48 protein-coding genes are annotated in these 47,018 nt (G+C 56.0%); 30 read left to right on the forward strand and 18 right to left on the reverse strand.

Annotation, left to right across the window (positions count from 1 at the left end; all coding sequences use genetic code 11):
* Nucleotides 1-131: 131 nt before the first annotated feature.
* Entirely contained in the window at nt 132-1,016 is an 885-nt protein-coding gene (locus tag VEV40_RS18865) for an SPFH domain-containing protein (RefSeq protein ID WP_324834577.1), read from the reverse strand.
* A 355-nt stretch (nt 1,017-1,371) separates the two neighbouring features.
* Here VEV40_RS18865 and VEV40_RS18870 point away from each other — a divergent pair, with 355 nt between their 5' ends.
* From VEV40_RS18870 to VEV40_RS18910, 9 genes are all read left to right on the forward strand, one after another.
* Nucleotides 1,372-2,745, forward strand: a complete 1,374-nt coding sequence (locus VEV40_RS18870) for a folylpolyglutamate synthase/dihydrofolate synthase family protein (RefSeq protein ID WP_324834579.1) — start codon at nt 1,372-1,374, stop codon at nt 2,743-2,745.
* Complete coding sequence (locus VEV40_RS18875; RefSeq protein ID WP_324834580.1) at nt 2,742-3,566, forward strand: lysophospholipid acyltransferase family protein; 825 nt, start codon at nt 2,742-2,744, stop codon at nt 3,564-3,566. Before VEV40_RS18870 ends, VEV40_RS18875 begins: the two co-directional genes overlap by 4 nt.
* Nucleotides 3,563-4,300 carry a type 1 glutamine amidotransferase gene (locus tag VEV40_RS18880; RefSeq protein ID WP_324834581.1) on the forward strand — a complete coding sequence of 246 codons (738 nt, stop codon included), beginning with the start codon at nt 3,563-3,565 and terminating at the stop codon, nt 4,298-4,300. The genes VEV40_RS18875 and VEV40_RS18880 overlap by 4 nt, the downstream gene beginning before the upstream one ends.
* Nucleotides 4,297-4,941 (forward strand): 16S rRNA (guanine(527)-N(7))-methyltransferase RsmG, encoded by a 645-nt coding sequence (gene rsmG / locus VEV40_RS18885; RefSeq protein WP_324834582.1) that lies wholly within the window; start codon nt 4,297-4,299, stop codon nt 4,939-4,941. Before VEV40_RS18880 ends, rsmG begins: the two co-directional genes overlap by 4 nt.
* Before the next feature lie 234 nt (nt 4,942-5,175).
* Entirely contained in the window at nt 5,176-6,021 is an 846-nt protein-coding gene (locus tag VEV40_RS18890; protein WP_324834584.1) for a ParA family protein, read from the forward strand.
* Nucleotides 6,022-6,069: 48 nt separating this feature from the next.
* Nucleotides 6,070-6,987 (forward strand): ParB/RepB/Spo0J family partition protein, encoded by a 918-nt coding sequence (locus VEV40_RS18895; RefSeq protein WP_324834585.1) that lies wholly within the window; start codon nt 6,070-6,072, stop codon nt 6,985-6,987.
* Between the two features lie 82 nt (nt 6,988-7,069).
* Nucleotides 7,070-7,381: a hypothetical protein gene (locus VEV40_RS18900; protein WP_324834586.1), complete on the forward strand. Its 312-nt coding sequence runs from the start codon at nt 7,070-7,072 to the stop codon at nt 7,379-7,381.
* A 44-nt stretch (nt 7,382-7,425) separates the two neighbouring features.
* Nucleotides 7,426-8,124: an energy transducer TonB gene (locus VEV40_RS18905; protein WP_324834588.1), complete on the forward strand. Its 699-nt coding sequence runs from the start codon at nt 7,426-7,428 to the stop codon at nt 8,122-8,124.
* A 38-nt stretch (nt 8,125-8,162) separates the two neighbouring features.
* Nucleotides 8,163-10,088 carry a family 43 glycosylhydrolase gene (locus VEV40_RS18910; RefSeq protein WP_324834590.1) on the forward strand — a complete coding sequence of 642 codons (1,926 nt, stop codon included), beginning with the start codon at nt 8,163-8,165 and terminating at the stop codon, nt 10,086-10,088.
* A 51-nt stretch (nt 10,089-10,139) separates the two neighbouring features.
* Here the strand turns inward: VEV40_RS18910 and VEV40_RS18915 are convergent, their stop codons facing one another.
* The 4 genes from VEV40_RS18915 to VEV40_RS18930 all read right to left on the reverse strand — a co-directional run bounded on the left by VEV40_RS18915 (nt 10,140) and on the right by VEV40_RS18930 (nt 13,108).
* Nucleotides 10,140-10,568 (reverse strand): hypothetical protein, encoded by a 429-nt coding sequence (locus VEV40_RS18915; RefSeq protein ID WP_324834592.1) that lies wholly within the window; start codon nt 10,566-10,568, stop codon nt 10,140-10,142.
* A 15-nt stretch (nt 10,569-10,583) separates the two neighbouring features.
* Entirely contained in the window at nt 10,584-11,450 is an 867-nt protein-coding gene (locus tag VEV40_RS18920; RefSeq protein WP_324834594.1) for a slipin family protein, read from the reverse strand.
* A 2-nt stretch (nt 11,451-11,452) separates the two neighbouring features.
* Nucleotides 11,453-11,869, reverse strand: a complete 417-nt coding sequence (locus VEV40_RS18925; protein WP_324834596.1) for a GntR family transcriptional regulator — start codon at nt 11,867-11,869, stop codon at nt 11,453-11,455.
* Nucleotides 11,870-12,418: 549 nt separating this feature from the next.
* The gene (locus VEV40_RS18930; protein ID WP_324834597.1) at nt 12,419-13,108 is read right to left on the reverse strand and encodes a DNA-3-methyladenine glycosylase; all 690 of its coding nucleotides are present in this window, start codon (nt 13,106-13,108) and stop codon (nt 12,419-12,421) included.
* Between the two features lie 126 nt (nt 13,109-13,234).
* On the opposite strand from VEV40_RS18930, the gene VEV40_RS18935 reads away from it, so the two are divergent.
* Together VEV40_RS18935 and VEV40_RS18940 are read left to right on the forward strand one after the other, a co-directional pair.
* Complete coding sequence (locus VEV40_RS18935; protein ID WP_324834598.1) at nt 13,235-14,344, forward strand: Rieske 2Fe-2S domain-containing protein; 1,110 nt, start codon at nt 13,235-13,237, stop codon at nt 14,342-14,344.
* 110 nt (nt 14,345-14,454) lie between these two features.
* The gene (locus VEV40_RS18940; RefSeq protein WP_324834599.1) at nt 14,455-15,729 is read left to right on the forward strand and encodes a GAF domain-containing SpoIIE family protein phosphatase; all 1,275 of its coding nucleotides are present in this window, start codon (nt 14,455-14,457) and stop codon (nt 15,727-15,729) included.
* On the opposite strand, the gene VEV40_RS18945 is transcribed toward VEV40_RS18940, so the two are convergent.
* A complete protein-coding gene (locus VEV40_RS18945) occupies nt 15,726-18,200 on the reverse strand; it encodes a DUF3536 domain-containing protein (RefSeq protein ID WP_324834600.1) in 2,475 nt (824 codons plus the stop codon). The genes VEV40_RS18940 and VEV40_RS18945 overlap by 4 nt on opposite strands.
* Nucleotides 18,201-18,313: 113 nt before the next feature.
* On the opposite strand from VEV40_RS18945, the gene VEV40_RS18950 reads away from it, so the two are divergent.
* Nucleotides 18,314-20,134 (forward strand): glycoside hydrolase family 35 protein, encoded by a 1,821-nt coding sequence (locus tag VEV40_RS18950; RefSeq protein ID WP_324834602.1) that lies wholly within the window; start codon nt 18,314-18,316, stop codon nt 20,132-20,134.
* Nucleotides 20,135-20,143: 9 nt separating this feature from the next.
* A complete protein-coding gene (murQ, locus tag VEV40_RS18955) occupies nt 20,144-21,034 on the forward strand; it encodes an N-acetylmuramic acid 6-phosphate etherase (RefSeq protein ID WP_324834604.1) in 891 nt (296 codons plus the stop codon).
* A gap of 1 nt (nt 21,035) precedes the next feature.
* On the opposite strand, the gene VEV40_RS18960 is transcribed toward murQ, so the two are convergent.
* The 4 genes from VEV40_RS18960 to VEV40_RS18975 are packed head-to-tail and all read right to left on the reverse strand — an operon-like array spanning nt 21,036 to nt 29,399.
* Nucleotides 21,036-23,729, reverse strand: a complete 2,694-nt coding sequence (locus tag VEV40_RS18960; RefSeq protein WP_324834606.1) for an ABC transporter permease — start codon at nt 23,727-23,729, stop codon at nt 21,036-21,038.
* 5 nt (nt 23,730-23,734) lie between these two features.
* On the reverse strand, nt 23,735-26,392 hold the full coding sequence (locus tag VEV40_RS18965; RefSeq protein WP_324834608.1) for an ABC transporter permease: 2,658 nt from the start codon (nt 26,390-26,392) through the stop codon (nt 23,735-23,737).
* Nucleotides 26,393-26,397: 5 nt separating this feature from the next.
* Nucleotides 26,398-29,058: an ABC transporter permease gene (locus tag VEV40_RS18970; RefSeq protein ID WP_324834610.1), complete on the reverse strand. Its 2,661-nt coding sequence runs from the start codon at nt 29,056-29,058 to the stop codon at nt 26,398-26,400.
* Entirely contained in the window at nt 29,058-29,399 is a 342-nt protein-coding gene (locus VEV40_RS18975; RefSeq protein WP_324834611.1) for a PadR family transcriptional regulator, read from the reverse strand. Before VEV40_RS18975 ends, VEV40_RS18970 begins: the two co-directional genes overlap by 1 nt.
* A 127-nt stretch (nt 29,400-29,526) precedes the next feature.
* On the opposite strand from VEV40_RS18975, the gene VEV40_RS18980 reads away from it, so the two are divergent.
* Genes VEV40_RS18980 through VEV40_RS18990 form a run of 3 tightly spaced genes read left to right on the forward strand, consistent with a single transcriptional unit; the run spans nt 29,527 to nt 32,226 of the window.
* On the forward strand, nt 29,527-30,825 hold the full coding sequence (locus VEV40_RS18980; RefSeq protein WP_324834613.1) for an amidohydrolase family protein: 1,299 nt from the start codon (nt 29,527-29,529) through the stop codon (nt 30,823-30,825).
* Nucleotides 30,822-31,553 carry an isoprenylcysteine carboxylmethyltransferase family protein gene (locus tag VEV40_RS18985; protein ID WP_324834614.1) on the forward strand — a complete coding sequence of 244 codons (732 nt, stop codon included), beginning with the start codon at nt 30,822-30,824 and terminating at the stop codon, nt 31,551-31,553. The genes VEV40_RS18980 and VEV40_RS18985 overlap by 4 nt, the downstream gene beginning before the upstream one ends.
* Nucleotides 31,546-32,226 carry a MarC family protein gene (locus VEV40_RS18990; RefSeq protein ID WP_324834615.1) on the forward strand — a complete coding sequence of 227 codons (681 nt, stop codon included), beginning with the start codon at nt 31,546-31,548 and terminating at the stop codon, nt 32,224-32,226. Before VEV40_RS18985 ends, VEV40_RS18990 begins: the two co-directional genes overlap by 8 nt.
* A 64-nt stretch (nt 32,227-32,290) precedes the next feature.
* Here VEV40_RS18990 and VEV40_RS18995 read toward each other — a convergent pair whose 3' ends face one another.
* On the reverse strand, nt 32,291-32,587 hold the full coding sequence (locus VEV40_RS18995; RefSeq protein WP_324834617.1) for an HU family DNA-binding protein: 297 nt from the start codon (nt 32,585-32,587) through the stop codon (nt 32,291-32,293).
* Here VEV40_RS18995 and VEV40_RS19000 point away from each other — a divergent pair.
* On the forward strand, nt 32,569-32,922 hold the full coding sequence (locus tag VEV40_RS19000; RefSeq protein WP_324834651.1) for a hypothetical protein: 354 nt from the start codon (nt 32,569-32,571) through the stop codon (nt 32,920-32,922). The genes VEV40_RS18995 and VEV40_RS19000 overlap by 19 nt on opposite strands.
* A 32-nt stretch (nt 32,923-32,954) precedes the next feature.
* On the opposite strand, the gene VEV40_RS19005 is transcribed toward VEV40_RS19000, so the two are convergent.
* Nucleotides 32,955-33,710, reverse strand: a complete 756-nt coding sequence (locus VEV40_RS19005; protein WP_324834618.1) for a DUF2461 domain-containing protein — start codon at nt 33,708-33,710, stop codon at nt 32,955-32,957.
* Between the two features lie 75 nt (nt 33,711-33,785).
* Here VEV40_RS19005 and msrA point away from each other — a divergent pair, with 75 nt between their 5' ends.
* The 3 genes from msrA to VEV40_RS19020 are packed head-to-tail and all read left to right on the forward strand — an operon-like array spanning nt 33,786 to nt 36,213.
* The gene (gene msrA, locus VEV40_RS19010) at nt 33,786-34,463 is read left to right on the forward strand and encodes a peptide-methionine (S)-S-oxide reductase MsrA (protein ID WP_324834620.1); all 678 of its coding nucleotides are present in this window, start codon (nt 33,786-33,788) and stop codon (nt 34,461-34,463) included.
* A 42-nt stretch (nt 34,464-34,505) separates the two neighbouring features.
* Entirely contained in the window at nt 34,506-34,982 is a 477-nt protein-coding gene (locus VEV40_RS19015; RefSeq protein ID WP_324834622.1) for a DUF3455 domain-containing protein, read from the forward strand.
* 46 nt (nt 34,983-35,028) lie between these two features.
* A complete protein-coding gene (locus VEV40_RS19020) occupies nt 35,029-36,213 on the forward strand; it encodes a serine hydrolase domain-containing protein (protein WP_324834624.1) in 1,185 nt (394 codons plus the stop codon).
* On the opposite strand, the gene VEV40_RS19025 is transcribed toward VEV40_RS19020, so the two are convergent.
* A complete protein-coding gene (locus tag VEV40_RS19025; protein WP_324834626.1) occupies nt 36,185-36,331 on the reverse strand; it encodes a DUF3309 family protein in 147 nt (48 codons plus the stop codon). The genes VEV40_RS19020 and VEV40_RS19025 overlap by 29 nt on opposite strands.
* A 223-nt stretch (nt 36,332-36,554) precedes the next feature.
* Between VEV40_RS19025 and VEV40_RS19030 the strand changes: the two genes are divergently transcribed.
* Together VEV40_RS19030 and ruvA are read left to right on the forward strand one after the other, a co-directional pair.
* The gene (locus VEV40_RS19030) at nt 36,555-36,677 is read left to right on the forward strand and encodes a hypothetical protein (RefSeq protein ID WP_324834628.1); all 123 of its coding nucleotides are present in this window, start codon (nt 36,555-36,557) and stop codon (nt 36,675-36,677) included.
* On the forward strand, nt 36,674-37,261 hold the full coding sequence (ruvA, locus tag VEV40_RS19035; RefSeq protein WP_324834630.1) for a Holliday junction branch migration protein RuvA: 588 nt from the start codon (nt 36,674-36,676) through the stop codon (nt 37,259-37,261). The genes VEV40_RS19030 and ruvA overlap by 4 nt, the downstream gene beginning before the upstream one ends.
* 11 nt (nt 37,262-37,272) lie before the next feature.
* Here ruvA and VEV40_RS19040 read toward each other — a convergent pair whose 3' ends face one another.
* Nucleotides 37,273-38,181, reverse strand: coding sequence for a hypothetical protein (locus VEV40_RS19040; protein WP_324834631.1), 909 nt, complete (start codon nt 38,179-38,181; stop codon nt 37,273-37,275).
* A 105-nt stretch (nt 38,182-38,286) separates the two neighbouring features.
* Nucleotides 38,287-38,568, reverse strand: coding sequence for a hypothetical protein (locus VEV40_RS19045; RefSeq protein ID WP_324834633.1), 282 nt, complete (start codon nt 38,566-38,568; stop codon nt 38,287-38,289).
* 182 nt (nt 38,569-38,750) lie between these two features.
* Between VEV40_RS19045 and VEV40_RS19050 the strand changes: the two genes are divergently transcribed.
* The 4 genes from VEV40_RS19050 to VEV40_RS19065 all read left to right on the forward strand — a co-directional run bounded on the left by VEV40_RS19050 (nt 38,751) and on the right by VEV40_RS19065 (nt 41,148).
* Nucleotides 38,751-39,209, forward strand: a complete 459-nt coding sequence (locus VEV40_RS19050; protein ID WP_324834635.1) for a response regulator — start codon at nt 38,751-38,753, stop codon at nt 39,207-39,209.
* A 416-nt stretch (nt 39,210-39,625) separates the two neighbouring features.
* The gene (locus tag VEV40_RS19055) at nt 39,626-40,063 is read left to right on the forward strand and encodes a YciI family protein (RefSeq protein ID WP_324834637.1); all 438 of its coding nucleotides are present in this window, start codon (nt 39,626-39,628) and stop codon (nt 40,061-40,063) included.
* A gap of 201 nt (nt 40,064-40,264) precedes the next feature.
* Nucleotides 40,265-40,675, forward strand: a complete 411-nt coding sequence (locus VEV40_RS19060; RefSeq protein ID WP_324834638.1) for a VOC family protein — start codon at nt 40,265-40,267, stop codon at nt 40,673-40,675.
* Nucleotides 40,676-40,740: 65 nt separating this feature from the next.
* Nucleotides 40,741-41,148 carry a DoxX family protein gene (locus VEV40_RS19065; protein ID WP_324834639.1) on the forward strand — a complete coding sequence of 136 codons (408 nt, stop codon included), beginning with the start codon at nt 40,741-40,743 and terminating at the stop codon, nt 41,146-41,148.
* A 70-nt stretch (nt 41,149-41,218) separates the two neighbouring features.
* Here VEV40_RS19065 and VEV40_RS19070 read toward each other — a convergent pair whose 3' ends face one another.
* Nucleotides 41,219-41,956, reverse strand: a complete 738-nt coding sequence (locus VEV40_RS19070; protein ID WP_324834640.1) for a hypothetical protein — start codon at nt 41,954-41,956, stop codon at nt 41,219-41,221.
* 38 nt (nt 41,957-41,994) lie between these two features.
* Between VEV40_RS19070 and VEV40_RS19075 the strand changes: the two genes are divergently transcribed.
* The 4 genes from VEV40_RS19075 to VEV40_RS19090 are packed head-to-tail and all read left to right on the forward strand — an operon-like array spanning nt 41,995 to nt 44,455.
* A complete protein-coding gene (locus tag VEV40_RS19075) occupies nt 41,995-42,282 on the forward strand; it encodes a hypothetical protein (RefSeq protein ID WP_324834641.1) in 288 nt (95 codons plus the stop codon).
* A gap of 7 nt (nt 42,283-42,289) precedes the next feature.
* Entirely contained in the window at nt 42,290-43,204 is a 915-nt protein-coding gene (locus VEV40_RS19080) for a Kdo hydroxylase family protein (RefSeq protein WP_324834643.1), read from the forward strand.
* Between the two features lie 55 nt (nt 43,205-43,259).
* Nucleotides 43,260-44,054, forward strand: a complete 795-nt coding sequence (locus VEV40_RS19085) for a hypothetical protein (RefSeq protein WP_324834644.1) — start codon at nt 43,260-43,262, stop codon at nt 44,052-44,054.
* Entirely contained in the window at nt 44,051-44,455 is a 405-nt protein-coding gene (locus VEV40_RS19090) for a hypothetical protein (RefSeq protein WP_324834645.1), read from the forward strand. Before VEV40_RS19085 ends, VEV40_RS19090 begins: the two co-directional genes overlap by 4 nt.
* A gap of 30 nt (nt 44,456-44,485) precedes the next feature.
* Here VEV40_RS19090 and VEV40_RS19095 read toward each other — a convergent pair whose 3' ends face one another.
* Both VEV40_RS19095 and VEV40_RS19100 read right to left on the reverse strand, forming a co-directional pair.
* The gene (locus VEV40_RS19095; RefSeq protein WP_324834647.1) at nt 44,486-45,493 is read right to left on the reverse strand and encodes a DUF4105 domain-containing protein; all 1,008 of its coding nucleotides are present in this window, start codon (nt 45,491-45,493) and stop codon (nt 44,486-44,488) included.
* Between the two features lie 54 nt (nt 45,494-45,547).
* Nucleotides 45,548-47,018, reverse strand: a 1,471-nt coding sequence (locus tag VEV40_RS19100; protein WP_324834649.1) for a DHA2 family efflux MFS transporter permease subunit, incomplete at its 5' end; no start/stop codon positions are given.

Below are 47,018 nucleotides of genomic sequence, written 5' to 3' on the forward strand. Positions count from 1 at the left end.
CTCAAGCCAAGCTTGAATGGGGCACCCGCAGGTCCTTCGACTGCGCTCCACTTCGTTGCGCTCCGCTCAGGATGACAATTTCGGTTATGTGCAGATAATCCCATGTCTCTTCAAGACATGGGGCACCCAGATTATTTTGTATCTATCAGTGGAGACGCCTTTACTCCAGGGCCAATGAAGATGCACTTATTGGAACCAGTACATGCGGCCCTTTCCATATTGATTGCCTGAAGCTCCAGAAACTGTTCAGGCGAAAGACTCATTGCATTGCGGTAGGCGTTGTCTGCTTCTGCGCGGGACCTTTCAGCAGCCTGACGGGCATCCTCGGCCAACTTTGTCTGCTCTTCGGTATGTACACGTTGCTCTTGTTGTGCCGTCTCAATCCGTTGATTACGAACTGCGTCTGGCGGGTCTACTTTGCCGATCGTCACACCGTTGGGAGCCAGAACTACGGGCATATTGATTCGCTTGAGGTAAGCATCCATCGCAGCAGCCACCTCATTGTCTACCGCGTCTACCGCAGTCGCAGAGATCGCCATCTCATTCATGCCGCGCTTTCGGACGGCCTGGCGCACCTGACTCATAAACTCGCGCTCCACATTTTGTTCGTACCATGCTTCCCCGAAGCGCTTTATTAGATCGACTGAATCAGTGACTCTCACGCGAATCACGGCGTCGAAACTAAGCGGTATGCCATCACTGGACATAAGATTGTCAAATTTAATGTGAGATTGAGTTGGAGTCATCTGAACATAGACGACATCACTTGACAGGGCCTTATAAGTCAAGCCAGTTCTGACGGGTTCAGGGTCTACTCCGCCGTGACCAAAGAACCACGGCTTCTCTATGATCACGCCCTCGTATCCAGCATTAGGACTAGCTGTGCTGCATCCGCAAACAGCAAGCCCCATGAATGTTGCCACCATCATGCTAAGTAGTTTCATGTTTTCCTTTTTATTCGATTCGATTTGCAGCCCTCGCTTTCGCCGGATTGCAATGTACAGATCGCGGCGCATGAAATCGCTACAGGCTCCAAGGCATGAGCCAGCTTATCCTTGGAGAACAGCCCCACTCAAGCCAAAAGAAGGCTTGAATGGGGTACTCATGGGCCGGGCCTGAAGGCCTGCTTTTGCGCGCAGCTATTCCCCGCGCTAAAGCGCGGGGCTTCTACCTAAAAAACACCCGCAAGTCCTTCGACAAGCTCAGAGCAGGCTTTCGACTGCGCGCCTTTCCACCCCAGCGCACGAAAACCGCGTGTGCCGGGGACCCCGGTTTTGCGGTGCTTCGCTCAGGATGACAGTTTTGTTGGATGAGCCGTGGACGCTTTTCTAAATCGGATTCGCACTGCGGGGAATCCACTAAAATCAATCTATGTCATATGCTGCGGCCATTGAGAGTCTTTTTGCGCTGGCGGGAGAGCTGCATGCGCCTGCAGGACAGCCGCGGCGCAAGTTTGAGCTGGGGCAAATGCGCGTGCTTGCCGCGGCGCTGGGCGATCCGCAAATGCAGTTTCCATCGGTGCTGATTGCGGGGACGAATGGCAAGGGGTCAACTTCGGCGACGCTGGCGTCGATTCTGCGCGCGGCGGGATATCGCGTCGGGCTGTATACGTCGCCGCACCTGATGCGCGTGAACGAGCGCGTCTGGATTGACGGCAACGATATTTCCGACGACGACTTCGCGCGGTTTTATTTTCAGGTGGACGACACGGCGCGCAGGCTGGTGGACCAAGGACGGCTGCCTGACCATCCCAGCTTTTTTGAGAGCATGACGGCCCTGGCTTTCTGCGTGTTCGCAGAAGCGAAGATTGATATTGCGGTGCTCGAAGTGGGCATGGGAGGCAGGTTGGATGCGACCAACATTGTCGAGCCGCTGGTCTCTGTTATCACCGACATTTCGCTCGACCACATGGAGTGGCTAGGGCCAACGATTACCGCCATCGCCCATGAAAAGGCCGGCATTCTGCGGCAGAATGGCGTGATGGTAACGCTGCCGCAGCATCCGGAAGCAAACTATGCGCTGGGCGAAGTTGCCACCAGTCTCAACGTTCGCGGAGTGAATGCCGCGGAGTATATTCCATCGCGTACGACGCATTCTGATGCGGGCCGCAATCACTACGCGCTGCAAGTCAAAGGGTGGAGCATCGAAGTGGATTCGCCACTTGCCGGGCAGCACCAGCGGCGCAATCTGGCGCTGGCGATTGCGACGGCAGTAGAATTATGTAACTGTCACGGTTACAAAATTATTACTGCGAACATTGAGCAGGGCATACGGGACACACGCTGGCCGGGGCGCATGGAGCGCTTTGGCAATGTTTTGCTTGATGTGGGGCACAATCCGGCAGGCGCGTGGGCGCTGCGGTCGGTGCTGGCGGAGATGGAGACGCAAAAACAGATCCTTCACTCCGCTCAGGATGACAAATTTAGGAATGGTCAGGATGACAAACCAGTTGAGTTTAAGACGCTGATCTTTGGCTGCCTGGGGGACAAGCCGGTTGCGGAGCTGGCGCAGATTCTCTTTCCATTGTTTGACCATGTGCTGCTCACGCCGGTGGATTCGCCGCGCTCGGCTTCGATTGAGGAGTTGAGTAAAGCTGCGGACGCGGTGGGGGCGGACTTTGAGCTGTGCGCCGATGGGGAGCGCGCGCTGGAACGGGCGAAGAAGTTGACGCCGCCGGATGGGCTGATTGTTGGCACCGGGTCGGTTTATCTTGTGGGGGTACTGCGACGGGAGCTTGCCCGATGACACGCCGCCCACTGGGACCGCGACCCGATCCGCTGCCGCTGTCAAACCGCCTGCTGTCATTCTGCGTTCAGGCTCCAGCATTTTTTGCCGCGACGGCTTTTTTTGGCAGTCTTTCGCTGGCTGCGTCGCTGTTTGAGAAAGACGGCAAACGGCAGCATCGCATTGCGCAGGCATGGGCCAGGACTTCAGTCAGGGTGAGCGGCTGCCCGTTGACGGTAATTGGCGGAGAAAACCTGCGCAAGCATGAAGTCGCGGTTTATGCCTGCAATCACCTCTCTTATATGGATACGCCGTTCATCTTTTCGAGCCTGCCGTTCCAGTTCCGCATTGTGGCCCGGCACGACCTATGGAAGCTTCCTTTCATCGGCTGGCATCTGCAGCGTTCGGGGCAGGTTCCGGTGAACGTCGATAATCCACGGGCGTCGATTGCCAGCCTGGGCGGGGCGGTAAAGACGCTGAAATCCGGCATGCCGCTTTTTATTTTCCCAGAGGGAGGGCGAAGCGAGGACGGGCATCTGGCGCCTTTTCTGAATGGGCCTGCGTTTATGGCTATTCGCGCGCAGGTTCCGATTGTGCCCATGGCTCTGGTAGGGACGCATGAACTGCTGCCAATCCACACGGGGCAATTTTATCCGGTGCCGATTACGCTGGCCGTAGGTGAGCCGATTGAAACCACGGGATACTCGACGCGCCAGTCAGATGAGTTGACGGCGCGGCTGAGCGATGAAATCTGCCGCCTCTATTATGCGCATTCGTATTTGCAGACGCCAGCGGAACCTTCGCTGGAGGCGATTACCGAGATTCCGGAGAACGCCGTATGAGCAGCCAGAAGCCGCGCATTGCTATTCCCGAGCCCACTTCTACCGACCCGGCATATAACCAGCGCAGCTGGCGACAATATGCGGAGGCGGTTGAAGAGTCGGGTGGAGTTGCGGTCAGGGTTTCGTTGTCCAAATCTCCGGTGGCAGTGGCGGATCTTGTCGCTTCCTGCTCGGCTGTGCTGCTGCCGGGGAGTCCGGCCGATGTCAATCCTCACAAATACGGGCAGGAGCCGATACCGGAGTGCGCGGCGGCCGATTCAGCACGCGAGGCTGTGGATGAGCTTCTGCTGCAAGATGCTTTCAACCTGCACAAGCCGCTACTGTGCATCTGCTATGGGGCACAGTCGTTGAATGTTTGGAAGGGCGGAACGCTGGTTCAGCATTTGAGGACTGAGATTAATCACAAGGCGGGACGCGAAATTGCGGAGGCACATTCTGTCACCATTCCTCAAGGAGTCGAGCATTTGAAGGGCTTCGCGCCGTCGCTCCCAGTGAACAGCAGCCACCATCAGGCCATTTCCAGTCAGGGCGATGGTCTCGATGTGATTGCAACAGCGCCGGATGGCACGGTTGAGGCGGTCGAACAGCGCGGGGAACAGTTTGTGCTGGGGGTTCAATGGCATCCGGAGCGGACTTTTGCTGGAGATGCTGCTTCGCAAGTGATTTTCCGTGATTTCGTTGATGCGGCGAGAAACTGGAAGCCGCGAGAAGTCCGTGAGTCGGTTGCCCGATGATGGCAGTGGAGATCGAAGGCGCTGCTGCCGAAGCGGGCCTCGAAGCTTTAGGGGCGGAGACGGCTGGCCGCTTTGCCCAATATCTGGATCTGTTGCTGAAATGGAATGCCCGGCTAAATCTTACGGCTATTCGAGAGCCGAGAGAGATTGTGCAGAGGCACTTCATCGAGTGCATCTTCGCGGCCCGACATCTACCTGCGGAAATCTGCAGCCTTCTTGACTTTGGATCGGGCGGTGGTTTTCCCGGTATCCCCATTGCGCTTTGCCGTCCAGAGATACAAGTAACTCTGGGTGAATCACAGTCGAAAAAGGCGGCGTTTTTGCGAGAGGCAATCCGGATATTGGGGATCGGGAACGCTGAGGTCTACAACGGGCGTGTCGAATCGCTAAATCGGAAATTCGACGCAGTCACGCTTCGGGCAGTGGACAAGATGCAGGAGGCTTGCCGGGCGGCCATTCGCGATGTTGCGGTGGGGGGATATCTGATTTTGTTTCTCAGCGAGGGGGCTGCTCAGAATGTTGTTTCTGAGTTGGATCAGATCGACTGGACCAAGCCCATTCTTTTGCCTATCTCGACCCAGAGGTTTCTTTTGGTGGGCCGTAGCAGCAACGATGTTCCACGTGGAACACCTGGCGGATAAACGCAGCATAGCGCTCAAAATGTTCCACGTGGAACACGGGATGTTTTCCACGGATTACCTTTTTGGGTTCCCCTGCTTATAGCGTTCTTGGCTAATGGCTATCCTCCTACCCTGCAAATAGTTACAGCGCATTGCTTCCCGGCGCAGAAAAGTCTTCCACAATTTATGTCCAGTTCTGCACAGGCGGTGGTGATTGAATTTACGGCCCGCCGTCTTTAGTCTTTTCCTATTGTCATGAGCACGGTCCTGGCTGTCGTAAATCAAAAGGGTGGGGTGGGGAAAACCACGACCGCCATTAACCTTTCCGCCGCGCTCGCTCTTGAAGGTCTGAATACCCTTCTCGTGGATTGTGACCCACAGGCAAACTCAACCGGCGGGTATGGGTTCGCCCGCGACGATGAACGCCGGTCAATGTATGACATTCTTCTGGGCGAGGCGACGATAGAAGAGTCGATTCTGCCGACGGAGATTGACACGCTCAAGCTTGTGCCGTCGAATAAGAACCTGATTGGCGCGAATGTTGAGCTGATCCAACAGGAGAATCGTGCCCAGCGGCTGAAGGAATCTCTCACTGCGCAGCGGTCCAAATATGATTTCGTCGTTCTGGACTGCCCACCCGCGCTTGATCTGCTCACTCTGAACGCGCTGGTAGCGGCGGACAAGCTGCTTGTTCCGATGCAGGCCGAGTATTTTGCTCTGGAGGGTATCAGCGAGCTGATGCATACCCTCGACCGCGTCCGCGAGAGCTTCAACCCTGGACTCGAAATTGAAGGCGTGCTGTTGACGATGTATGACGACCGCACGAATCTCGCCCAGCAGGTGACGGAGAATCTGCGCGCCTATTTCAAGGACAAGCTGCTCAAGACTGCGATTCCGCGCAACGTCAGGCTGGCCGAGGCACCCAGCTATGGAAAGCCTGTCATTCTGTATGATCCGAAATCGCGCGGAGCAGAGAGCTATACCGAACTCGCGGACGAATTGCTGAAGCGCAACAACATTGAAAGCCCGAAGGCCAAAGAGCGCAAAGAGGCGGCGAACAGGCGCGGGAAGAAGGAAATCCGCTTCTGGCCTTATGCCTGAGTGGTCAACTGTGGGCCATTAAAGATTTACGACTGGAAGGAACGAGCTATGCCGACTGCAACTGAAACTCCGAAGCGGCGCGCACTGGGAAAAGGACTTGAGTCTCTGCTGCCGCGCGTACAGGCGACCATCGCCGCAGCGGCCGAGACTGCGCCGCAGCCGCCAGCCGAAGTGACGGGAAAGCCGCAGGAGATTCCGGTTGGCGAGATCGACCGCAATCCTTACCAGACGCGCAGCCGCGTTGATGAGCAGCAGTTGGCGGAGTTGGCAAATTCCATCGCCTCTGCGGGAGTCGTTCAGCCTATCGTAGTGCGTTTGTTGCCGAATGGACGATTTCAGCTGATTGCCGGCGAGCGCCGCTGGCTGGCTTCGCAGAAGGCGGGCAAGGAAACGGTTCCGGCGATCCTTCGCCAGGTTTCAGACGAGCAGGCGATGGAGATGACTATCGTCGAAAACCTGCAACGCGCCGATCTGAACCCGATGGAGCAGGCCCGGGCTTTTGAGCGCCTTGGGCGGGAATTCAAGCTGACGCAGGAGCAAATGGCGCAGCGCACGGGCAAAGACCGCGCCTCGGTGTCAAACTTTCTGCGCCTTCTGCGCCTGCCGGTCGAGGTGCAGGGCAAAGTCGAGGGCGGAGACCTAAGTTTCGGCCACGCTCGCGCTCTGCTGCCGCTCGAAAACCCGGAGACGATTCTGAAAGCCGCCCAGAAGATTGTGGCGCTTTCGATGTCGGTACGGCAGACGGAGGGCTATATCCAGGGCCTGCTGAATCCGGAAAAGAAAACAAGTAGCGAAAATAAGGCGAAGGAGCAGCCACTTGATCCGAACGTGCGTGAGGCCCAGGAACGGCTGCAGCGCTCACTTGGGCTCAAAGTGCGTATCGAGGACAAAAAGGGTCGAGGCCGCGTCATTATTGAATATTCGCGGCTGGAGGATTTTGATGCGTTGCTGGAGGCGTTGGGGTAGCGACGAGGCTAACACTTGTACGATCTGCTAATGTTTCGTGTTTGAGGATTGGCTTGAGGACCGCTACTATTGGCGTACATCCATGGGACAAGCAATTCGCACTCTCTTATTTACTTCCTGCCTAATTCCAGCTTCCTTCATCCTCAGCCAGACCACTCCCATTTCTATCGGTTCGGCCCTGCCGAAAGACCCTGCAATGCTTCTTGCAATGGCCAGAAGTCAGAATGGTCTGGATGCGCCCGGCCTACAACCATGGCATCTGAAAGCTAGTTACCAAACATTTGATGATAACGGTCAGCCGAAAGACACGGGCGTTTTCGAAGAGTGGTGGGCGGGGCCAAAACAATACAACGCAGCTATACAAGCAAAGACTTCACACAGACTGAATATGTAACTGATACAAGCACATATAGAACAGGCAGCGCCGAATACCTGCCGTTGGCAGAATCGCTCCTGGCGCCGCGTCTCCTTTCGCCCGTACCCGAAATCGACAATGACGTAGTCCTACTAAAGCGCAAACAGGACTTCGGGAAGACATCTCTCGAATGCGTGGTACTGGCGAGGAAGATGCAGAACCTAGTGTCGGCCCCTTCAGCTTTGTTTCCTACATATTGCTTTGATCCGGCCATGCCTATCCTGCGATGGAGCGGCTCATATGGCCAGCGCAATTCACTCTACAATCGCATCCTCATATCTCAAGGGAGATATATAGCGGGAGACCTGACAATCTCCGAGGACGACAATCGTCCGGTGCTTTCCGTGCACATCGATGCCCTCACGGCGCTGCAAAGCACTGGAACCGACCTTGCTCCTCCTGCTGACGCTATCCGCATAGAAACACCAGGAAAGGTAAAGGTGGAGCAGTCCGTAATGCAAGGCAGCATTATCAAGAAGGTGATGCCTCAATACCCCATGTCCGCAAAGCAAAGCCGCATTGAAGGGAAGGTGCTTGTACAAGCTGAAATTGGTGAAGATGGACATATCCATGAGATGAAAGTACTAAGTGCGCCTGACCCAAGCCTTGCCATTGCAGCTTTGCTGGCCGTCCACCAATGGGAATACAAACCCTACTTCCTTAATGGGAAACCAGTCCGTGTTCAGACCCAAATCACTGTCGTTTATCGACTAGGAGGCTGAAATTAGTCCTTTCAATCGCCAGCCTTTGCCATATCTGCATGGAAGCGCTTACACTCGCTCTGGCATTTGATCCTGCCCCCAAAAGGAGCTATGTCTATGGCCTTCCTTCAAGATTCCCTCCGGGCGAAAATCGGGCTGATGGTTTTAGTTGCGCTTACTTCGCTATCAGCGGAATTCGCGCTTGGGCAATCCGCATCGTCTACCGCCGCGCCAGTGAACTACGCGTGGCCCGCCAGCTATACCAATCCCTAACGCTCAATACCCCGAACCAGGGACCGGCTGTGAGCTGTCCTGATCCGGCCACGATTAAAGAACGCAGTAAAGGAACCGACACCTGGTATTTGTATTGCACCGGCGATCCGCTCAATTCGAGCGATGTGGATGCGAATGGAAATCTAAGGCCGCACCTGATTTTGCAGTTCCGCTCTTACGATCTCGTTCACTGGACATATATTGGCGACGCTTTCACGCAGACACCTGCGTGGGTTGGGAATGCAACCAATCAATTCTGGGCGCCGGCCATTAAATATTTCAACAATAAGTACTACCTATACTTTGTTGCGCCGAATACCCCGCAAGGCGGCAGCGCGATTGGCGTGGCTACCAGCGCAAGCCCGGCGGGACCATGGGTGGACAGCGGGGCTCCGGTCGTGGCGCCGGAGAACAATCCCTATAACAACTCTTTCAAGCGAGCTGTTATTGATCCGGATGTGATTGAGGACAACTCCGGGCAGCGCTATATCGCGTATGGCAGCTTCAATGGCGGCATCAGCATTCGCAAGCTCTCCGCAGACGGACTTACCTCGGACCCTTCTTCAGAAACGCAAATTGCCATCGACAACTACTACGAAGGCGCGAATTTCTGGAAACACGACGGCTATTACTATCTGTTGGTCTCCTCAGCCAACTGCTGCGACGGTCCGCTTAGCGGATACAGCGTGCATGTGGGCCGCGCTCTGTCTCCCCTGGGGCCATTTCTTGATCAGAATGGCGTATCGCTGAATACGTTCGCTCCCGGCGGCACATTTGCAAGCGCGGCCAATGGAAACCACTGGGGAGGGCCGGGGGGCAATGTCGTGTTTGAGGACGATTCCGGACGGGACTATATGCTGTATCACGCCATAGACCTGAACGCTCCTTATTTTGACAGCTTTCCCGGTGCGACGCGCCGTCCGGTGCTGATCGATCCGATTGACTGGGTAGACGACTGGCCTGTTGTGCGCGGCGGATTCTACGCATCCGCGAATCCACAACCGGCACCAGCAGCGCAGCCCTGGCAGTACAACGACTACGTCCCGAAAATTGACACGCAGATGGATTTACTGGGCGCAAAGATTGCCAGCCTCTCAGATGAATTCAACAGCACGACGCTTTCGCCGCATTGGCATTTCATTCATCCGCAGGCCGACAATACTTACACCCTGACCGGGAGCGCTTACGAGGTGCGGACGAAGGGGCCCGACGAAAATGGTGACCCCACCCACGTTTCTATTCTTGCTGAGCCTGTGCCGACGAGCGGCGACTGGATGGTGGAGACAAAGGTCACGACCAGCGTGCCGTTCAATAACTCATGCTGTTTCAACTTTGCGCAGGGAGCCTTGTTCATTTATCTGAATGACCAGAACAGCATTAAGCTCGATGTGGTGCCGATCTTCGATACGCGTCAGACCGAGTTCGGCAAGCAGGTGGGGCCTATACCGGCGAACTATCCAACCTACGATCATCAGGTCATCGGCCCAGCGGGGGCAACTACGTGGCTGCGGATTGTCCGCCGCGCGAATGGAAGTTCCGGCGAACTTTATACCGGATATACCTCGAATGATGGGGTGCACTGGGTCAAGGGCGGAGTGTGGCAGCACCAGCTGGGGGCGAGCGCGCAAATCGGCATCTCGGCGGAAAACACGCCCGGCTTCACGATGGATTTTGACTACGTGCATGTTTACCGGCTGAAGCCGGAGAATTAATTCACTGCTGGCCGGGCCCTCATTTAGGCCGATGAGAGCTGGCCAGCGTGGTTACTCTGGCGAAGACTTGCTGTACTGAACCTTCTCCATCTTGGCGATTGGGCTATCGGCGCCGCAGTTCAGGCAGTGGATTTTGGCCTTTTCGGCGGCTGTCATTGCGACTGAAAACTGCATTGCGTGTTCGTCATTTTTCCGTTTTATCTCAAACGTGAGCACGTTCCCCTGCAGATGCGGGTTCATGAGCACATGCGTGTCGCTGCCGATGACATGCGCCACACCCCCTTTATTACTTACCATGTTCAAGACGACAGTTCCTCCGATCTCGCCTGTGTCCGCGGCGAGAGTCAGGATTACTCCAGGTTGGCCGTCGAGGTCGCCTTGCCAGACTCCTGTCCACGCCGCATTATTTGCAGACTGGGCTATGAGACCAGAGATAAGAATTGTCGATAGACATGCGGTAATTAAAATTCTGCGCTTCATCGTCATACCTCCTTGTCACGGATTGACCGGATGATTGACAGCGGAGACGGCCAGCGTTCCGCCGAGCCCCATTGTCTCGATGGCGGACGAAGGGACGACGACCATGGCGCCTTTTTCGCGGATGGCCTCGTACAGCATGTTCATGCCGCGCAGATGCAGAGCGCCTGGATTGTCGTTGTAGACGCGCGAGGCCTGCGCGAACTGATCGGAGACCTGGACTTCTGCTTCGCCTAAGATCACACGCGCCTGCCGTTCGCGTTCGGCCTGGGCCTGCTGCGACATCGCATTTTCCAGCGCCTGCGGAATGCGCACATCGCGGATTTCCACCGACTGGACGGTGATGCCCCAGGGGGTGGTCTTTTCGTCGAGGATCTTCTGTAATTCGTGGCCGAGGGTTTCGCGCTCGGTAATCATCTGCGCAAGGTGATGGCGGCCGATGGATTCGCGCAGCGCGGTTTGCGCGCTTAAGGTGATGGCCTGGACAAAGTCTTCCACTTCCAGAATGGATTTCTCCGCGTTCCAGACGAGCCAGAAAACAATCGCATCGACGTTGACCGGAACCGTGTCGCGCGTGAGGGTTGACTCGGCGCTTACGGTCGCGACGCGCACCCGCTGGTCCACATAACGGCTGATTGTGTCTATGACTGGAACGATGAGGAAGACGCCGGGACCGCGCAGACCGCGATAGTGTCCGAAGCGCAGCAGTGCGACTTTCTCCCACTGGTCGACGACCTTGATGGCGAACAGAAAGTAAGCGCCGACGAGAACGCCGGCGATGATAAAGTATGGCGTCTTCGTCCAGTGCGCCGCCTCAAATCCAATCCAAACGCAGATTAGTGAAACCACTATTCCGACGGTGCTGAATCGCTTACGAAGATACATGACTACCTCCTTTTGGAGCTGCCTTCCTGCGCCAGCTTGCGGAGCGCGTTTTGCAACTCCTCGACACTGAAGCCGGCAGAGCCGGCACGGGATACGAATTCTTCCACCAACTGCCCCAGCTTCCGCGCGCGTTCGTCCTTTGAATACTCAACGTTCCGCTCGGCGATGAATGTGCCTGAACCTTGCTGGGTATCGAGTATGCCGCGAATTTCCATTTCCCGATAAGCCCGGATGACCGTGTTCGGGTTAATGGTGAGATCGACAGCCACCTGGCGGACGGTGGGAAGCTGATCGCCAGCATGTAATGCGCTTGTGGCAATCGCGGCCTGCACCTGGTCGATCAACTGGCGGTATACGGGGACGCCGCTTTGTGAATCGAGTCGGAAGGCGAAGGCCGCGAGCTTGGGGGCTGAGTTCATCTGGAATAATAATGTACTAGTGTATTAGTACAATGTCAAGAAGAATTTTCCTTCTTTTTTGCTCTTTTCCTTGGTCAGATATTCTGAACTGCGAAAGCCGGGGCTAAAGCCCCTTTCATAGTGCCGCATATTTCACCGGCCTAAAGGCCGGTGCTTCTACCCAGAGCCTTTCTTAGATGGTGTGCCCTTGAAAATTGGGGTATTGCGCCTCTTCCGATGGCCTGAGACTATGAATTGGCATGGCGAAATGGCCAAAATCCAAAGGTGTACAGGCGACTATCGCTGTTGCCGCGCTTCTCGCTGCAATCTGTGTGTTCCTTCAGATAGCAATGACATCTTTCAATAATTTCTATTTCGGCCCTCATAAAGCGTACCCATATCCGTATCCTGACGCTCATACTGCTCAAATGGCGCTCTATCGTGATTGTGGCCTAACCATGCTGGCAGTTTTTGCTGTCGCGTTTACGATCCAGCGCCTATTCACTGCGTCTCATCGCAGCTAAATCCCAACCTGCACACCACCCAATCCTATAAAGTCGCGGCGACAAATTATTCGGGCGGGGGCGAAGGCTTTCCGTACAAATCGCAGGCGCGCCACAGGTACCAGCTTGCTACTGAGCGCCAGGGCTTCCATTTCTCGCTGCGACGCAGCATTTCGGCTGGTTTGGCGAGCATGGTTGCGTCGAAGGGTTTATGCTTTGGCAGTTTTTTGAATGTCAGGGAGAACCCTTTGCGAACGCCGTAGTCGGTCAGGGGAAATACATCGGGGCGGCCCAGGCGGAAGATGAGCAGCATCTCGACTGTCCAAGGGCCGATGCCGCGCACCTGCGTCAGTCGGTCGAGAATTTCGGCGTCGGGCATGCGGCGGATGGCGGTGAGCGTGGGCACGGTGCCATCGAGGGTTTTGGCGGCAAGATCGCGCAGCGCTTTACTTTTGCTTCCGGATAGCCCTGCTGAGCGCAGCATGTCGCCGCTTGCGCCCAGCAGGTGTTCCGGGCTGGGATGAATTTCGCCAAAGAGCGTGAGTAGGCGCTTAAGAATTGCGGCTGCGGCTTTTCCGTGGAGCTGTTGGTAGATGATGGATTCGAGCAGCGCTTCGAACGGTGAGTGCTGGCTCTTGAGTTTCAGTGAGTAGGGCCCGGCGCGCTGGATGAGCTGGCCGAGTTTCGGGTCGGCTGCGGTGAGTTCGCGGATGGCAAGGGCAGCATCGTATCGTACGGGGCGTCGTCCGTCGGTCATCGGTGACAAGTGTACGCGAATTTCGGGCCTAATGGAGAATAAACGGCGAAGAAAGAGGGCGTCTGGCTTCCCACTGTACGGGAACCTTTGAAGGCGAAGAGGTGGCGCCAGCTATAGTGAAAAAGAATGGCCACCAAGCTCACATCTATCACTTCACCGCAAGGCCCGAGTACCGCACTTATCTATAACGATTGGTATCCGGCGATGCGGAGCGAGTTGCTGCGGGGGAAGGAATTGGCAACGGCTATGCTTATGGGCATTCCGCTGGTGCTGGGGCGGCGCGCTGATGGACGACTCTTCGCGATGCGCGACAGCTGTCCGCATCGCGGCATTCCACTTTCATATGGATGGTTTGATGGGCGGAGACTGACCTGCAAGTATCACGGATGGAGCTTTGAGCCATGCAGCGGGCAGTGCGTGAAGATTCCTTCGCTGACCGGCCGCGACACGCTTGATCCGACGCGCATCTACGGAACGGCCTTTCCGTGCGAAGAGCGCGACGGTTATGCCTGGGTCTATGTTCCTGAACCTGGCTCTGGCCGAGTGCGCGCGGATGAAGCTGCGTTGCCATCTGTTCCGGAGACACCGAAATTCGGGCCGCGTTTTCGCAGCCAGCACCTCACCGCTGATCTCCCCTGTAACGTGGACCATGGCATTATCGGGTTAATGGACCCGGCGCACGGTCCGTTTGTGCATCAGGCGTGGTGGTGGCGCAAGCAGAGCAGCATTCACGAGAAGGAAAAGCACTTCGAACCCATCGAGCAGGGTTTCCGCATGGCCTCGCATACTCCATCAGCCAATAGCGCGCCATATAAGCTGCTCGGAGTTTACGGGGAGCCGATTACGACGACTATCGATTTCGTGCTGCCCAACCGGCGATATGAAGCGATTCGCGCTGGAGACAAGTGGTTTTCCAGCCTCACTACTGTAACTCCTACAGTTGCAAATGCCTGCCGTATTGATGTTTATGCGACCTGGAATGTGTTTTATCGCATTCCATTTGTAACTTCCATTGCTACGTTTTTCGGAAAACGGTTTGTTGAACAGGACCAGGTCACAATGATTCAGCAGGCGGAAGGATTGAAGTATGACCCTACCCTCATGCTCATTGACGATGCTGACCGTCCGGCAAAATGGTACTTCGCGCTGAAACAGGCGCGGCTTGAAGCGGCATCGACTGGCCAGCCTATGCGGCATCCCATGACTGGGCCAGTCACGCTGCGCTGGCGCAGTTAACACCTTTATCTTCAATAGCAAATAGATTGAATCGCCGCGAGCACAGTTGCATCTAAACGGCAATTGTTGAGCACGCGCTCATAACTTCTCCGCTAAACCAGGAGAACCAGATGGGAACCATTCCGATTTCTTCAGAAGACCAGGGAGTTTTGGCCTCGTCCACGCATGCAGCCTGCGAATTCGTTCAGGTATTGATGAAGATGCAGCGCGCGGCGCAGCTCATTACATCGACTCTCGACCTTGAGCAGATCCTTGACCGTGTGGTGAATGATCTGGCGAGTTCCCTTGGCAGCGTCGAGGTTGCCATCTGGCTGCGTCACCCTGACACTGACGAAATGGTGTTGCAGGGTGTTCGGGGATGCAAGCTCTTCAAAAAAGGTTCGCGCCTGAAAATCGGACGAGAGGGCATTGTAGGCCGTGTCTCTTCAACCGGGCAGATGTACTATGCTCCGGACGTTCGCCTCGATCCGTACTATATTGCCTGCGAGCCGGAGACGCGTTCTGAAGCCAGTATCCCGATGAAGATTGGTGGTCAGGTCATCGGTGTTTTCTCTGTGGACCATACCGAGGTGAACGCCTTCTCTGAAAATCAACTGCTCGTTCTCGAAGCGCTTGCCGGACATATTGCTGTCGCCATCGAAAATGCGCGCCTCTTTCAACTGGAGCGCGTGGAGCGCGAGCGGATGCAGCAGGAAGCTGACGACGCGCGCGCCATGCAGCAGGCGCTCTTTCTTAAAGCGACGCCACTCGTACGAGGTTTTACTTTTGAGACGGCATGGCATCCGGCAGGATCAGTCGCCGGCGACTGGTTCGACTTTATCGATCTCGGCGACGAGCGTTACGGCATTGTTCTGGCCGATGTTTCCGGCAAGGGCATGTCTGCCGCCCTGCTCATGTCGGCGACGCGCGCTATCCTGCGATCGCTTGTCAAGCTGCATCCGTCGCCGGGAGAAACACTTGCGCATCTCAACCAGACATTACTCGAAGATTTTCCCCCGGGAAAATTCGTGACCATGATCTATGCTGTGCTCGACGCCAATTCGCGGGAAGTGACCATTGCCAGCGCCGGACATCTGCGTCCTCTCGTGATCAACAGGCATAACCGCTTCCTTGATGTGGAACCGGGACTGCCGCTCGGGCTGGCTGCGGGACCGTATCCTGAAACCACACTCCGGCTGGATCCCGGTACGCATCTGCTGTTCTATACCGACGGCATTACCGAGGCTACGAACGGCCATGAAGAGGAGTACGGAGCGAACCGGCTGCTAGAACACTTTCAGCAGTATGACGCTTGCGTGAATGGGCTTATCGATGAAGTACGGGAGTTCGGCGAGGGATCAATCCGCGCAGACGACGCCACGGCTGTGCTCATTCGCAGCCGTTAACGTTGCGGCTGCTGGTCCTCGTCTTCTTCCACTACCAGCTCGTCTACTCGAATATTCATTTGCCTGCCCAGTTCCAGGAATTTTTTCTCCCAATCTTCGGGCATTTCCTGCCTGCGCGAAAGTTTCAGGATGTCGTACCAGATGTTCTGCGCCTGCCAGATGTTCAACTCAAACGGCAGCTCCTTAAGCGTTCGCGCGGTGAGCAAGGCGTCATCCAGGAGCGCAATATTTTTGAAGTCTTCCTGCAAGCGCACCATCACTCGCTTCATTTTTTGGTCGGAGATGAAGCTGAGCGTGCTTCTATCTACTTCAACCTTGTCGCCTGCAGCCAGCCCGCGCAAGGCGCGCACCTGTAACGCATCGATAGGATCGCTTTCGAGAGCGCGACGCAGGCCGGCATTCACGGCAAAGGTTGCAGCCATGCTCAACGCAGGTGGTTTTGGCAATCCAGCCTGTCCCAGGAAATGCAGCAATGCCGCATGGTCCTCGTAGATTTTGATCAGGCTCGACTCCACTTCAGTAATCGTCGATTCCAGAATCAGCTTTATGATGCGGCGCTGCTCGTCTTTAAAGAGTGACTGGATGCTGTAGGTCTGACTGTTGAAGTGCTGGTCAAAGAGGCGAATCAGCGCGGGAAAATCCGCGCCAATTACCGCAGACCGGGCCTTCTCCACGAAATCTTGATATTCCTTGGCCTGCGATGGGTCGTAGGGCTTTACCACGGCGGTAATGTTCTGGTCGCCAAAGTGGACAACAGCGAAGATGACTGTCTCCGGCTCCTGGGTGATTTGAGAAGCGACGCGCGCCTGCCCGAACAGCAGCCGGCCACGGCCGGAGGTGACGACTTCGTAGGTGAGCCTGCGAATGGAATAACAGAAAAGCTCCGCCTCATCCGGATAGCTGGTGAAGATCGAGCTGATGGCGTAGTGTGCCGCCACCTGCTGCAATCCCACCTTTAATTTCCTGATCTCACGCTCATAAATGGCTGCGCCATCTTTCAGTTCGGGAATGTTGCTCTTAGCTTTGCGCAGAATCTCTATGAATTGTGGTTCCAGCTTTGCGCCTTCTTCACCGAATACTTCAGCTGCAAGCTGCAGCACGCGGCCCGCATAGGCAATGATCTGCACGGTTTCAATGCCGGAAATTTCATCGAAGAACCAACCACAGCTTGTATACATCAACAGCGCGTGGCGCTGCATTTCCATCAACTTCAGCCCTGTGATGCGCTCCTCGGCATTGAGCTCGTGGGTGGTCTGCGTTTCCAGAAATTTTGCTGTTGTTGCGGTATTGCGATCGAGAACAGCGGTGATGTAAGCGTCTCGTGCGGCCCACACATCATTGAAGAGCGGGGCTGCGGCTTTTTCCGTCAGTGGAGCAACGGCATCGCGAAGCCAGTCGAAGGCTTCGCGCAGCGGCTTTCTCCACTCCTGGCTCCAACCGGGATGAGAGTTGCATCCGCAGTTCGAGCGCCATCTCTCCACACCGTGCGCGCAGCTCCATGATGTGTTTTCGACGATCTGCGCTTCGTGTGCCGGGGGGAATTTTTCCAGGAACTCAGGGTAGTTGATCAACTGGGCATCGCCACTTTTTTCGATCAGTTTCAAGGCATAGGAGAGCGCCATTTCGCCGTGCTTGTGGTGATGGCCATAGCTCTCGCCGTCGGTAGCGATGTGCACGATTTGCGGCGTTTCATCCTCGCAGAAGCCGCCCATTAAACGCGCGGCGAAGTTGTCGCCGCTGTTCAAAATGCCTTCAAAGGCGACAGCGCGAGATCGTTCGCCGTCGTAGAAGAAGACGGCAATCTCACGTCCGGTTTTCAGTTTCACCGTATATGGATGGCGGGTATTGAGCGTCTCCGCATTCGTTTCTGTCCACGAGGTTTCCTCTTTGTCTCCATTCTTCGCAAGATTGCGTACGCGGGCGCACTGTCCCGGAGCGAGAACTGTGAAGCGGATGCCGTGATCGGCCAACAGTTCGAGTGTTTCCGTATTGACGGCGGTTTCCGCCAGCCACATACCCTCAGGCTTGCGTCCGAAACGCCGCATGAAATCGGCGATGCCCCAGCGAATCTGTGTGACTCGATCGCGCGTGTTAGCCAGCGGCATGATGATGTGGTTGTAGACCTGCGCCATTGCGGAGCCATGTCCGGAGAACCGCTTACGGCTTGCGCGGTCGCCTTCGATTACCATGCAGTAGGTGCGCGGCGCATTTGCTTCCAGCCATGAGAGCAGTGTTGGGCCGAAGTTGAAGCTGATGTGCGAATAGTTGTTCAGAATGCGCGTAATTTCATTCTGCTTATTTACGATGCGTGAAGCGCCGTTTACCGCGTAACACTCGGAAGTGATGCGCTCATTCCAGTCGTGGAATGGCGCGGCAGAGTCCTGCGTCTCCACCTGCTCGAGCCAGGGATTCTCGCGGGGCGGTTGATAAAAGTGCCCATGGACGCAGACAAAATGTGCGGGGTTCGGCATGGGAGAGTTTTGCTCCGGTTGATTCAGCATTCCATTGTAAGATGCGGGACGAATTTCCATAGGTCGAGGCAGACCTGTACACTACCTCTTCCAAAGCGGAGAAAAGGATCCTGATGAAACGCATTGCCGCGATTCTGCTGTTTGCCTGTGTAGTCCTGCTGCTTCAACGACCTATCTATGCCGAAGCACACACCTTCAAGGCAGAGAACGGCCACTTCACGCTCGATGGCAAGCCTTTTCAGGTCATTTCAGGTGAGATGCATTATGCGCGCATACCGCGGGCCTACTGGCGCGACCGGATGCGCATGGCCAAAGCGATGGGTTTGAATACGATCACCACCTATGTCTTCTGGAATGTGCATGAGCCGAAACCTGGGGTCTATGATTTTTCCGGCAACAATGATGTGGTCGAGTTCATTCGCGAAGCACAGCAGGAGGGGCTATACGTTATCCTGCGTCCCGGCCCCTACGCCTGCGCTGAGTGGGAGTTCGGCGGATTTCCTTCGTGGCTGCTGAAGGACCACAGCACGGTCGTGCGCTCGAGCGATCCGAAATTCATTGAGCCTGCGCGCCGCTGGATCCTGCGGCTGGGTAAGGAACTGGCGCCGCTGCAAATCGGCAACGGCGGCCCGATCATTCTGGTGCAGGTGGAAAACGAATACGGCTCCTTCGACAAAGATCACGCATACATGGAGCAGATCCGCCACATGCTGGTTGACGCCGGATTTACCAAATCGCAGCTTTATACCGCCGATGGTCCCGAGGAGGTGCCGAATGGCTCGCTGCCTGAATTGCCCGCGGCTATCAACTTTGGCCCCGGTGAATCGCAGAAGGGCTTCGCTTATCTCAAGAAGCTCCGTCCAGACGGCCCCTTCATGAACAGCGAGTACTGGGATGGATGGTTCGACCACTGGGGCGCGCCACATGCTAAGACCGATGCACAGCAGCAAGCGGCAGACATTGACTGGACGTTGCGCCAGGGTTATTCGATCAGTCTGTACATGTTTCATGGAGGAACAAGCTTCGGGTGGATGAACGGCGCCAACTCCAACGGCAAGAACTATGAGCCGGATGTGACCAGCTATGACTATGACTCTCCGCTCGATGAGAGTGGCCGGCCTACGGCGAAGTATTTTCTTTTCCGAGATACGATAGCGAAGGCAACTGGCATTACGCCACCGCCTGTGCCGCAGGTAGCTCCGGCTATCACCATTCCATTCTTCACGCTTACTCAATCGGCGTCGCTTTGGGACAACCTGCCGAAGCCTACGCACAGCGAGCAGCCACTTTCGATGGAAGACCTTGACCAGGCCTATGGCTATATTTTCTACCGAACAACATTGAAGGGCCTGGTTAGCGGCGATCTGGTGCTCGATCAGCTGCACGATTACGCCAGGATTTACATCGACGGAAAACTTGTCGGCACACTTGACCGTCGCCTCAACCAAAACTCATTGCCGCTGAACATTACAGCGAAGAATGCGCGTCTCGACATCCTCATTGAAAACACAGGCCGCGTGAACTTCACCAAGGTCATGCGAGGCGAGCGTAAAGGTATCACGAAGGAAGTTACGCTGGCGGGTAAGCCTGTTACCGGCTGGGATATTTATCCCCTGCCTATGATTGCGCCCGACAAGCTGACCCATAGCAACAAGGCCTGCATCGGCCCGTGTTTTTACCGAGCCACCTTCAACGTGGACAAGCCGGCGGACACCTTCCTCGATACCAGCGCATTCACCAAAGGCGAGGTCTGGCTCAATGGACATGCGTTAGGTCGCGTCTGGAATATTGGCCCGCAGAAGACGCTTTATGTTCCCGGGACATGGCTCAAGTCAGGCGCGAATGAAGTTGTTGTATTTGATCTGGAAGGAGCGCCCGGGCGGAGTCTTCAGGGACTCGACCATCCCATCCTGAACGGGGCTATCAAGAAGTAATCTGTCAGTATGGAAAAGCTCGACCAATTGCTTACTGAAGCGCGTAATCCGGCCACTGAGAACCTCGATCAACTTTCTACGCTTGATCTGATGAAGACAATGCACGCCGCCGATGGCGACGTTCTCATGGCCGTCGAACAAGAACTGCCGAATATTGCGAGAGCCGTTGATGCCATTGTGGCCAGTCTCGACAACGGTGGCCGACTTTTTTATATCGGGGCCGGCACTTCGGGTCGGCTGGGCGTTCTTGACGCTTCGGAGTGCCCGCCAACTTACAACACATCGCCTGAGTTGGTACAGGGATTGATCGCCGGCGGCGACGTGGCCCTGCGGCGGTCAGTGGAGCGCGCGGAAGATGACGCCTCGCAAGGTGAACGCGATTTGCACGCTCATGGATTCAGGGCGAAAGACGCGCTTGTTGGTATTGCCGCCAGCGGACGCACACCTTACGTTCTCGGCGGCATGGACTACGCCCATAAGCTTGGGGCCGTAACAATTGGCCTGAGTTGCGTGCCGGGATCGCAGGTGGCGCAGCGTGCAGAGATTGCCATCACGCCAACGGTAGGCCCGGAAGTTGTGACGGGATCGACTCGCATGAAGGCTGGCACAGCGACGAAGCTGGTGCTCAACATGCTGTCGACGGGATCGCTGGTGCGTCTCGGCTATGTCTACGGCAATCTCATGGTCAACGTGCAGCCGACCAATGTGAAGCTGCGCGACCGCGCGGCGCGGATCATCTCCGCGCTTACCGAATTGCCTCAGGACAAAGCGGCAACGTTGCTTGACCAGGCCGGCTCAGTGAAAACAGCCATTGTGATGCAGCGGCTGCGCCTTTCGCGCACGGAAGCGGAGGCAAGGCTGGCGCAGGCCAAAGGCAGACTGCGCCGCGCGCTCGAATAAGCTATTCCATGCGGAGCACCTGCATGGGGTCGATCTTGGTGGCGCGGCGCGCGGGCAGATAACAGGCCAGCAGCGCAACGGCCATCATCACCAAGGTCACACCTGACATCGTCCACGGATCGTAAGCATGTACGCCATAGAGCAATGAGGTAAAGCGCGCGATCACCTGAGTCAGGCCCAACGCAGCAAACAACCCGGCAACGGCGCCTATGATCGCGAGCCTGCCGCCGCGCACTAGGACCCAGCGAAATACATTTCGGCGATCCGCGCCGAGCGCCATACGGATGCCGATTTCACGCGCATGCTGCGCCACCAGATACGAAATGACGCCATACATGCCGATGCTGGCCAGAAGCAGTGCCGCGCCTGCGAACACCGCCAACAGAGTCATGGCAAAGCGCCGCCCAGTGAGCGTGTCCGCGATCACCGATTCCATCGACTCAGGGCTATAGACCGCCTGCTCATGATTCATCTGAGTAACTGCGCTGCGGATGCTCTGAAAAGCCGTGTCCGTGCTGTATTTCGAATGTGCAATCACATCCATGCCCATCAGCACCAGTCCCAACTGTTGCTGCGGGAGTTGCATCATCGCCTGGTAGATCTCCGCACGCAGCGGATTGACGGAGTCGTTGTCCAGCCCCCACTGGTTCACATGTCCGACGACACCCACGACTGTGGCCGGATCATTTTCAAACTGCTCAAGGAAGATGCGCTTTCCAAGCGGGTCCTGATTGCCGAAGAACTTCCGCGCAAAGACGTCGTCGATAACAACCGCGCGCGGGGCGTGCTCGTCGTCGCTTGTGGCGAGGAACCTCCCCTTCAATAGCGGAATCCCCATGGCCTTCAGGTATCCCGGCCCCACAATGTAGCGGATGGCCCAGTGCATCGCATTCTGGCTCTGCGGTTTCGGCTCGCCATCCATCCAGAAAAGCTGCTCGTCGTCGGACTGCATGGGCAATGCCGCCCAGGAGAATGAGACAGCATCCACGCCTGGCACAGCGGCAATGCGCGCATGCGCCTCGCGCAGATATGCTCGCGCCGCCTCCGGGGTTGCTCCAATCATCGCTGAAGAAGGCTGCATCCCGAAGGTGAGCACGCCTCGGGGCTGGAACCCCGCGTCAACTTCCGAGAGCTTCTCCAGACTGCGGATCATCAGCCCAGCGCCTGCAAGCAGCACCAGCGTCGTCGCCATCTGGAAAACCACCAGCCAGTTCTGCGCGCGCTGACGAGTGCTGCCTACGCTGCGCGCCCCATCTTTCAACGTGTCCTGCAGGTTCTGACGGAAGAGTTTCAAAGACGGCATCATCCCGAACAACGTCCCGGCGGCTAGCGAAATCAGCAGAGTAAAGCCAAGCACTGTTCCGCTCATATGGACTTCAGCAGCGCGGGGCAATTGCTGCGGCAGCAAATGTAACAGCACCTGTGTGCCCCATGCAGCCAACGCGAGGCCGAGCAGTCCGCCCGCCAGAGAAAGCATCAGGCTTTCGGTCAACAACTGGCGCAGCAGGCGACCGCGCCCGGCGCCCAGCGCCGACCGGACAGCAAATTCCTGCGCCCGCGCATTGGAACGCACCAATAAAAGATTGGCGATGTTCACACAGGCAATCAGCAGCACGAAGCCAACCGCGCTCATCAGGACCAACAGCAGGGGCTGCACATCGTGCACCATGGCATATTTGAATGGAACCAGCAATGCGCGAGTGCCCTTATCTGCCTCTGGATAGACCTTCTCGAGCTGCTCAGAGACTCGCAGCATGTCGTCCTGCGCCTGCTGCAGCGTCACTCCAGGCTTGAGCCGCGCAATTCCGTGAAGGCTCAGTCCCGCGGCGCGCGCAGTGAGCGCGGGATTTTGAAACTGACCGATAGGCACATACAGATCAGCTGCATGAAAATTGTTGATCCGGAGATCGAAGTACGAAGGCACTACGCCGACTATCGTGTAATTACGCCCATCAAGCGTAAGTGGCTTGCCCAACACGTCGGAGCGCGAGCCGAACTTGCGTTCCCACAAGCCCTGGCTGATTATTGCCAGCGGCTCGCGTCCGATCTCGTCTTCATGCGGCGCGAACAGGCGTCCGAGTAAAGGCTTCACGCCGAGAAGCGAAAAGAAGTCTGAGGAGACCAGCTCCGCGCGTATCTCCTCCGCATCACCCTGGCCGGTCATGTTGTAGCCCGTGCTCCGCGCAATAGCGAGCGCCGCCAGCGTCTTGTTGTCGCGTTGCCAGTCACGGAAGTTGGGATAGGAAATCGATCCCTCGGGAAAGTTCGGCTTGCTGGCGTGCACCGTAACCAGTTCTTCCGGGTGCGGATACGGCAGTGGATTCAGCAACACTCCATCGACAACAGAAAACAACGCTGTATTTGCGCCAATGCCAAGCGCCAGAGTCAGTATCGCGACAAATGTGAAGCCGCGACTCTTTGCCAGCATACGGATTCCGAAGCGGACGTCCTGCCACAAGGTCTCGAACCACGGCAGCCTTTGGCGCTCGCGATACGCCTGCTTCGTCTGCTCCAGGCCGCCGAGCTTGATGAGCGCCTGGCGCCGCGCTTCTTCCGGAGTCATGCCGGAGCGCAGATTGTCCTCGATGTGCATCTGGAGGTGGCTTTCGAGTTCGGCGGTAAGACTTTCATCTGTCTTGTTGCCGCCGAATAGACAGCGCAGCCGCATCCATAACGCTCTAAGCTTTCGCATCATATCTCCTACTCCGTTCGCAGTGCTTCTACAGGATTCACTGAGGCCGCACGGCGGGCAGGCAGAAAGCTTGCCGCCAAAGATGCAAACCCAAGCAGCGCAGCCACTTCGATCAGGGTGATCATGTCCCACGCGTGAACATCAAACAGCATCTTCTGAATTAATATTGAGGTTCCCATCGAACAGATCAGACCGATGACCAATCCGATTGCGGTCAGCCAACCCGCCTGCCGCAGAATGAGTCCATAAACAGAGTTACGCTGCGCTCCAAGAGCCATGCGCACGCCGATTTCGCGTGTCCGCCGACTTACCGAATAGGCAATCACTCCGTACAATCCGACTACGCCTAATATCAGCGCCATCGCTGCGAATCCACCCACGAGCCATGCCGAGAAACGGTGCAGCAATGCCGCCTGCGTCTCGCCAATCTTCTCATTCATGGTTGCTTCGTCCGAGATACCCAAGCCAGGGTTTATCTGGTGCAGTGTGCTCACCAACACTGGCAACAGCGCACCGGGTTCCTGCCTGGTGCGCACTGCCAGACTGAAATAGTGATCGCGTGTCTGATTGATGGGGAAATATTCTGCAGGCCACGTGTCAGCATCGAGCGGACCTTCACGAACGTCGTCAATCACGCCGACAATTTCCCATTCAGACGGCAGGCCGCCTTCATCGTCAGCGATTCTTTGGCCGATAGGGTCTTGTCCAGGAAAATACTTGCGCGCCAGCGCTTCGTTGACGACAGCTACTCCGGGTCTGGAAGCATCATCAGAATCGGCAAAGAACCGCCCGCGCCTCAATCTGGCCTTCAGCGTGGGCAAATAGTCTTGCCCCACATGCTTCTCGACCACGTCATTCTCTTCGTCGTGATACGGTCTTCCTGGGAAATGAATCCGGTCGACGGGGCAGTTACATCCCACAATAGGGAGCAGACTTGTAAGGCCTGCCGACTCAACGCCTGGTAGATTAGAAACCCGGCGCACAACTTCCTGGTAAAGAGCCGCTATCTGTTCATCACTCTTATAAACCGTACCGGGAGCCATGACGCTCACTGTTGCCAGACGGTTTGGATCAAAGCCTAAGGGCACATGCAGCAAGCGGTAGAGGCTTTTTCCCAACAGGCCTGCTCCGGCGAGCAGCACGACAGCCACTGCCAGCTCAACCACTGCCAGGTTCGCTCCCATCCTCTGCCACAGCCGGTTGGCTGCACCGCGATCTCCTTCGGCCAAGCCATCGCGAATCTTTTGAAATGAGAGTCGCAAAATGGGCGTGACGGTTGATAGCAATGCAGCGATCAAGATGACCGCACCCGCAAAAGCATATGTGTGTACATTCAAGCCAGCGCCTTTAAGGAATGGCGTATTTAATGCCATCCCCTCGGAAATGAAGCGTGCAAGAAGCCTCACGAGTCCGGCCGCGACAGCTATCCCCGTTACACCGCCAAACCCGGCAAGCAAAACCGCTTCAGTAAAGAACTGGCGCACTAAACGAATTTGAGTTGCGCCCAGAGCTCCGCGTAGAGCAATTTCGTGCCTGCGGCTCTCTGAACGCGCGAGAACGAGACTGGCCACATTGACACAGGCAATCAACAGCAACAATCCTGCACCGCCCAGCAGCGTCAGCAGGATTGGCTGCACACCTCCAATAATGAATTCGGAAAGAGGGACAACACTGGCGCTGAGATTGCGTCCAGTGATGCCATATTGCTGCTGCAATCGCCTGGCAATGGCGGTCAGGTCGGCTTGCGCTGCTTGCACCGTGATGCCGTCGCGCAGTCTTCCGACTCCCGAAAAGGCATAGAAAGTCCGCGAATACTCGTGAGTACTCAGAGCATTGATAGGAACCCAAAACTCCACGTTGCCGCTGGGCGCGAAGGAAAATAAACGAGGCAACACCCCGATAACCGTGAAGGCCGTGTTATCCAGATCCACAGTCTGGCCGACTACGCCCCTCCGTGCGCCAAAGCGATGAAGCCAGACCCCATAGCTGAGGATCACCACATTCGGCCCACCCAGCCGATCCTCATCGGGATGGAAATCACGCCCAAGTATGGGCTCTATACCCAGCGTTTGAAAGAATCTGCCGCTTACACGCTCGCCTTGAACCGGCTCCGCGCCTGAGGAAGTGCGGAGAAGAAACCCGCGACCACCATAGATGGCAAACGAACTGAAAGATTTGTTCGCCTGTTGCCAGTCGACAAAATCTGGATAGGAAAGTGGCCAGAGCTCAGATTCTACGTTTCTGCTTTCGTTTACTGACATCAGGCGAGCCGGATTTACATAAGGCAGGGGTTGCAGCAGAGCTGCGTCTACAAAAGCGAACATTGCCACGCTCGCGCCAATGCCTAAAGCAAGGACCAGGACAGCCGTGCAGGTAAAGCCCGGATTTTTCCTCAGTTGCCGCAAAGCAAAATGTGCATCCCGCAGCAGGCTGTCAAGCACGGGAAGAATGCTGCGTTCGCGATACGCCTGTTTTGTTTGCTCCAAGCCGCCGAGCTTGATCAGCGCCTGTCGGCGCGCTTGTTCCGGCGTCATGCCAGAGCGCAGATTGTCCTCGATGTGCATCTGGAGATGGCTTTCGAGTTCGGCGGTGAAACCATCATCCGCTTTTTCGCGCCGGAGCATTCCGCGCAGTCGCACCCATAACGCTCTGAGCTTTCGCATCATATCTCCTATTCCGTGCGCAGCGCATGCATGGGGTCGATAGAGGCTGCACGCTTTGCCGGCAGCCAGGTTGCGATCATTACGACCAGAATCAGCACAGCCACAGATAGTGAAAAGATCAACGGGTTCATCGCGTTTACTTCAAATAGCAGACTCGCCAATAGACGAGTCGTTGCAACCGCTCCGGCAAGCCCAATCATGAGGCCCAGAAACGCAATTCGGATGCCGAAGCCCAGCATCAAACGGAGCACATCCACGCTTTGAGCACCCAAGGCCATGCGCACGCCGATCTCCTGCGTGCGCTGCGTCACTGCGTACGCCATCAGCCCGTAAATTCCGACACAGGCAAGAACCAAAGCCAGCACGGCGAAGGCAGAGATGAGGACTGAGCTGGCGCGGCGCACAGCCCGCGTCTGATTGGCCAGCAAATCCATGGGAATTGCTTTAAGCACGGGCAGATCAGGGTCTACGTTCCACAGCGCCTGCTCCGCCGCCTTCACTATCGCTGCAGGATCGGTCTTTGTCCGCAATACGAACGCGATGAGCGGGAATGGCTGCTGATCGAAGGGCTGATAGATGTCTGCGTGCGTCGGCTGGTCCTGGCCGAACGCCTTCACATCGCCGGTCATGCCGACGATGCGCCACCAGTCCGGCTTATCCGAACTGCCCAGATTCAATTCCTCGCCGATTGGATCCTTGTCTTTGAAATACTGCTTCGCCAGTGTCTGGTTAATCATCGCCACCTGCGCGCTGCCTGCGCGGTCCGCGTCTGTGAAGGCCCGGCCGCGAAGCAGCGGAATCCCCATGGTGCGCAGATATTCCGGAGTCATCAGGCGCTCGTCTGCTTCCGGCGCCTGCCCTTCCTTCACGGGCGCCTGCCCGCGAAGAAGAAAGTTAGTCGTCCCCCAGAAGCCGCTCAACGGCAGGTAATTTGTCGCCGCAGCCGACTCTACGCCCGGCAGCGCATTCATCCTCCTCAGCGCTTCTGCGACGAATGCGCGCCTTTTTTGCGGATTGTCAGACGGATAGCGGTTAAGTGGGAGAAGGACCTGCAGCGAGAGAACGTGATCCGGCTGAAAGCCCGGGTCCGAGTTAACTACATGCCGAAAGCTCGCTGTCACCAATCCTGCTCCGGTCAGCAGCATTAATGCCAACGCGATCTGGGTGACGACAATTACGCTGCGTGAGCGGTTCGATCGACGGCCCGACGTGCTTCCGCGCGCCGACTCTCTCATTGCATCGCCTGCCTCGACCCGCGTGGCCTTCATCACCGGCGCAATTCCGAAGAGAAACGCTGTCAGCAGCGTGATCGCAGTGGCGAACAGAAAGACACCGTAATCTATGGGAATCGCCGTCACCTTCGGGATGTTCAGGTTCGCCACATCGTTGGGAAAGAGCGCCAGCAGCGAGTGTGTCCCGGCGAATGCGAGCAACATTCCGGCTGCTCCGCCCATCGCTGCCAGCAACAGGCTCTCGGTTACGAACTGCCTTAGGAGTCTCGTCCGGGTTGCTCCGAGCGCCAGCCGAACCGCGATCTCTTTCTGCCGCTCTGCATCACGCGCCAGTGCCAGGCCGGCTGTGTTTGCGCAGGCAATCAACAACACAATTCCCACCGCGCCCATAAGAACCAGCAAAGGGCTGCGAATATCACCGTCCAGTTCTTCACGCAAAGGCACCAGAACAACGCGGTTTCCGCTGTCCGTGTCAGGATGCGCGGCCGCTACCTTCGTCTCCACCGCATTGACGGCTTTTTGCGCCATGGTCAGAGTCACACCAGGTTTCAGCCGCCCCAAGATGCGCACATAGTCATGCTTGAAGTCATCAAAAGCTGATGGCGCCATCGCTACCGGAGTCCAGACCTCGACCGTGGACGGATAGTCGAAGCCGCGCGGCATTATGCCAAGCACGGTGTAAGGAGTCCCATCCAAAGTGATAGCCCTGCCCACTATCCCAGGATCGGAATGAAATGTCGTGCGCCAAAGATGGTCGCTCAGAAGCGCTACCTTTGGACCTCCAGGCCTGTCCTCCTGATTGGTATAAAGCCGACCAAGCCGCGGTTCAACGCCCAGTATTCGAAGGTAATTTGCCGATACCGCATATCCGATCAGGAATTGCGGCGCGCCCTGTCCTGTCAGTGTCTTTTCATCGTCGTAGGAAGGAGCCAGGTCCTCGAATATATCGGTCCGCTGCTTCCAGATGGCGAAATCCGCCGCGGTGCTTGACCGCGGTTCACCGCCTCGCGCAGGGTTCGCTGTCCACACCGCCACAATCCGGCCTGAGTCCTTATATGGCAGTGGAGCAAGCAGGACCGCCTTCACGACTGAGAAAATGGCGGTGTTCGCCCCGATTCCCAACGCCAGGGTACCGGCTGCTGCCACAGTGAACCCAGGGCTTTTACGCAGCATCCGCAGGCCGAAGCGTATGTCCTGCCAGAGTGTTTCAAGCTGGGGCAGCCTTTCCCGTTCGCGATATGCCTGTCGCGTCTGCTCAATGCCTCCAAGCTTGATGAGTGCTTGGCGCCGCGCTTCTTCAGGAGTCATGCCGGAGCGCAGATTGTCTTCCATGTGCATCTGGAGGTGGCTTTCGAGTTCGGCAGAGAATCCATTATCCGCTTCGTCTCGCCGGAGCATCCCTCGCAGTCGTATCCACAGCGCTCTGAGCTTTCGCATCAGGCCTCCTTTGCGGACGATAGGAAGCGGGAGAGAATCGCAGTTGCCTGTTCCCAGTCCCGTGTTTCACGATCGAGTTGCTTTCTTCCGGCGCGCGTCAGTTTGTAGAACTTGGCCTTGCGGTTGTTCTCTGACAGGCCCCATTCGGACGAAATGTAGCCTTCCTGTTCCAATTTCAGCAGCGCCGGATAGAGAGTTCCGTAATTCAGTGCCAGCAGGTTGCCGCTGGTTTGCTCGATGCGCCGCGCGATGCCGTAGCCATGGATCGGGCCCATGATTTCAAGCGTTTTCAGCACCATCAACGCCAGAGTTCCCTGCCAAACATCAGTTTTGTCTCCCATGCCTCTCCTATTGTCTAGCCATAGGAATCATGCCCCTTCTTCTATGGTTTGGCAATAGGGAATTTTGCGAGCCTTAAATTAGTGGGTCTGCTAGACTTGCCGCACACTTCACCTACGGACAGAACGCATGACAACCATTGCCCGCCGTATCTTCCTGCCACTGCTGATTTGCGCGCTGCCGCTTGCAGCCCAGCAACCAACCACTCGCACCCTCATCCGCGCGGGACACGTCATCGACGTGCACACCGGCAACGAGGCCACCGACCAAACCATCATCGTCACTGGTGACAGCATCTCTGGCGTCGGGCCCACTATCTCGATACCGAAACAGCCTGGCGATAAAGAGATCGACCTGCGCGGCATGACGGTTCTGCCCGGCCTTATTGATGTGCACACGCACCTAACCGACGACACAAACTTTGACCCGTATCACGAGCTTTCGACGAGTGTCGCGAAAAGCGCTTTGATCGGCGCGCGCAACGCCAAAGTCACGCTTGAGGCGGGAATCACGACTGTCCGCAATGTGGGCGCCGAAGGTTATGCGGATGTGGATTTGCGCGATGCGATCAATGAAGGACTGGTCGAGGGGCCGCACATGCAGGTCAGCGGTCCGCCGCTCGGCATTACAGGCGGTCACTGTGATGACAACCTGCTGCCCATCGAGTATCACCAGACCGCTGGCGGTGTGGCGGACGGGGTTGAAGCCGTGCAGCACAAGGTCCGCGAGACCATCAAGTACGGCGCCGACCTCATCAAGGTCTGCGCTACAGGTGGCGTACTCTCCAAAGGCGACGATCCGCAGGCATCACAATACACACTCGAAGAACTGAAGGCCATCGTGGCCGACGCGCACCGCCTCGGCCGTAAAGTTGCTGCGCACGCGCACGGCGCGCAGGGGATTTTATGGGCAACGGAAGCGGGCATCGACTCCATCGAGCATGGCTCCTACATGAACGACGAAGACATTGCCGCGATGAAGCAGCACGGAAATTATTTCGTGCCTACAGCTTATCTCATTGACTGGATGCAGCAATATGGAAACCTGCCAGCGTTCTATAAACAAAAGATGAAAGACGTAAGCGCAGTCGAAAAAGCCAATGCGAAGAAGGCCATTGCCGCAGGCGTCAAGGTCGCAATGGGCACTGACGCCGCAGTTTACCCGCACGGGCTCAATGCGCACGAGCTCGACGTTTATGTGAACCAGTTCGGGATGACGCCGCTTGCGGCATTGCATACTGCGACGCTCAACGCCGCTGATCTGATGAGCTGGACCAGCCATGTCGGATCGATTGAGCCGGGCAAGTGGGCCGATATTATTGCCGTAAACGGCGACCCGCTCAAAGACATCCGCCTGCTTCAGAATGTGCAGTTCGTCATGAAGTCGGGCGTGGTCTATAAGAATGCAGCGGGGCCTGTCGCGCAATGAAGGCAACACAATTCGAGTTCCGCTTTCGTCTTGTCATCGGTCTCCTTATTTACGTCCTAGGATTTTGGGCGCCGTGGTCGCGTTTCAACGGTTCCGGACACGTTTCTACTACATGGCTTGAGTTGCCAGGAGCCATTGCCAGCGCGCACTGGCTCACATTGGAAAACGCGACCATTCTCATTACTGTGATCGCCCTTGCCTGCGCCATCAAGGGAACCATCTTTCGCGTCTGGGGGACAGCCTATCTCGGCACCGCGGTCGTGCACGATTCATCGCTGCACGGAGCAGAAGTCGTGGCCGCCGGACCTTATCGTTACACGCGCAATCCGCTCTACATGGGAAGCTGGATCTTCTCGCTGGCTGTTTCGATTCTGATGCCACCGACGGGAGTGATCTTCTTTCTCGCAGCACAGGCTATTTTCTATTTTCGACTCATTCTCGCCGAAGAAGTGCATCTCGCCGCGCAGCAGGGCGAAGCCTATCTCGTTTACAAGCAGAAAGTCCCGCGCTTCTGGCGCAGTCTGCGCGCGCGCGTGCCCGCGTCACAGACAAGACCGCAGTGGTACACGAGCCTGCTTGCGGAAAGCTTCTATATCAGCTTCACGGTGTGCTTCGCGATTCTGGTCTGGCGCTATAACTCGTACCTGTTGATCCGCTGCCTCATCATCTGTTTCGGGGCGTCGCTGGTAGTCCGCGCTATACTGCCGCAGACAGCGAAACATGACTGACATTCACAAGGATATTGCTGCCGTTATCGAGGCCACAATCCTCGTCGTAGGCGCATTGTTTCCTATTGTCAATCCACTGGGCAGCGCGGCCATTTTCATCAACATGGTCGGCTCGATCGATCGCGGCCTGCATAGCGCTCTTTCCAGAAAGATTGCGATCTACAGCTTCTTTCTGCTCATCTGCTCGCTGATCTGGGGAGTTAAGATCCTCACGTTTTTCGGCATCTCGATCTACGCCGTGCAGATTGGCGGAGGGCTGGTGGTCGCCGCTACCGGCTGGGCATTGCTCGCACAGGGGAGCAGCGGCGTCAATACCAGGACGTTCAGCAATGAAAACATACTGGAGCATGCTTTCTATCCGTACACACTGCCTATTACTGTTGGGCCGGGTTCCATTTCTGTGGCGATTACACTCGGCGCGCACCTGCCCGCCGAGCTGCGTACAGACTCGATCTTTTCTCCCAAAGTTCTTATCGCAGCGCTTGTCGGCATTGCCGTGGTCTGCTTCATCGTGTACATCTGCTACCGTTATGCGGCCGCCGCTGAACGCCTGCTCGGCACGGCCGGCACCTCCGTCGTGATGCGTTTGTCGTCCTTCATCCTTATGTGTATTGGCGTGCAGATCGTGGCCACAGGCATCAAGACATATTTGGCGACGATTCATCACTTCTGAGCAAAACAAAAGGAAACGGATGACTCCGTTTCCTTTATCTCGAGCGGTCTGATGTGGCTTGAAACTACTTCTTTGGTGGAGCGATCGTGTCCTTCGCAGCCTTGGCCACGCGGAACTTCACCACGGTCTTCGCCTTGATCTTGATCTGTTCGCCCGTTTGCGGGTTGCGGCCAATGCGCGCCTTGCGCTCCGCCTTCACCAGGCGTCCGAGCCCGGGAATTACGAAGAGACCATTCTTCTTCGTTTCCTTGACCGCTGTTTCCGCAAGCAGATCAAGAAACCCAGCCGCCTGCTTGTTAGTGAGTTCGAGCTTCTCCGCCATGTGGCGGACAAGAGCTGTTTTTGTCATTCCAGTTGCCATGTTTTCTAAATCCTCCTGCTGCTTATTTCGCTGTCCCAGAAATTTGGAGCCTGGTGTCGCGTCTTGCGGGCTTCTTCATTCCGCCTTTCGGATTTTCACACCTGATGGCCCGAAAACCCTGTATCCATGCGGTGTTTGAAAAAACCTACCGCCGTTTACCTTGCGTCTTTTCGCAAACTTTGTCAACGGCAAAAGCCCTGTTTCCACAGGTTTTTTGCTGTTTTTCCCGGTTTTTATGCCATTTTTCTGGATTTGGACGCTTTTTGTCCATTTTTGCGCAGCTTGGGAAACCCTTTGCCCACGCGGCTCGCAAGCATTTTAATGGTTTGCAATGACGAGCAGTCTAGTCCTCAATACGTCTGCGCGTCTACATCAGCTTGAAGATATATTGCTTTTTCTTTTCCATATCGTGCACGAAGGGACGATTGAGCCAATCGACGATGGGTGCGGCCAAGCGGAAGCGGGAGACAATCTCATTTACCAGATTCCTGCCGAGCGCAGTCTCTCCAGGCAGTCGCGCCAGCACGCCCCATTGCTGCTGCTTAATGAGATCGATTCCCGGATGATCGGCGCAGAAGCCTTTCGGCGGCCGGGTCAGGGCCGATCTGTCGAGATCAATGTCCATCAGCTTGCGCAGTTTCCTGTTACTAAGAAGACGCCGAAACTCAGCGTGCTGCTCAAGAAGCTGAAGACGGATGGCCAGCAGTTGCTCGCGTTCTGGCATATAGATGCCCGCCGCAACTACAACTTCTGTTGGCGAAACGTGAAAGTAGTAGCCGCCGCCGGAGGTCTTTTCCAGCCCTGTGCGCGTCCACCACGCGGAGACATGCGTTTTGTATGGCGTTTTGTCGGCGGAGAAGCGCGTGTCGCGGTAAATCCGCATCATGGCCTTCTGTGACGGACGCACATGCGCGGGCGCAAAATCGGCCATCGCGTCTGTCACGCGCTCAATCACCGCCAGCATCGGCTTCTTCAGCTCGCGCTCAAAGACCGCGCGCCTCGCCTCAAACCACTCGCGATTATTATTGCGCTTCAGTCCGCGCAGAAACTTCAGCGCTTCCGGGCTAAAGTACGCCAGTGTGGCTTCCTGAAGCGGGGATTTTACAGTGGCTTTTTTCGGCATAGAAGCATTTTAAGGTCTGCGCCAGATCAAAATGATGCTTGTAACTTTTCTCGCATTCGCATTCTCTAACTTAGTATGATTCGCCCACTGCTCTGCGCGCTTGTAGCCGCATCCTGCCTTACAATTGCCAAAGCCCAGATCGAGCCGATACGTACGACGCCTATCCCCGCAGCGCAAGATGATGCAACGCTGGCCGCGAAACACGGCAAAGCAACCGCCGTCTTTGCCGGAGGGTGCTTCTGGGGGACACAGGCAGTTTTTGAACGCGTGAAGGGCGTCATCGACACCACGGCAGGCTATTCCGGAGGAACAGCCGCCACTGCGCACTACAGCGACGTGACGACCGAAACCACAGGTCACGCTGAAAGCGTCCGTGTGGTCTATGATCCGTCGAAGATCACCTATGGCCAACTGCTGCGCATCTTCTTCTCTGTCGCGCACGACCCCACACAGCTCAACCGGCAGGGCAACGATGTTGGCCCGTCCTATCGTTCGGTAATCTTTTATGCCGATGAGGAGCAACACCGCATCGCCGATGCATATGTTAAGCAACTCGATGCTGCACACGTCTTTGCGCGTCCTATCGTGACGCAGATCGTGCCGTTCAAAGCTTTTTATGCCGCTGAGGACTATCACCAGGATTACGCTCTGAAGAACCCCGACAATCCGTACATCCAGGTCTGCGACCGTCCGAAAATTGCGGCGCTCAAACAGCAATTCCCGGAGCTTTTCCAGCGATACAACGGCAAATGAAGTCGCGCGCCTGCGACAGAACTCTGCTATCCTCGCTGGGTTATGCGAGCATTCATTTTCACCGTCGCTCTCATTACACTAGCCGCGCCAGCAGCAAACCAGACGTCATCTCCGATTGATCTGCCGCCCGGAAACCACGAGCTGCTCCTCGAAGCGAAAGGCGATGGCGTACAGATCTATAACTGCACTGAGGGCAAGTGGACGCTCAAGGCGCCTGACGCCAAACTTCTTGATCTGCACGGCGCAGTCATCGGCACTCACTTCGCCGGTCCCACGTGGAAACTTACGGACGGGAGCGAAGTGAAAGGCAAAGCCATAGCTTCGCAACCTTCACCGGATCCGGATTCCGTATCGTGGCTTTTGATTCAAGCTGTTCCCAATAGCGGCACAGGACAATTCACTGAAGTGAACTACATTCGCCGCACAGAAACGCATGGCGGAGCTGCTCCAAAAGAAGCCTGTACCAGTGGAGAATCCCACAAGCCCTACACCGCGACATACAGTTTCTACGGCAAGTAGATTCCTCATATGTCTTAAGCGCTCCATCCAATACAATCCGAGCAGCATGATGCGCCCATTCTGGATCGCCACTCTCTGCTTTACTACCGGTCTCGCAGCGCAAACCAAAGCGCCAGCCACTACGCAGGAAATCAAATCCTTCTACGAATCCGGCCTGCGCCACAATGGAATCATTGGCAGCAGCCTAATGCTCGTCCGCAGTGGCGAGGTGGTGCTCAATGACAACTACGGACGTCAGAGCGACACAGAACCCGTCGATGACAACACCACCTATCACTGGGCTTCCGTCACCAAGACCTTCACCGGAAACGCCATCATGCAGCTGCGGGATCGCGGTCTGCTCTCGCTTGACGACCCTCTGATCAAATACATCCCGGAGCTGTCCGCTGTTCACGACGCATACGGCTCTATTTCCGACATCACTATCCGCGAAGCCATGTCGCATTCAAGCGGCTTTCGCGACCCCACATGGCCCTGGCGCGACGCCGACTGGCAACCCTTCGAGCCGACGCAGTGGTCGCAGATCGTCGCCATGCTGCCCTATACGGAAATCAAGTTCAAGCCGGGCACGCGCTACAGCTACTCGAATCTTGCCGTTGTCTTTCTAGGTAAGATTATCGAGCGCGTTTCTGGCGATCAGTTCGAAGTCTATATGGAGAAGAACGTTTTCCGCCCGCTCCACATGGACCGCAGTTACTACGACCGCAGTCCCTATACTCTGCTGCGCTATCGTTCACACAGCTGGGACCTGAAGGACGGCAAACTGACGGAAGACCCTTTCGACTTCAATACAGGCATCACGCGCTCGAACGGCGGCCTGAACGCGCCGTTGCAGGATATGCTGAAATACATTCGCTTCCTGCTCGGCGATCCGGCGCATCAGGCTGAATACGACGCTATTCTGAAACGCTCGTCGCTGGAAGAGATGTGGAAGCCCGTCCTCCCTGTTACTCCTGATGATGATTTCCCTTCACGCGCAGGAGCGCATGATTCTGTAGCGGAAAGCTTCTTTGTGCATGTTGACGGCAATTTAACGCTGATTGGTCATCCTGGCTGGCAGAACGGCTTTCGCAGCCAGATCAACATCGACCCCGCAACTCGAAGCGCTTACATCGTCAACTTCAACACTGATGCGCAGGACGCCCAGCAGAACACGCGCCGCTTCAACATCGAGCTGCGTGATTACCTTATCGATAATTTCTTCAAAACACGTGCAGCAAAAGCAGAATGATAAGGATCAGCAGAATCAGGCTGATTCCACCGCCGCCGTAGTAGCCAATGCCGGGGCCCATGCGATACCCGCCAAATCCGAAGATCAGCAGCAGAATAATGAGAATGATCAGGAGCATTTGCGTTCCTCTCTGACTTCAAATGCGCAGCGCATTTGCAAACCACTGGTAGGATGCACACTTTTTAGCCCATAGCGCCTGTGTTTTTGAACTTTCTTCTCATTTTGTTTCGAAAGCAACTCGGCGGCGCGGCAGGGACAGCCTTGCTGTCAGTTGATGACGGCCGAACGCGCTGCAAACTCAGGTGCGCGCTCCAGCAATAATTCCCGCTCACGAGCGGTACATGTCATCGCGGCGGCTCGATCCCACTCTACCCGCGCGTCGTCAAAACGGCCCAGCTTCGCCGCAGATCGCCATGCACATCATCATTCCCTCTGACATGGCAACAATTACAATCACGGCATGATCGCGCATTTGCGGGGACGTCTTTTTTCCAAGCAGCCGGGGCAGGCCATTGTGGAAGCTGGCGGCGTGGGGTACGACGTCACCATCAGCGTTCCGACGTTTACCGCGCTGCCGAAGGAAGGCGCCGAGGTCGCGCTATACATCCATACGCAGGTGCGCGAGGACGTGCTGGCGCTCTTCGGCTTTCTCGATTTCAACGAGAAGCGGCTGTTTGAGCGGCTGATTACCGTCTCCGGAGTAGGCCCCAAACTGGCCGTGACTATCCTGAGTGGCCTGAACCCGGAGAGAACAGTAACAGCCATCCGAGCGCAGGACCACGCAACGCTGACGCGCATCCCCGGCGTTGGGAAGAAGCTGGCCGAACGCCTAGTCGTCGAATTAAAAGACAAGCTCGAAGACATGGCCGCAGCACCCGCGGGCGCATCAGCCGGCCCGGCAGCAGAGGATGTGCTATCGGCGCTGGTGAACCTCGGCTATCAGCGTCCGGCAGCGCAGAAGGCGATTGAGTCGGCGGTCGCAAAGAACAAGGCTGCGGGAGAGAATTTCGATGAATTGTTCCGGGCGGCGCTGCAGGTGATTCGGTAGGACAATCTTACTTAGTGCGCTGGCTTGCCAGCAACAACAGCTTTGCGATGTTTCACTTCGTCAATCCAGTTGGCAAAGAGAAGGCGATATTCCTCGGCGCGTTTCGTGCGATCCGAAGCTCGAAATCTTTCATAGAAATAGTTTGGATCGGCCAGATGGCGATGTCCTGTGCTGCCTGCCCAACGTGAAAAGGCGACAAAAATCTCTCCATTTTCCAGCCGAAATCCGTGAATTGCAGGGAAGCAGTAATAGAGGGAAAGATTTAAAGTGATGGACTTATCCCTGATTTCTTCGGCACTTTCTATCTGAAACCGCGCGATTGAATCGATCTGCGCCTGCGCATGATGGCCCCAATCAGGAGAAATGGAGCTGCTTTGGGTCCGGATGAAATCCGGTGACATGCAATAGAGAGTGATTTCTATGTCGTGTAATAGCCCATCGCTGATCCAGGAATAGATCTGAGGCCAGGCAGTATATAGGGATAACCCAAGGACATCCAAGGATCGCCCCCGGCGATTTCCACCGCTCTCAAGCGCGGTCCGAAGATGAACATATACCTGGCCGACTCCTCCCGGGATGAGGTTAGAACCAGCTCCTGCGACCTGTCTCAAATTCTCTGACAGTTCGCCCATTTCCCTGTGAAGACGCGCGAGAAGGACCATGACCAGCATCAGAGTGAGGGCCACCACATCAAGCATCGAATTTTCATCAAACCATTTGATCCGCTCGAGCCGCGCTCTGAAATAAGGAATGGTCCAGACAACGATCAGCGGAATGGCCAGGTACAGGTATGCATATTGGAGATATGTGAGGACAGCCTCAATCTTCTTCCACAAAATCTCGCCAAAACGGACGATACCTTTCGGTACCTGCATCTGCGTGCTCCGGTTGGGGCGTATATCGCCTCGATCGTTTTCCACAGCGTGCATCCAAGAGTGCCAGGCTCGCCGGGAATAAGCCATATTATCCGGAGCTGTTTATTAGAGCGAGGGTTTTGTACCTCTCAAATCCTGTCGCCTAGTTTTTCAGGTGCGCCAGATGTAGAGGTATTCGTCATCACTGGAGGTTGCGACATCTATTTCTCTTGCCCGAGTGGCCCGGTTCAGCGCGGAACGGATATTCTCCTTTGTATCAGGTAACTCCGATAAAGGAATCTTCAGCGCCCTTCCAGGCTCCAGCTGGATAATGTCGCTCAATAATTGGGCGACGATCTCTTTGTGTTTGCTATTCCGGCCCGTGGGGACATCGATCTGGAACATAGAAGAAAAATTCATAGGAGCAGATTTGGGATTTTCATTCTTAGCCATAGAGCGACCTTATGTTAAGCAATACGTATCGCTAATCTGACGATAACCTAACACATTCGACGTCAGCAATGCACGATAATCAATGCTGCAACTATAAATAGATTATAAATAACACATTCAAAAAGATTTACCCCGTATCGTAGCAAACCTGCTAGGGTTGCTTTAGTAGGAGCGCGCATGCGATGGCAATTGGATCAAAATTCGACACGGTCACACTAGCTGAGATAAACACGCAGTTGAAAACCCCAATGGCACCTCCTTTCCCAGTCATTCTTGTGGTGGATGATGAGCCTGTCATCGCCGATACTCTGGCTGCGATTCTTCGGCAACAGAACTATGCAGCATTTACTGCTTATGACGCAGCAAGCGCTCTTGACTTGGCAAACCTGATTCCTCCACATCTCCTTATCAGCGATGTTGTCATGCCAGGTATGAGCGGCGTTGAACTGGCAATTGCAATGCGGAAGAATGTTCCGGATTGCAAGGTGCTGCTGTTTTCGGGACAGGCGAGGAGCTTAGATCTGCTGGCTGGCGCACGCGCCGCGGGCCACGATTTCACTCTTCTCGACAAGCCGATTCATCCGGCGGAATTGCTCGCGCATATCTCATCGTTGCAGATTGAGCAGGAATCAGTGGCTTAATACTTGTAATCATCCTCAGCGCCAGATTCGCTACATCTGACCAAGAAACGACTCCCTCCCCACTTTTTCCTCAAAAGAATTTGAAAATTTCTTCTCAGATATGTCTATTTCGCTGCCCCTCATTCGACATACGAATAGAGCGTTATTCCAGGCGGTGCAGCAGTGGTGGGAATCAGTCAATCGATCATGCTTATCGCTGTTTTCTTAGTCATATTCGGCGCGGGGCCGAGCCTGTCGGAAAGCAAACGAGGCAGCGCGGCATTCCTGAGCATGCTTTTGGCCAGGTTAAATAAGAATTCTTCAGAAAAAGTGATGCATCGTGTCGATTCTGGGACAGGCCGTTCGACGGATCAATAGAGCGTGGGATACAAAGGTAGGTCGTCCCGAGCGGGCAATTCAACTGAGGAGAATCAACGATGCGAGTGATGGTAATGGTGAAGGCGACGAAAGAGTCTGAGGCGGGCCTGCCGCCAGCAGAAGAGTTCAGCGAAATGCTGACCGCCATGGGCAAGTTCAATGAAGAGCTGGTGAAGGCCGGCGTGGTGCTGGCCGCCGATGGCCTCAAGCCCAGTTCGCAGGGGAAGCGGGTGCGGGTTTCCGGATCACAACGAACGGTGATCGATGGGCCATTCACGGAGACCAAAGAACTTGTGGCCGGGTTCTGGATCTGGCAGGTGAAGTCGATGGAAGAGGCGGTGGAGTGGGTCAGGCGTTGCCCCGAACCCTTTCCCGGCATCGAATCGGAGATTGAAATACGCCCCGTGTTTGAGCCCGAAGACTTTGCTGATTTGCTGACGCCGGAGGCGAAAGCACAGGGAGAGCGGCTGCGTGCTGAGTTCGCAGCGAGAAATTAATCGGAAGCGGCAGACCGGAGAAAACCACATTGCGATTTCTGATTTTTTCAAATCGGACTGCAGCACTCCGTCAGCCCCGAATATGTGGAGGAGACGGAGAAACGAGTGGATAAAGGCACCGCCTCAGGAGAACTGTCTGCCACCGAAACATTCAATAGCAACAGCGGAGCAAGAACATTTTAGGGACCAAGGAGAACCAACATGCAAATCGATCCATATCTGAACTTCAACGGAAATTGCGAAGAAGCATTCAAGGCTTACGAGAAAATTTTTGCCGGCAAGATCGAGTTCAAGATGACGCACGCGGAGTCGCCAATGGCGGCGCAGACTGCGCCGGAGTGGCGCGACAAGATCATGCACATTTCGCTGCGTGTGGGCGATCGACTGCTATTGGGCGCGGATACTCCGCCACAGTATCACCAGAAACCACAAGGGCTCGCCATTTGTATCTCGGCGAAAGACGTGGCTGAGGCCGAACGGGTCTTCAATGCATTGGCGGAAAAAGGGCAGGTGAATATGCCTCTGGCGGAGACGTTCTGGTCGCCGCGCTTTGGAATGCTGATCGATCGCTTCGGCATTCCGTGGATGGTGAACACCAATCAGGCATCATGATTTGAATGACAGGGGCCGCGCAGAACGAGCACGGGCCCTAATTTCGCTTTGTCCGAGGAGGGTTTATGCAGGCAGTTGCAGCGGCCAGTGTGGTTTCTCGTAAGAGGCTCTGGACGGGGCGCGTGTTGAGCGGCTTCGTTGTGCTTTTTCTGTTAATGGATGGCGTGATGAAACTGTTCAAACCCGCGCCCGTATTGAAGGCGCAGGCCGAACTCGGATGGCCGGACAACATTACTGTCGCGACCGGAATCGTGCTGCTCATCTGCACGATTCTCTATGCTGTCCCATGGACCGCGATTCTGGGAGCGATCCTGCTCACCGGCTATCTTGGGGGTGCGGTTGCGGTGCAGTGGCGCGTGGGCAATCCGCTGTTTGCCGAAACTCTGTTTCCTGTTTACATGGGCATTCTATTGTGGGCCGGGGTGTACCTGCGCGATACGCGGTTGTGCGAAGTCATTCCCTTGCGGCGCTAGCTATAACGCGTGAGAGGAGTGCCCGGGACTCGCAGATAGACCGGCATGTGCCTGATTGCGATACCTGAAGCTATCCGCGTCGACGATACCGGATTTCAAACTCATATCCGGCATTCGGTGGAAACAGGCCGGCAATGTGCCGCAGACGTTCGGCCAGCGCCGGCGCTGTAAGGAGCGGATATTCACGTTCCCGCAGATCGGCATAGTCGAAGTCGATGCTCAACGAGAGCAAATAGATTGCAATCGCATCAGAGAAGGCCGCATCGAAGAATGTGCTTTTGGCTTTTTCATACGATCTCCCGCGGTCTGTCGCTTTTCTACGGCTCTCGTATGCGTCCTGGCTGGTCTCGCCACGTATATCGGATTCGGCCTGTGACCATGCCAAGTCGCTGAAGCTCTGAGGCACGCCGACCGACTCGACAAAGTGATGACCCACATTGATGAAGAACTCGAACGCCAGAGCGAAGCGGTCCTGCATCAATCGCGTTGAAATAAAGATACATTCAGAACTGCCGAATGAAACATTACGGTGACAGATGGCGCGGTCGCTGAAATCAATCGTGTACTCTGGAGCGACCAGCGTCTCGTCATCCTCGCTGATGGTGAGCGGAACAAAGTAGTAGGCGCGCCGCTTCAGCGCGGCGGCAATTGAATCCGGGACCGCCTGCACGATACGCTCCAGATCCTGCGGTGTCAGGTGCGTGTCGCCATACTGCGCGTAGCACACAGAGTTCGGCGCCTGCAGCACCTGTGCTTCCTGCGCCACCTTCTGTGCGGGCAACAACTCGATCTGGGCGGCTCCAGCCATAAACCTGTATTCTAGCTGAGGAGCGCATTGTCTCAATTATGGTTGCCCATACTCAAGCGGGACAGAGCAAATTTCTTGGCGTTCAAATAGGCAGTTTTGGCCTGTTCGGGGCACTGGTATTATCGTTTGCGCTGGCAATTACGGCTTTTTTCGCGACCTGCTTCGTCGCCATTTTCGGCATCCTGATCTATAACGGCGCCGGGCATCATGTGGACTTCGCGGACAGCTACCAGTACATTGCCCTGCCGGTAGGACTGGCTGTGTTGGCCGTCAGCCTTATTGTGCTTGTCAGCCTGTGGCTCCGCACCAAGTTCAGCAACCACTGATTTTGCCATGTCCGTCATTCCGATCTCGCTAAACCAGTTGCAGCCGCTATCGCCTGAACAACATCGCGAGTGGTGCGCGCAGCTTGAGGCCGGAGACATTCTCTACTTCCCACAAACGCCGATAGCGATTCCTGAGATTGATTTGCAGTTTCTTCTGGGCCAGCAGCAGACGGACAGCTCTCTGCACAAGAACATTGCCTATAAGCCGAACATCGACAGATTGAGCGGTGTTGACACCAAAACGGCCGACGCAGAGGCCGTCGCCAAACTGCAAGGCATCATGCGGAAATATTCAAAGTCGGTCACAGAATTCCTGACCGGCTTTCTCGAGCCGTACAAAGCCAACTGGCAACTCGACTACGCCAGCTTCCGCCCGCAGGAAGAAGAGGGCCGGGACCTCCCACAGCGCCGCCGCAACGACCTGCTGCACACGGATGCCTTCCCCACAAGGCCAACCTATGGCGCGCGTATTCTCCGCTTCTTCAATAACATTCACCCTGCTCGTACGCGTGACTGGGTTGTCAGCGATCCCTTTGCTGCCATCGTGAAGCAGTTTGCGCCTTCCGAAATCGCTCCGCGTGTAGACAGTGCCCTCAGCCGCGCAGCCAAGTCGCTCGGCCGCGGCATTGGACTTGACGCAGCCATTCCCTCGATCAAACGCAGCCCGTATGACGACTTTATGATGCGTTTTCACAACTTTTTGAAAGAAAATCCCGACTTTCAGGCAAACTGCCCTAAGCACAGCTTCAACTTCCCGTCCGGCTCCAGTTGGATGGTTTACACCGACACTGTTCCCCATGCCGTGCTTGCAGGCCAATATGCACTGGAACAGACATTCCTTGTTTGCCCCGAAGCTTTGGTCAGGCCGGAAATATCGCCGCTCAAGGTGCTGGAATCCATCGCAGGCGCAAGCCTGGTCTGAATCCGCAAATATTTCCGGTTAAAACGTAGACGGTGAGAGCTATACTTCTTCAGCTTTGAATGGGCAACCCATCCGCGGAGCCAATTTCACGGCAGTTCTGCCGGAGGGGTTCACTGTAGTTCCTCCGAACCCCATGATGGAGTACTCCGCCATGATGGCGCGGATGCGTGGAATTCCTCAGCCTCTGAGTATGTATCTGCTGCTGCCGCCGGGCTCGCAACTCAGCCAGTTCACCCCAGCGATTGTGACAGTAGAAGAAATTGATCCAATGACCTCTCAGGTTGTTCTTATGGGAATGCAGAACCTGGAGTCGCCGGATGTTGCATGGGGACTGGCGCAGTCATTGCAAGTACAATATGTTTTCAATTTTGCTCCCATGCGCCAGATACCGCTGCAGACTGGAACAGCTCTGGGCCGCGAATTCGATGCCGTCGGTCCGCCTCCGTTCAACGTAGCCATCCATTTGCTTGTTCTTCTGATTCAGGGGCCAGTTTCGACTGTAAAAGTGATGGTAATGGTGCAAACACAGCGCTGGAGTGAATTCCTGGCGCCGTGCCTGCAATTTGTGGGCGGAATCAACGTCTCAGGCGGAACGTCCATGCCCGCATCAGTCGTCGCGCTGGCCGATCCCAACCACCCGGACCAGTTGCAGTTGAACATTATTAACCCAAAGACCAAAGAACAAACGCCGGTCATGTCAGTTCCTGCCGGCGCAGTTTACAACGTCACCATTCACATGGACGATCACTCCACGACAGTGAATGGAAATATCCAGGGGGCCGGGATTGCGGTAGGAGAACACAGCCTTGCTGCCACCGCGATCCGCGCAGAGCACGGAGCAAATACATGACAGACAACAGCGGCACATACGTCGGCGGCAACATTTCCGGCACGGGCATAGCGATCGGAGCCGGGGCAAGCTCGAACGTCTCGATTACAAACGCAGCCGATCAGCAGCAGTTGATCAAGCTTATCGAAGACCTGAAGGCGGAGATCCAGAAATCTAGCATGCCCGACGCCATGAAGAGCACCATCGTGGACAATGTTATCCAGCCCATGCGCGAAGACGTGAAGGCCCCGGAGGCGAAGAACAAGCTTGAATCCGGACTGGAAAAGCTGAACCTGCTGGTCAAGGCATCGGGCGCGGCGCAAACAGAGCTAACGACAATCGGAACCATTGCCGGAATGATCGCCAAGTTTGGAGGTGTTGCCTTCCACGCTGTGGCGCCGTTTCTTGCCGGCTTGCTGTAGCCGCAATCTGGTATTTCGCGCTCCCAGACTCTACTGGATGTTCTCGAATCCAGGTCTGCCTTCCCGAATCCTTTTCGAGAAGTCGGAGCTCTTGTCAGCCAGCTTGGCCGCCGGGTTGATATAGGCCCGCTTCATCAACTCATCAAAAGGCAAGCCATCGCCAGCCAGATTGCCCTGGCGGTATTGTTCCTCTGCGCCTTTGCCATTCAGCAGGATTGTCCAGTTGCGCTGCAGGCTCTGCATGGTCTTCAGCGCAAAAATCTCAGTTGTGCAGTTGCTGGTCGCGGCGTTGTACCAGTGCGGATGGTCGTGCAGGCCATTCGTAAACCCGATGTAGTCAAGAAAGAGCGAGCGCGCAAAGGCAGGCGTCGCCGTAGTGTGAAAGAGATACAGGTCTTCGCCGACGCGGTAGTTCGTGCGGAGCCGGACCAGATCGCGCTCGTCGCTCACGACCGAAATCAGAGTGAATTGGCGAAAGAAGCCACGAATCGCCGAGTAGCTCTGCCCTATGTGCTTGCGCGCCTCGATGGAAAATGCGACGTGCTGTCCGTTTCCCAGATCAAAACTGATAATGGTGTGCGCTATCCACGGCGATCCCCAATAATCGACGAAAACATCCATGCCACGAATTTGTGATAGATCCACTTCGCGCGTCGGCCATGCGCAGGTGTAATCAAACTCGGCGCGATAGTCGCAACTGCGCGTGTTGTAAATAGTGACATGCTGGCCATCCACCTTGCCGTATGCGAGCCGCGACACATCCACCTGCCAGTTGCCCTCATTCGAAGGCTGCAGTGTACGCCACCACGCGAGCACAACTGCGAAGCAGATAACGCAACCCAGCACACGCCGCCAGAACCGCTTTGGTTTTATTATCGACGCACTAACCGCCAACAGATAGGCAATCACACATGGAATGCGCAGCCATGCAATGCGCACATCGAAGCAAAGAGCGGCAATCGCCCAGATCGTTATTAGCAGCAGGACGAACCAGACAATGCCACGCCCAATTTTGCGAACAGGACCGATCTCAGCCATGTGCTATCAAAATGATCTTCGATAGTACATGGCTTTGGCGCGACTGAAAACGGTCTAATGCCCAGCCGTCGAGCCTCCACTGGGCTTGAAGTCGCGAGTGAAAAAGACGACCGGAATCCCGAGCAATGCAACCCACCCGAGCAGATGAAAGCAATCGGTAAACCCAAGCAGGCTTGCCTGTTGCAGCAGCAGGTCATACATGCGACCGCCGGCATGAGCTGCAGCGTCGGAATGGGAAAATCCAAGCTGCTCGAAACTCTTTGTCAGCGAATCGCGCGTCGCGTCCACCAGAGATAAACCATGTAAGGCGTCGGCGAGACGCGCCTGATGCAGGTCCATGCGGCGCTCATGAAACGTAGTGACAAAGGCGACGCCGAAGCTGCCACCCCAGTTGCGCGCCAGATTCGTAAGGCTCGACGCCTTATTGTTCTTCTGCGGAGGCAGATACGAATATGCCATCACGCTCACAGGCACGAATAGAAAGGCATAGCCAAAGCCCTGAACGGCGCGCGCAAATGCGTAGTGAAAATAGTCAGTCTGCGGAGTGAAGCTGCCGTAATACCACATGGAGACCGCGACTACGGCATAACTGAAGATGATGAGGTGCTTAGGATTTACCTTGCCCGACTGCACCAGCCGTGCCACAAACGGCGCAAGAAAGGTAATGACCAGCGCACCCGGGCCCAGCACCAACCCCGCATCGGTCGCCGTGTAGCCATAGAGCGTCTGCAGGATCTCCGGAATCATCGTCGTGCTGCCAAAGAGCACAAATCCGAAGAGAAAATAGAAGATCGTGGCGCCGGCAAAATTGCGGTCCTGCAGCAACTTCAGCTCCACCACGGGGTCGGTGTGCCTCCACTCCCAGATAATCGCCACAACCAGCGTGGCAATCGCTGCAACCAGCAGCGCGACAATCGTTGAGCTGCCGAACCAGTCATCGATCTGGCCGCGGTCGAGAACTACTTCAAGGCATCCGAAACCTATGGCAATCAGCCCGATGCCCAACCCGTCGATGCGCAGCTTGCCGCTCGCGCGCAGCCGGGCAATTTCTTCCTTGAACTGCGGCGGGTCGTGCACCAGCCGACTGCTCAGGATCAGCGACACAATTCCAATAGGCACATTGATGAAGAACACCCATCGCCACGAAAAGCTGTCCGTAATCCAACCGCCCAGCGGAGGCCCGATTGCAGGCGCGGTAACAATAGCCATGCTGTAGAGCGCAAATGCCGCCGCTCGTTTGTTTGCTGGGAACGTGTCAACCAGGATCGCCTGCTCTACCGGGGCCAGCCCGCCGCCGCCGATACCCTGCAAGACGCGAAAGAGCAGGAGAAATCCAAGCGTGGGCGCTATACCGCAGAGAAACGATGTCGCTGTAAACAATCCCACGCACATCATGTAGTAGCGTTTGCGCCCGAAGACGCGCGAGAGCCACGCACTCAGCGGCAAGACAACGGCATTCGCAACCAGATAGGTTGTCAGCACCCATGTCGCTTCGTCGAAGCTCGATCCCAGCCCGCCGGCAATG

This window comes from Alloacidobacterium sp. (assembly GCF_035631355.1).
In the GTDB taxonomy this organism is placed as follows: domain Bacteria; phylum Acidobacteriota; class Terriglobia; order Terriglobales; family Acidobacteriaceae; genus Alloacidobacterium.

What these genes read in the sequence shown, in the direction of transcription:
- VEV40_RS18995 (WP_324834617.1), bottom strand. Translation starts at nt 32,587, where the DNA reads ATGGCAACTGGAATGACAAAAACAGCTCTTGTCCGCCACATGGCGGAG.
- VEV40_RS19045 (WP_324834633.1), bottom strand. Translation starts at nt 38,568, where the DNA reads ATGGCTAAGAATGAAAATCCCAAATCTGCTCCTATGAATTTTTCTTCT.
- VEV40_RS19065 (WP_324834639.1), top strand. Translation starts at nt 40,741, where the DNA reads ATGCAGGCAGTTGCAGCGGCCAGTGTGGTTTCTCGTAAGAGGCTCTGG.
- VEV40_RS19055 (WP_324834637.1), top strand. Translation starts at nt 39,626, where the DNA reads ATGCGAGTGATGGTAATGGTGAAGGCGACGAAAGAGTCTGAGGCGGGC.
- VEV40_RS18980 (WP_324834613.1), top strand. Translation starts at nt 29,527, where the DNA reads ATGACAACCATTGCCCGCCGTATCTTCCTGCCACTGCTGATTTGCGCG.
- msrA (WP_324834620.1), top strand. Translation starts at nt 33,786, where the DNA reads ATGATTCGCCCACTGCTCTGCGCGCTTGTAGCCGCATCCTGCCTTACA.
- VEV40_RS19015 (WP_324834622.1), top strand. Translation starts at nt 34,506, where the DNA reads ATGCGAGCATTCATTTTCACCGTCGCTCTCATTACACTAGCCGCGCCA.
- VEV40_RS19080 (WP_324834643.1), top strand. Translation starts at nt 42,290, where the DNA reads ATGTCCGTCATTCCGATCTCGCTAAACCAGTTGCAGCCGCTATCGCCT.
- VEV40_RS19070 (WP_324834640.1), bottom strand. Translation starts at nt 41,956, where the DNA reads ATGGCTGGAGCCGCCCAGATCGAGTTGTTGCCCGCACAGAAGGTGGCG.
- VEV40_RS18965 (WP_324834608.1), bottom strand. Translation starts at nt 26,392, where the DNA reads ATGATGCGAAAGCTCAGAGCGTTATGGGTGCGACTGCGCGGAATGCTC.
- VEV40_RS18920 (WP_324834594.1), bottom strand. Translation starts at nt 11,450, where the DNA reads ATGTATCTTCGTAAGCGATTCAGCACCGTCGGAATAGTGGTTTCACTA.
- VEV40_RS18895 (WP_324834585.1), top strand. Translation starts at nt 6,070, where the DNA reads ATGCCGACTGCAACTGAAACTCCGAAGCGGCGCGCACTGGGAAAAGGA.
- VEV40_RS19025 (WP_324834626.1), bottom strand. Translation starts at nt 36,331, where the DNA reads ATGCTCCTGATCATTCTCATTATTCTGCTGCTGATCTTCGGATTTGGC.
- VEV40_RS19005 (WP_324834618.1), bottom strand. Translation starts at nt 33,710, where the DNA reads ATGCCGAAAAAAGCCACTGTAAAATCCCCGCTTCAGGAAGCCACACTG.
- VEV40_RS18935 (WP_324834598.1), top strand. Translation starts at nt 13,235, where the DNA reads ATGGCCACCAAGCTCACATCTATCACTTCACCGCAAGGCCCGAGTACC.
- VEV40_RS18880 (WP_324834581.1), top strand. Translation starts at nt 3,563, where the DNA reads ATGAGCAGCCAGAAGCCGCGCATTGCTATTCCCGAGCCCACTTCTACC.
- ruvA (WP_324834630.1), top strand. Translation starts at nt 36,674, where the DNA reads ATGATCGCGCATTTGCGGGGACGTCTTTTTTCCAAGCAGCCGGGGCAG.
- VEV40_RS18910 (WP_324834590.1), top strand. Translation starts at nt 8,163, where the DNA reads ATGGAAGCGCTTACACTCGCTCTGGCATTTGATCCTGCCCCCAAAAGG.
- VEV40_RS18940 (WP_324834599.1), top strand. Translation starts at nt 14,455, where the DNA reads ATGGGAACCATTCCGATTTCTTCAGAAGACCAGGGAGTTTTGGCCTCG.
- VEV40_RS18875 (WP_324834580.1), top strand. Translation starts at nt 2,742, where the DNA reads ATGACACGCCGCCCACTGGGACCGCGACCCGATCCGCTGCCGCTGTCA.
- VEV40_RS19020 (WP_324834624.1), top strand. Translation starts at nt 35,029, where the DNA reads ATGATGCGCCCATTCTGGATCGCCACTCTCTGCTTTACTACCGGTCTC.
- VEV40_RS18990 (WP_324834615.1), top strand. Translation starts at nt 31,546, where the DNA reads ATGACTGACATTCACAAGGATATTGCTGCCGTTATCGAGGCCACAATC.
- VEV40_RS18950 (WP_324834602.1), top strand. Translation starts at nt 18,314, where the DNA reads ATGAAACGCATTGCCGCGATTCTGCTGTTTGCCTGTGTAGTCCTGCTG.
- VEV40_RS19030 (WP_324834628.1), top strand. Translation starts at nt 36,555, where the DNA reads ATGTCATCGCGGCGGCTCGATCCCACTCTACCCGCGCGTCGTCAAAAC.
- murQ (WP_324834604.1), top strand. Translation starts at nt 20,144, where the DNA reads ATGGAAAAGCTCGACCAATTGCTTACTGAAGCGCGTAATCCGGCCACT.
- VEV40_RS18915 (WP_324834592.1), bottom strand. Translation starts at nt 10,568, where the DNA reads ATGAAGCGCAGAATTTTAATTACCGCATGTCTATCGACAATTCTTATC.
- rsmG (WP_324834582.1), top strand. Translation starts at nt 4,297, where the DNA reads ATGATGGCAGTGGAGATCGAAGGCGCTGCTGCCGAAGCGGGCCTCGAA.
- VEV40_RS19090 (WP_324834645.1), top strand. Translation starts at nt 44,051, where the DNA reads ATGACAGACAACAGCGGCACATACGTCGGCGGCAACATTTCCGGCACG.
- VEV40_RS19095 (WP_324834647.1), bottom strand. Translation starts at nt 45,493, where the DNA reads ATGGCTGAGATCGGTCCTGTTCGCAAAATTGGGCGTGGCATTGTCTGG.
- VEV40_RS18975 (WP_324834611.1), bottom strand. Translation starts at nt 29,399, where the DNA reads ATGGGAGACAAAACTGATGTTTGGCAGGGAACTCTGGCGTTGATGGTG.
- VEV40_RS18970 (WP_324834610.1), bottom strand. Translation starts at nt 29,058, where the DNA reads ATGCGAAAGCTCAGAGCGCTGTGGATACGACTGCGAGGGATGCTCCGG.
- VEV40_RS18930 (WP_324834597.1), bottom strand. Translation starts at nt 13,108, where the DNA reads ATGACCGACGGACGACGCCCCGTACGATACGATGCTGCCCTTGCCATC.
- VEV40_RS18900 (WP_324834586.1), top strand. Translation starts at nt 7,070, where the DNA reads ATGGGACAAGCAATTCGCACTCTCTTATTTACTTCCTGCCTAATTCCA.
- VEV40_RS18890 (WP_324834584.1), top strand. Translation starts at nt 5,176, where the DNA reads ATGAGCACGGTCCTGGCTGTCGTAAATCAAAAGGGTGGGGTGGGGAAA.
- VEV40_RS19050 (WP_324834635.1), top strand. Translation starts at nt 38,751, where the DNA reads ATGGCAATTGGATCAAAATTCGACACGGTCACACTAGCTGAGATAAAC.
- VEV40_RS19060 (WP_324834638.1), top strand. Translation starts at nt 40,265, where the DNA reads ATGCAAATCGATCCATATCTGAACTTCAACGGAAATTGCGAAGAAGCA.
- VEV40_RS18985 (WP_324834614.1), top strand. Translation starts at nt 30,822, where the DNA reads ATGAAGGCAACACAATTCGAGTTCCGCTTTCGTCTTGTCATCGGTCTC.
- VEV40_RS18870 (WP_324834579.1), top strand. Translation starts at nt 1,372, where the DNA reads ATGTCATATGCTGCGGCCATTGAGAGTCTTTTTGCGCTGGCGGGAGAG.
- VEV40_RS18865 (WP_324834577.1), bottom strand. Translation starts at nt 1,016, where the DNA reads ATGCGCCGCGATCTGTACATTGCAATCCGGCGAAAGCGAGGGCTGCAA.
- VEV40_RS19075 (WP_324834641.1), top strand. Translation starts at nt 41,995, where the DNA reads ATGGTTGCCCATACTCAAGCGGGACAGAGCAAATTTCTTGGCGTTCAA.
- VEV40_RS18945 (WP_324834600.1), bottom strand. Translation starts at nt 18,200, where the DNA reads ATGCCGAACCCCGCACATTTTGTCTGCGTCCATGGGCACTTTTATCAA.
- VEV40_RS18960 (WP_324834606.1), bottom strand. Translation starts at nt 23,729, where the DNA reads ATGATGCGAAAGCTTAGAGCGTTATGGATGCGGCTGCGCTGTCTATTC.
- VEV40_RS18925 (WP_324834596.1), bottom strand. Translation starts at nt 11,869, where the DNA reads ATGAACTCAGCCCCCAAGCTCGCGGCCTTCGCCTTCCGACTCGATTCA.